This is a genomic window from Catenulispora rubra, from assembly GCF_015356825.1.
Classification (GTDB): Bacteria; Actinomycetota; Actinomycetes; order Streptomycetales; family Catenulisporaceae; genus Catenulispora; species Catenulispora rubra.
The window spans coordinates 1-49,996 of sequence record NZ_JAACYW010000057.1 but is presented as its reverse complement, the minus strand read 5'-3'; the positions used below and the strand labels follow the sequence as shown (position 1 = coordinate 49,996).

The 49,996-nt window shown below is 68.4% G+C and carries 56 protein-coding genes; 36 read left to right on the top strand and 20 right to left on the bottom strand.

Features of this window, described 5'->3' with window-relative positions; translation table 11 throughout:
• The first annotated feature begins 107 nt into the window (after positions 1-107).
• From GWK61_RS18395 to GWK61_RS18275, 25 genes are all read left to right on the top strand, one after another.
• Positions 108-1,148, top strand: coding sequence for an AAA family ATPase (locus GWK61_RS18395; RefSeq protein WP_194909626.1), 1,041 nt, complete (start codon positions 108-110; stop codon positions 1,146-1,148).
• Between the two features lie 78 nt (positions 1,149-1,226).
• Positions 1,227-3,050, top strand: coding sequence for a VWA domain-containing protein (locus GWK61_RS18390; protein WP_194909622.1), 1,824 nt, complete (start codon positions 1,227-1,229; stop codon positions 3,048-3,050).
• A gap of 100 nt (positions 3,051-3,150) precedes the next feature.
• Positions 3,151-4,059 carry a hypothetical protein gene (locus tag GWK61_RS18385; protein WP_194909621.1) on the top strand — a complete coding sequence of 303 codons (909 nt, stop codon included), beginning with the start codon at positions 3,151-3,153 and terminating at the stop codon, positions 4,057-4,059.
• Between the two features lie 47 nt (positions 4,060-4,106).
• The gene (locus GWK61_RS18380) at positions 4,107-4,778 is read left to right on the top strand and encodes a hypothetical protein (protein WP_194909620.1); all 672 of its coding nucleotides are present in this window, start codon (positions 4,107-4,109) and stop codon (positions 4,776-4,778) included.
• Entirely contained in the window at positions 4,759-5,172 is a 414-nt protein-coding gene (locus tag GWK61_RS18375; protein WP_194909619.1) for a restriction system modified-DNA reader domain-containing protein, read from the top strand. Before GWK61_RS18380 ends, GWK61_RS18375 begins: the two co-directional genes overlap by 20 nt.
• A gap of 29 nt (positions 5,173-5,201) precedes the next feature.
• On the top strand, positions 5,202-5,789 hold the full coding sequence (locus GWK61_RS18370; protein ID WP_194909618.1) for a DUF317 domain-containing protein: 588 nt from the start codon (positions 5,202-5,204) through the stop codon (positions 5,787-5,789).
• Between the two features lie 11 nt (positions 5,790-5,800).
• Positions 5,801-5,974, top strand: a complete 174-nt coding sequence (locus tag GWK61_RS18365; RefSeq protein ID WP_194909617.1) for a hypothetical protein — start codon at positions 5,801-5,803, stop codon at positions 5,972-5,974.
• An 8-nt stretch (positions 5,975-5,982) separates the two neighbouring features.
• A complete protein-coding gene (locus GWK61_RS18360; protein WP_194909616.1) occupies positions 5,983-6,333 on the top strand; it encodes a hypothetical protein in 351 nt (116 codons plus the stop codon).
• A complete protein-coding gene (locus GWK61_RS18355; protein WP_194909615.1) occupies positions 6,330-6,497 on the top strand; it encodes a hypothetical protein in 168 nt (55 codons plus the stop codon). The genes GWK61_RS18360 and GWK61_RS18355 overlap by 4 nt, the downstream gene beginning before the upstream one ends.
• Positions 6,498-6,570: 73 nt before the next feature.
• Positions 6,571-6,894 (top strand): hypothetical protein, encoded by a 324-nt coding sequence (locus tag GWK61_RS18350; protein ID WP_194909614.1) that lies wholly within the window; start codon positions 6,571-6,573, stop codon positions 6,892-6,894.
• 26 nt (positions 6,895-6,920) lie between these two features.
• Entirely contained in the window at positions 6,921-7,103 is a 183-nt protein-coding gene (locus GWK61_RS18345) for a hypothetical protein (RefSeq protein WP_194909613.1), read from the top strand.
• On the top strand, positions 7,100-7,780 hold the full coding sequence (locus GWK61_RS18340; protein ID WP_194909612.1) for a hypothetical protein: 681 nt from the start codon (positions 7,100-7,102) through the stop codon (positions 7,778-7,780). The genes GWK61_RS18345 and GWK61_RS18340 overlap by 4 nt, the downstream gene beginning before the upstream one ends.
• Positions 7,781-7,862: 82 nt before the next feature.
• The gene (locus GWK61_RS18335) at positions 7,863-8,219 is read left to right on the top strand and encodes a hypothetical protein (RefSeq protein ID WP_194909611.1); all 357 of its coding nucleotides are present in this window, start codon (positions 7,863-7,865) and stop codon (positions 8,217-8,219) included.
• Between the two features lie 30 nt (positions 8,220-8,249).
• Positions 8,250-8,804: a hypothetical protein gene (locus tag GWK61_RS18330; protein WP_194909610.1), complete on the top strand. Its 555-nt coding sequence runs from the start codon at positions 8,250-8,252 to the stop codon at positions 8,802-8,804.
• Positions 8,801-9,205 (top strand): hypothetical protein, encoded by a 405-nt coding sequence (locus GWK61_RS18325; RefSeq protein ID WP_194909609.1) that lies wholly within the window; start codon positions 8,801-8,803, stop codon positions 9,203-9,205. Before GWK61_RS18330 ends, GWK61_RS18325 begins: the two co-directional genes overlap by 4 nt.
• A 32-nt stretch (positions 9,206-9,237) precedes the next feature.
• Complete coding sequence (locus GWK61_RS18320; protein WP_194909608.1) at positions 9,238-9,735, top strand: hypothetical protein; 498 nt, start codon at positions 9,238-9,240, stop codon at positions 9,733-9,735.
• Complete coding sequence (locus tag GWK61_RS18315) at positions 9,732-10,178, top strand: hypothetical protein (RefSeq protein ID WP_194909607.1); 447 nt, start codon at positions 9,732-9,734, stop codon at positions 10,176-10,178. Before GWK61_RS18320 ends, GWK61_RS18315 begins: the two co-directional genes overlap by 4 nt.
• The gene (locus GWK61_RS18310; protein ID WP_194909606.1) at positions 10,175-10,579 is read left to right on the top strand and encodes a hypothetical protein; all 405 of its coding nucleotides are present in this window, start codon (positions 10,175-10,177) and stop codon (positions 10,577-10,579) included. The genes GWK61_RS18315 and GWK61_RS18310 overlap by 4 nt, the downstream gene beginning before the upstream one ends.
• A 114-nt stretch (positions 10,580-10,693) precedes the next feature.
• Positions 10,694-11,458, top strand: coding sequence for a hypothetical protein (locus tag GWK61_RS18305; RefSeq protein WP_194909605.1), 765 nt, complete (start codon positions 10,694-10,696; stop codon positions 11,456-11,458).
• Positions 11,458-11,949, top strand: coding sequence for a hypothetical protein (locus tag GWK61_RS18300; RefSeq protein ID WP_194909604.1), 492 nt, complete (start codon positions 11,458-11,460; stop codon positions 11,947-11,949). Before GWK61_RS18305 ends, GWK61_RS18300 begins: the two co-directional genes overlap by 1 nt.
• Positions 11,942-12,634, top strand: coding sequence for a hypothetical protein (locus GWK61_RS18295; RefSeq protein WP_194909603.1), 693 nt, complete (start codon positions 11,942-11,944; stop codon positions 12,632-12,634). Before GWK61_RS18300 ends, GWK61_RS18295 begins: the two co-directional genes overlap by 8 nt.
• Positions 12,631-13,068: a hypothetical protein gene (locus GWK61_RS18290; RefSeq protein ID WP_194909602.1), complete on the top strand. Its 438-nt coding sequence runs from the start codon at positions 12,631-12,633 to the stop codon at positions 13,066-13,068. The genes GWK61_RS18295 and GWK61_RS18290 overlap by 4 nt, the downstream gene beginning before the upstream one ends.
• Positions 13,069-13,070: 2 nt before the next feature.
• Positions 13,071-13,292, top strand: coding sequence for a hypothetical protein (locus GWK61_RS18285; RefSeq protein ID WP_194909601.1), 222 nt, complete (start codon positions 13,071-13,073; stop codon positions 13,290-13,292).
• A 64-nt stretch (positions 13,293-13,356) separates the two neighbouring features.
• The gene (locus tag GWK61_RS18280; protein WP_194909600.1) at positions 13,357-13,875 is read left to right on the top strand and encodes a hypothetical protein; all 519 of its coding nucleotides are present in this window, start codon (positions 13,357-13,359) and stop codon (positions 13,873-13,875) included.
• A gap of 181 nt (positions 13,876-14,056) precedes the next feature.
• On the top strand, positions 14,057-14,359 hold the full coding sequence (locus GWK61_RS18275; protein WP_194909599.1) for a hypothetical protein: 303 nt from the start codon (positions 14,057-14,059) through the stop codon (positions 14,357-14,359).
• A gap of 102 nt (positions 14,360-14,461) precedes the next feature.
• Here the strand turns inward: GWK61_RS18275 and GWK61_RS60795 are convergent, their stop codons facing one another.
• Entirely contained in the window at positions 14,462-14,839 is a 378-nt protein-coding gene (locus GWK61_RS60795; protein WP_194909625.1) for a hypothetical protein, read from the bottom strand.
• A gap of 500 nt (positions 14,840-15,339) precedes the next feature.
• Positions 15,340-15,591, bottom strand: coding sequence for a hypothetical protein (locus GWK61_RS18265; protein WP_194909598.1), 252 nt, complete (start codon positions 15,589-15,591; stop codon positions 15,340-15,342).
• A gap of 48 nt (positions 15,592-15,639) precedes the next feature.
• Here GWK61_RS18265 and GWK61_RS18260 point away from each other — a divergent pair, with 48 nt between their 5' ends.
• The 5 genes from GWK61_RS18260 to GWK61_RS18240 all read left to right on the top strand — a co-directional run bounded on the left by GWK61_RS18260 (position 15,640) and on the right by GWK61_RS18240 (position 19,296).
• The gene (locus tag GWK61_RS18260) at positions 15,640-16,170 is read left to right on the top strand and encodes a hypothetical protein (protein ID WP_194909597.1); all 531 of its coding nucleotides are present in this window, start codon (positions 15,640-15,642) and stop codon (positions 16,168-16,170) included.
• A 124-nt stretch (positions 16,171-16,294) separates the two neighbouring features.
• Entirely contained in the window at positions 16,295-16,684 is a 390-nt protein-coding gene (locus tag GWK61_RS18255; RefSeq protein ID WP_194909596.1) for a hypothetical protein, read from the top strand.
• Positions 16,685-16,798: 114 nt separating this feature from the next.
• A complete protein-coding gene (locus GWK61_RS18250) occupies positions 16,799-17,041 on the top strand; it encodes a hypothetical protein (RefSeq protein ID WP_194909595.1) in 243 nt (80 codons plus the stop codon).
• 202 nt (positions 17,042-17,243) lie between these two features.
• Entirely contained in the window at positions 17,244-17,597 is a 354-nt protein-coding gene (locus GWK61_RS18245; protein ID WP_194909624.1) for a GH25 family lysozyme, read from the top strand.
• A gap of 331 nt (positions 17,598-17,928) precedes the next feature.
• Positions 17,929-19,296 (top strand): hypothetical protein, encoded by a 1,368-nt coding sequence (locus GWK61_RS18240; protein WP_194909594.1) that lies wholly within the window; start codon positions 17,929-17,931, stop codon positions 19,294-19,296.
• 383 nt (positions 19,297-19,679) lie between these two features.
• Here the strand turns inward: GWK61_RS18240 and GWK61_RS18235 are convergent, their stop codons facing one another.
• The 4 genes from GWK61_RS18235 to GWK61_RS18220 form a co-directional block, all read right to left on the bottom strand.
• Positions 19,680-22,844 carry a tetratricopeptide repeat protein gene (locus tag GWK61_RS18235; RefSeq protein ID WP_194909593.1) on the bottom strand — a complete coding sequence of 1,055 codons (3,165 nt, stop codon included), beginning with the start codon at positions 22,842-22,844 and terminating at the stop codon, positions 19,680-19,682.
• Between the two features lie 3 nt (positions 22,845-22,847).
• Positions 22,848-23,162 (bottom strand): trypco2 family protein, encoded by a 315-nt coding sequence (locus GWK61_RS18230; protein WP_228562516.1) that lies wholly within the window; start codon positions 23,160-23,162, stop codon positions 22,848-22,850.
• Positions 23,163-23,535: 373 nt separating this feature from the next.
• Positions 23,536-23,778 (bottom strand): NUDIX hydrolase, encoded by a 243-nt coding sequence (locus tag GWK61_RS18225; RefSeq protein ID WP_194909592.1) that lies wholly within the window; start codon positions 23,776-23,778, stop codon positions 23,536-23,538.
• 34 nt (positions 23,779-23,812) lie between these two features.
• Positions 23,813-24,829, bottom strand: a complete 1,017-nt coding sequence (locus GWK61_RS18220) for a MarR family transcriptional regulator (protein WP_194909591.1) — start codon at positions 24,827-24,829, stop codon at positions 23,813-23,815.
• A 1,471-nt stretch (positions 24,830-26,300) separates the two neighbouring features.
• Between GWK61_RS18220 and GWK61_RS18215 the strand changes: the two genes are divergently transcribed.
• From GWK61_RS18215 to GWK61_RS18205, 3 genes are all read left to right on the top strand, one after another.
• Complete coding sequence (locus tag GWK61_RS18215) at positions 26,301-28,961, top strand: NACHT domain-containing protein (RefSeq protein ID WP_194909590.1); 2,661 nt, start codon at positions 26,301-26,303, stop codon at positions 28,959-28,961.
• Between the two features lie 1,097 nt (positions 28,962-30,058).
• The gene (locus GWK61_RS18210; protein ID WP_194909589.1) at positions 30,059-30,787 is read left to right on the top strand and encodes a hypothetical protein; all 729 of its coding nucleotides are present in this window, start codon (positions 30,059-30,061) and stop codon (positions 30,785-30,787) included.
• Between the two features lie 20 nt (positions 30,788-30,807).
• Positions 30,808-33,744: a hypothetical protein gene (locus GWK61_RS18205; RefSeq protein ID WP_194909588.1), complete on the top strand. Its 2,937-nt coding sequence runs from the start codon at positions 30,808-30,810 to the stop codon at positions 33,742-33,744.
• A gap of 791 nt (positions 33,745-34,535) precedes the next feature.
• On the opposite strand, the gene GWK61_RS18200 is transcribed toward GWK61_RS18205, so the two are convergent.
• From GWK61_RS18200 to GWK61_RS18140, 13 genes are all read right to left on the bottom strand, one after another.
• Entirely contained in the window at positions 34,536-37,814 is a 3,279-nt protein-coding gene (locus GWK61_RS18200; protein WP_194909587.1) for a BTAD domain-containing putative transcriptional regulator, read from the bottom strand.
• 59 nt (positions 37,815-37,873) lie between these two features.
• Positions 37,874-38,326, bottom strand: coding sequence for a pilus assembly protein TadG-related protein (locus tag GWK61_RS18195; RefSeq protein ID WP_194909586.1), 453 nt, complete (start codon positions 38,324-38,326; stop codon positions 37,874-37,876).
• Positions 38,323-38,820, bottom strand: coding sequence for a TadE family protein (locus GWK61_RS18190; protein ID WP_194909585.1), 498 nt, complete (start codon positions 38,818-38,820; stop codon positions 38,323-38,325). Before GWK61_RS18190 ends, GWK61_RS18195 begins: the two co-directional genes overlap by 4 nt.
• Positions 38,821-38,849: 29 nt before the next feature.
• Positions 38,850-39,293, bottom strand: coding sequence for a TadE/TadG family type IV pilus assembly protein (locus tag GWK61_RS18185; protein WP_194909584.1), 444 nt, complete (start codon positions 39,291-39,293; stop codon positions 38,850-38,852).
• 59 nt (positions 39,294-39,352) lie between these two features.
• Positions 39,353-39,550 (bottom strand): hypothetical protein, encoded by a 198-nt coding sequence (locus GWK61_RS18180; RefSeq protein ID WP_194909583.1) that lies wholly within the window; start codon positions 39,548-39,550, stop codon positions 39,353-39,355.
• Between the two features lie 99 nt (positions 39,551-39,649).
• Positions 39,650-39,808 (bottom strand): hypothetical protein, encoded by a 159-nt coding sequence (locus tag GWK61_RS18175; RefSeq protein WP_194909582.1) that lies wholly within the window; start codon positions 39,806-39,808, stop codon positions 39,650-39,652.
• Between the two features lie 116 nt (positions 39,809-39,924).
• Positions 39,925-40,821, bottom strand: a complete 897-nt coding sequence (locus GWK61_RS18170) for a type II secretion system F family protein (protein WP_194909581.1) — start codon at positions 40,819-40,821, stop codon at positions 39,925-39,927.
• Positions 40,818-41,711, bottom strand: coding sequence for a type II secretion system F family protein (locus GWK61_RS18165; RefSeq protein ID WP_194909580.1), 894 nt, complete (start codon positions 41,709-41,711; stop codon positions 40,818-40,820). Before GWK61_RS18165 ends, GWK61_RS18170 begins: the two co-directional genes overlap by 4 nt.
• Positions 41,708-43,030 carry a TadA family conjugal transfer-associated ATPase gene (locus GWK61_RS18160; protein WP_194909579.1) on the bottom strand — a complete coding sequence of 441 codons (1,323 nt, stop codon included), beginning with the start codon at positions 43,028-43,030 and terminating at the stop codon, positions 41,708-41,710. Before GWK61_RS18160 ends, GWK61_RS18165 begins: the two co-directional genes overlap by 4 nt.
• Positions 43,030-43,809: a CpaE/TadZ family protein gene (locus tag GWK61_RS18155; RefSeq protein ID WP_194909578.1), complete on the bottom strand. Its 780-nt coding sequence runs from the start codon at positions 43,807-43,809 to the stop codon at positions 43,030-43,032. The genes GWK61_RS18160 and GWK61_RS18155 overlap by 1 nt, the downstream gene beginning before the upstream one ends.
• Positions 43,810-43,811: 2 nt before the next feature.
• Positions 43,812-44,531, bottom strand: coding sequence for an SAF domain-containing protein (locus tag GWK61_RS18150; RefSeq protein WP_194909577.1), 720 nt, complete (start codon positions 44,529-44,531; stop codon positions 43,812-43,814).
• 64 nt (positions 44,532-44,595) lie between these two features.
• Positions 44,596-45,537, bottom strand: a complete 942-nt coding sequence (locus GWK61_RS18145) for a hypothetical protein (RefSeq protein ID WP_194909576.1) — start codon at positions 45,535-45,537, stop codon at positions 44,596-44,598.
• Positions 45,531-46,181, bottom strand: a complete 651-nt coding sequence (locus tag GWK61_RS18140) for a hypothetical protein (protein WP_194909575.1) — start codon at positions 46,179-46,181, stop codon at positions 45,531-45,533. Before GWK61_RS18140 ends, GWK61_RS18145 begins: the two co-directional genes overlap by 7 nt.
• A gap of 399 nt (positions 46,182-46,580) precedes the next feature.
• Between GWK61_RS18140 and GWK61_RS18135 the strand changes: the two genes are divergently transcribed.
• The 3 genes from GWK61_RS18135 to GWK61_RS18125 all read left to right on the top strand — a co-directional run bounded on the left by GWK61_RS18135 (position 46,581) and on the right by GWK61_RS18125 (position 49,555).
• Positions 46,581-47,033 (top strand): prepilin peptidase, encoded by a 453-nt coding sequence (locus GWK61_RS18135; RefSeq protein WP_194909574.1) that lies wholly within the window; start codon positions 46,581-46,583, stop codon positions 47,031-47,033.
• 147 nt (positions 47,034-47,180) lie between these two features.
• The gene (locus GWK61_RS18130; RefSeq protein WP_194909573.1) at positions 47,181-47,420 is read left to right on the top strand and encodes a hypothetical protein; all 240 of its coding nucleotides are present in this window, start codon (positions 47,181-47,183) and stop codon (positions 47,418-47,420) included.
• Between the two features lie 86 nt (positions 47,421-47,506).
• On the top strand, positions 47,507-49,555 hold the full coding sequence (locus GWK61_RS18125; protein WP_194909572.1) for an NACHT domain-containing protein: 2,049 nt from the start codon (positions 47,507-47,509) through the stop codon (positions 49,553-49,555).
• Between the two features lie 25 nt (positions 49,556-49,580).
• On the opposite strand, the gene GWK61_RS18120 is transcribed toward GWK61_RS18125, so the two are convergent.
• The gene (locus GWK61_RS18120) at positions 49,581-49,829 is read right to left on the bottom strand and encodes a hypothetical protein (RefSeq protein ID WP_194909571.1); all 249 of its coding nucleotides are present in this window, start codon (positions 49,827-49,829) and stop codon (positions 49,581-49,583) included.
• Positions 49,830-49,996 lie beyond the last annotated feature (167 nt).

Genomic DNA, 49,996 nt, shown 5'->3' with positions numbered 1-49,996 from the left:
CGCCCCCCGCTGCCGACTCGCCGGCCTCCACTGCCACCACCACTCCGACTCCAACCGCGCCTCCGAAAGCAGGGCCTGGCGAACTACGAGCCCGCGTCGCAGCGGTACTGTCCGCCAACAGCGTCCGGGTCTACACGGTTGGCGAGCTGCGCAAGATCCTGGGCAATTCCGGTGGCGCGATCGGCAACGCCTGCCAGACCCTGGCCAAACGGGGCGAGGCCGACCTGGTCGACGACAACCCCAAGCGCTACACCGCGAACGCCAACACCGCCTCCGCCGCCACCCACGCTGTGATCAGCCCGCCCGGGCAGGGCCGACCGGCCCCGACACCCAGGACGCCTAAAGCCCTGGCGGTGGCACCGATCGCCAGACCCAACGGGCAGCTCTACCACCCGCGCAAACTCGCCAGCCTGCCCGATGTCGAGGTCCTGCAACGCCTGCGCGCCGCGAACGTGCCGGTCCTGCTCTACGGACCCCCGGGCACCGGAAAGACCTCCCTCATCGAGGCCGCGTTCGGCGACCTGATCACTGTTGCCGGGGACGGGGACACCACGACCGGCGACCTGATCGGCGAATACACCCAGAAGGCCGACGGAGGGTACGAGTTCATCTACGGGCCCCTGGTCAACGCGATGCTCGAGGGCAAGGTCCTCCTGCTGGATGACGCAACCCTGATATCCCCCAAAGTGCTCGCGGCCCTGTACCCGGCGATGGACGGCCGCCGCCAGATCATCGTCAAGGCGCACAAAGGCGAGACCATCACCGCCGCCGAAGGGTTCTACGTGATCGCAGGCCACAACCCAGGCGTGCACGGGGCGATCCTGACCGAGGCTCTGTCGAGCCGATTCAGTGTCCAGATACAGGTCGGCTCGGACTACCAACTCGCCCGGGCCCTGAACATCCCCCGCAAGGCCGTCGCGGTCGCCGAGAAGATCGCCGAACAGGTCGAGTCCGGCGCGCTCGGCTGGGCGCCCCAGTTGCGCGAGTTGCTCGCCTTTGCCAAGGTCGCCGACTTACTCGGGATCGACGCCGCCTTCGCAAACCTGGTCGGGGTCGCTCCGATCGAGGACCGCGACGTGATCGCCGAGATCGTCGCCGAGCACCACAACAAGCCGGTCGAAGCCTTCCGCCTCGGCAAGCAACTTTGACCGGCCGCGCGCGACGCGCGCACCCTCCGGCCGACGGCCGACCCCACACGAACCTTCTCACGGAAGCGACGATCCGTCATGCCCGCGCACCGCCACGTCCATCACGGCACCCCGCCGATCACCGAGACCGAGTACGCCGCCCAGCGCTGGGCGGACGACGGCGGTGCCCAGCCCGAGCCCAGCGCCTCGGTCCAGGCTGCGGCCGAGGAATGGCGGCGGATCTCCCAGGAACTCACGGAGCGGTTCCCGGAGATCATCGGGCGGCGCGGGGTGACGGTGACCTGCCAGCCCGGAACCCGCTCTGGCGCGAAAGCCGCGTACTTCCCGGACACGGTCGAGGTTGAGCTGGACGCCGCGACGTTCAAGGGCCTGGACCCGGTCTACATCACCCCCCGTTACGTCGGTGACGAGCGGTACTACCGCCCGGCTTGGGGAGCCCTGGTCCACGAGGGCGCACACGCCAACCACTCGAAGTGGCGCACCCCGCAGGAGATGGTCGGCAGCGCCGCCGAGGCCGCCGCCGTGATCCTGGAGGAGACCCGCGCCGAGGCCCGACACCTGCGTCGCAAGCGTGGCCGCGAGCACCGCCGCTACCTGCGGGCCTGCGCAACCGACCTGGTCATGGCCGACGGCTTCGACGCCCAGTGCCCCGACGACGCCTGGATCGCTGCCCGCGCCGCCGGGCTGATCATCGCCCGGCGCGACGCCAAGATCTTGGAAACCCCCGAGATCCAGCCGCTTCGGAAAGCCGTCACCAAGATCCTCGGACGGGACCGGCTCAAGGCCCTGACCCAGATCTGGCGGAAGGCCCGGCGGGTCGCCGACCTCGACGCGAAGGCGATACTCGAGTTGGGAGTCGAGTGGTGCCAGGTTCTGGGTGTCGACCCACAGGGCGCGGAACCCGAACCCGGAGAGCTGGAACCGGTAGGCACCGTCGGGGCGCTGAGCGGCGCGATCGAAAAGGTCGGCGGTCTGATCGCTGCCGCCGAGGCGGCCGAGGACCGGCGTGAGGCCGACCAGGCGTTCGCCGACTACTTCGACCGGTTCACCAGCACGGTTCGCGAGGCGATGAGTACCGAGCCCGGCCCCGACCGGGTCAAGGCCCGCGCGAGCGCGGACAAGGTGTTCGCCAAGCGCGGCAAGGCCGAGACGTCGCACGTGACCGGGAGCCGGTTGCCGACGGCCGAGGAGAGGTCCGCCGCCGCGCGCCTGGCGCGTCAGCTGCGCCAAGCCGCCTACCGTGAGCGCCAGGAGACCAAGATGACTTCCGCCTCCCCGCCCGGACGCCTCAACATGCGCGGAGCCCTGGTACGGGACGCGCAGCGCGCCGCCGGAGCGGTTCCGACCGCCGAGCCGTGGAGCATTACGCGCCGCCGTCACGCGCCGATGCCGCCGCTGCGAGTCGGGGTCGCGGTCGACGTCTCCGCCTCCATGAGCGACGCCACCGCCCCGATCGCCTCGGCCGCCTGGATCCTGGCCAAAGCCGCCGCCATGACCGACCCGGACTCCAAGTCCGCGACCGTCTCCTACAACAACGCGCTGACCGCGATCACCTACCCGGGACGCGCCCCGGTCCACGTCACCGAGTTCCAGGCCACAAGGGCCGGACACCGCCTGGACGACACCATCGACGCCCTGAACCGCGGCCTAGACCTGGACCGCCCCGGAGCCGGACGCCTGCTGGTGATCGCCTCCGACGGACAGTACGGCCTGCGCGAGGCCGCCCCGGCGGCCGCACGCATCAAAGCCCTGCTCGAGGCCGGCTGCGCGGTGCTCTGGCTGACCTTCGACAACCGCTCCACACCCCTGCCCGGAGCCACCGTGCTCAACCTTACCGACCCCGCGGAGGCGGTCGCCGCGATCAGCAAGGCCGCCACCGCCGCGATCGCCACCACCCGCTAGCCCGAGTGCCGGGCGGCACGCCCCGCCCTAAAGCTCGACCACGCCCGTTACCACCCGCTGCGCCACACCGAGCCACCGAAGAAAGCGAGAAGCCAACGCCGTGAACGACTTCACCTTCGCCGCCGCCGCAACCGCCTGCCGCGACATTCTCGAGGCCCTGACCGACGCCGGGGTTGAGCCGAGCATCGAGTACCTGGCCGGAGGCTGCGCCGCCATCGCCATCGAATTGAGCAACGGCTCCGCCATCTTGATCAGCGACAACGACGCGCGCCTGCCGCTCACCGATGGCCCGCGAGCGCCATGGCTGGCCTTGTGCTATCCCGCCTGGGACGGCTACCCGGGCGAGGACGAACCGGCCACCGTCTACCCGCTCGGCGACAGGCCGACCGATGGCGATGACACCGCCGCCATGCTCGCTGAGGTCATCGCCTATATCAGCACGCTGGCTCATTTCACCGCTCAGTGGGGACGTTTACGCCGCCACCGGCTGATCTCGCCGCCCGGACGTTCACGCCAGCGCCGAATATCAGCCCAGCAAGAAAGCAGAACGCCGATCATGAACTCCTTCGACTCGCTCACCGTGCGGGCCCTGGCCTCCGCCGAGCAGCGCCGCGACGACACCGCCGAACCGGCTACCTGGCGCGACCCGCACTGGGCCGAGCGTGCCGAGGCCAGCGCTACCGCCTTGGCCCAGGTCCTCGGCGTCGCCCGCGACCACGTCGCCGTCACCGCTGACCGCACCCGCGCCTACGGCGCCTGGCCCTGGCCCGCCCTCACCGTCAACGGCTCCACCCACGAGTTCACCGCCGCCTTCAACGACCCCAAGCAGCTGATGATCCTGGCCCCCTGCCCGGACTGCAGGCAGCAAGTCCCACAGATCCGGCTGCGGCACCTGGCCGACCTCGGCGACGTGATCGGCGGCTTCCGGCCTGACGAACCGGTCCACGAGTTCCGCGCCGACCCAGGCCACCGCCCCGACTGCCCGCACGCCACCACCGAGTCCGACTGACCCGACCCACCCACCGCCTCCATCTGACAGCGCAAGGACCGAAAATCGTGAGCACCGACACCGCACCTGACACCACCACTGAGGCGACAGCGCTGATCCAGGCGCTGCTGGAGAACGGTTGGAGCTACACCGGCCCGATCCGCTCCGAGCCGCAGTGGCGCAGCCGTATCCACGAGCTGGCCAGCCCCGACGGACGCTTGAGCCTGGACGCCGCCGTGTTCCCCGACGGCCACCTGACCGCCCACCTGTCCGCCGAGGCCATACGCACCGAACTGGCTCCCGTACCCGGCTGGATGGTGGACCTGCACTACGTCCCGCTGACCGTGGCGGTGGCCGCTGTGAAGGCTGCCGCCGCCCCGACCCGGGCGGCTCACACAGGCGCCGCGGTGAACACCGCCCTGGTCTTGCACCGTTGGGCTCGGCGCCCCGATGTCACCGAGCGGGGCCGCCTGCTGGAGCGTGAATGGCAGTCACCAGACCGCCGACGCTTCGTGCGCTGGTTCCCGGCCGACCGGCACGACGAAGGCGGATGGGACGTGGGCCGTGAAGGATCTGAAGCAACCCAGATCAGCCAGCACACGCCCCCCGCCGTCATCATCGCCCTCGCTCTCACCGACGTGCCCGACGTGCCCGACGAGCACGCCGAGCACGGCGCCCCGACCGCCTCCTCGGCCGTGAGCGGGGGGGGTGAGCCCGGTCATGCGCAAGATCTTCATTGACGAAGCGGTGTTCGACGCCCTCGGTAGGTACGCACGCGACTCCTGGCACGAAACCCTGAACGACGTGCTGCGCCGGGTGCTGGGCCTACCGGAGTCCGACGTGCGTATCGGCGAGGCCAACGACGTGCCCGGCCAGCTTGGACCTCTGATCCGGGGCGGCCTCCTTCACGCGGGGCAAGCGGTGACCTGGCACCGGCCCAGGCTCCGCCGGACCCACGTCGCCACCGTGACCGCGCTGGGCTTCCTGGTCCTGGAGGACGGCACCGCACACATCGGCCCGGACATCGCCGCGACCCACCTGGCCGGACACCCCGACAAAGGCTGGAAGAACTTCAGAACCGACGACGGAACCAGCCTCGCCGACCTGGCCGCCGCGCTGCCGCCCGCTCCCTGACCCCCGCACTCGATTATCAGGACACCGACATGCACGAGTACGCCTTCGATATCCAGCTGAACACCACCGCCCGCACCTGCGCCGACACCGAGGCCCAGGCCCGCGAACACCTCAAAGCCCTGGACTGGGAGTTCGGGATCGATTACCGCGTCGGCGAGGCCGGCGAAGAGGTCTGGCTCACCGAGGCATCAATGGCTGATTACGCCGCCAAGGCACCGCTGGTAGAACCCCGTCCCGAGCCGGAACCGGCGAGCCCGCTGTACCGGGCCGGATGCAACGGGTACGACGCGGTCCTGGACCTGACCCAGGCCCCGGGCTGGACCCGCTACACCGACGCCTCCGGTGACAACCACACCGACGTCAGTCCCGACCGGCAGCTGTCGGTCGAGTTCGGGCCCGAAGCCGACGCACCCTACATCGCGCCACTGTGGCGGATCACCTACCGGGACCCCGATCCGTACCATCCGCAGAACTCCTTCGCAGCCCACTTCGACGGCCGCGTCCCGGCCGAGGCGATCGCCGCCTTCCTGGCGGCGCTCACCAGTGCCAGCCCCCGCCCTGACGACGACGCCGAGGCGAGGACCGTTCCGGCCGCTACGCCGGGAGCCGACTCCTGACCGCCTACAACGTGCGCGTCAGCGTGATCGGCCTGTTTCCCGCCGACAGTGCCGACGCCGCCACCGAGCACCTGGCCGAGCACGTGACCTGCACCCTGCGGTTCTACAAGGACCACCACGCCGTCGACATCGACCCGGCCGTCTTCCGCCACGACGAAGACGCCTTCGCCTCCGAGGACCAGTGACCCATACCATGCCCACTTACACGATCGCCACCATCGACAACCGCCGGGAAGAAGGCGTCAAGCCCTGGTTCTGGGTCCTGGACGCCGAGTCCTTGGACGACGCCAAGCAGCAGGCCCTGGCCTACTTCATCGTGCGCAACCAGCCCGGCTGGTGGGACCGCGGCGAGCACCTCCCGACCGCCGCCGACCTGAACGTGACCATCCCCGAGGCGTACGAGGGCCTACCGGGTTGGGGCGCTGACGGCTGCGGCTGGAACGACATGCGCACCGGGCCCGACCTGGCCGACTGGCAGGCGGCGCTGGCCGAATGGACCGCCGCCCACACCGCTGCGGCCCCGGCACCGGAGGCGACGTCGTGACCGCCGAGGCCAATCGCCGCATCACCGTCTACTGGGCCGAGTTCTACGCCAGCGACGTGGTCGAGGTGCCCGACGAGGCCACCGACATCGACACCCGGGCGCGCGCGAACTGGCAGCAGCTTCACGGCCCCAAGACGGCATTCGACTGCGAATACACCGGATAGACCGCCCCCGGTCCTCACGGGCAGCCCAACCCGACGCTGCACCGCCCCGAGCACACGGAAGGAACCACAACCCATGAACGTCATCACCGAACTCGAGACCACGATCGGCCGCACCACTAACAAGGGCCCGCGTATCACCCGCGTCTGGCACTGCGGCGACCACACGATCCGAGCGCGCGTCGCCCACGACTCCTACCGGCAACAGTCCTACGCCGTCGCCGAAGTCCTCACCCCGAACATGACCTGGACCGAGATCTGCGAGACGCCACCGGAGGACTTCCACGCCGAGCCCTTCGCACACGACCGCAAGCCCACGCCCACTGAGGACGAGCTGGTGAAGCTGGCCGACGAGCTCATGCGCCGCGCTTGCCGAAACCGGCGCATACCCACCGCCTGACCCGCCGCGACCGAAAGAACGAACCGATGCTCCACCTGATCTTCCTTGGTGCCTGCGGCGCCGAGTTGGTCTCCGTCTCCTGCATCTGGGGCCAGCTAACAACGGTGCGGGCCATGGCCCGGTACTACGGCACGCCCGAACCGACCGTATGTGACGCGATCGGCCTGCTGCGGGCCGCCCGCCGGGGTGACCAGGACGCCAAGCCATGACCGCCCGCCACACCACCACCGGCAATCCGTCCACCAGCCCCCAAAACCCGACCCGCGCCGCCCGAGAGCCAGATGCGCCCCGTCCCGAACAGAAAGCCCTCACGATGACCCCGACCCCCGCCGAAGCCGCGCAAGCGCTGCGCGCCGAACTCCTCGCGGCCGGATGGACCGCGGTATTCGAAGGCGCCTCGCCGATGCAACCCGAACTCAAGCTCACCGTCCTCAACGATCCCGCCGGCCTGCTCGGCCTGGAGATCAGGTCGCACCCCGAACTCGGCATGGCCAGCACCCTGTTCTGGATCAACCCCGGAGCCAGCGTCAACCGCAGCCCACACGCCGGACGCTGGAGAGTCACCCTGGCCGACCTGCCTGCCCCGATCATCCTGGCCGCGGCCAAAGCTGCCGAGTCTGTGGCCATCCCCTCGGCGCCGGAGACAGCCGGGTGGGCGGTCAGCCGTGAGGCACGCTCCGAGGACGGCGAGCACCTGATCGAACGCACCTGGGCCAGCGCAGACGCGATGCGCGAGCTGCAGTACCTGCCGCCGTGCCGCCACGAGGAAGCCCTCTGGGTCATCTCCCGACCCCACCCGGACTCCGCCAGCACCCGCTGGATCGAAGACGTCCACGCCTCCGAACACACCCCGCCCGCGATCATCGCCGCCATCGCCACCGCCTGATCCTCGCACCGCCCCGGCCCTCATTAGGGCACCGCACCGCCGACCTCGACCCGAACCCTATCCACGAACCCTGGAGGACCTCATGACCACGCCGGACCACCCACTGCTGGGTACGTTCACCGTCACCGTCTACGAACCTGCACGCCTCACGCCGGTGGCGCCCTGGACCTACGTGCTGCACGCGAAAGACCTCGAGGCCGCGCGCGGCATCGCCCTTCACCACCACGTGCGCCTGTACGACCTGGACACCCACTGGGACACCGGAGCGCCGATCGCCAACCCCGACGCCGCCGTCGTCGAAGGCCCCAGCAACACCTTCAACGGCGCCCCGGACTGGCCCGCCCACACCCCCGGACGCGCCTGGACCGACCTGCGTGCCGACCCGACCGCCCTGGCCATGGCCGGGGACGTGTCCGCCATCACCGCCGCCACCCGATAACCCCGTCACCCCGACAGCCTGGAGTCCGCCATGAGCACCCTTAACAGCCAATCCGCTACTAGCCCGCCTTCCGGCACCAGCGCTGGCGACCTGCTCGCCTTCTGGGACTGGGCCCTGGACACCGGACAAGTCGCCGCCCGCACCGGCAGCGCCTACAAGACCGCGTGCCTGCGCGTCATGGGCGACCGGCCCGACTGGCGGCACCTGGAGGTGGCCGGCCTGGACCCCGAGGCGGCGATCGACGCCTTCACCAGCGCCCGCGAGCACGACCTGGCGAAGAACACGATCGGTATCTACGCCTCCACCTTCCGCCGCGCGCTCGGCCTGTTCCTGGACTGGCACGCCGACCCGCATCAGTGGAACCCCGACCTGCCCCGGCACCCGCGCCTGCCGCCGCGGGCCGCCACCATCACCTCGGATGCCGCCGCGCACCTGAGGATCCATCTGCCCCACGGCAGGACCGCCGAGCTGGTGGTGCCCTCCGACCTGACCGCCGCCGATGCGCAGCAAGCCATGAAGACGCTGCGCCGGGTACTCCCGGCGATCGCCAAGCCCGACACCGCGAGCCCGGAGCCCAGGACATGACGATTGTCGTCTTCGGCAACCACACGCCGACCCCGCCGCCGGGCTGGTCGTTCCGGATCGCCGAGATACACCTCGACCCGGCATCAGCACCCTGGTTCACCGGCACCTGGCACCGCACCGGCACCCAACCCAACGACCCGTCCTGCGCACTGTGGCTCACGGTCGCTGCCGAGGAGCCCCAGGCCGTCACCGTCACACTGCGCGCAGACGACCCCGCGCGATACGGGCAGTTCCGCACCCCGGCCCGCTTCAGCGGCATACGCGCCGACGCATGGACGCAGATCATCGCCCCGGCGGTCGCAGCCCATCCCTGGAGTTGCCGCGTCCAGTACCCCCGCTCCTCCAAGACCCCGGACCGGCTGGCCCGCGCCCTCCTCGCCCACCTGATCGTCAACCGCTAACCGGCGAACACCACGAACGAGGACCACACACTGTGACCGACACCATCACGCCCGACATCCCCGACGAGGAGTTCTTCGCCGCGCTGCGCGAAATCCAGGTCGAGACCCGCTGCCTGGCCAACGCCTGCAAGCAGTGGGACGTCACCGTTCCGGTGCACCTGACCGGCGAGGACCTGAACCAGTACCTCGCACGGCATCTACCGAACGCCGAATCCGACTCGGACTGGTCGTACACCGGCGAGCACAGCGACGACCGGTCCCCACAGCGGATGCTTTCCCTGCTCGACGGCCAAGCCCTCGTCTTCGAAGACGCCGACGCTGCTCGCGCTACCGGACTACCTGCGCGAACACAGCACCCCCAACGACGAGCTGTACTACGCCGTCCGGGTCCACGCCGCCAGCCCCGAGGCCGCTGCGACTCGGGCCGCCGGATACCTGCTGTGGCACTTCGACATCGATTACCTCGACCGCGCCGCCGCCGTGACCGCCGTCTGACACGTCCCACCGTATATAAGGAGTCTGTTCCATGACCGCGCAAGACCCGTTCACCGACCGCATCGCCGGGCTGGCCGTCACCGCCGCCGCTCTGCGTCAGGTCGCCGAAGGCAACCAGCTCGTGGCCAAGCTGCTGGTCGAAGGCATCGACGCCCTGCGCGCCGATGCCACCGGCAGCGGGTCCATCCCGCTGACCGACGACGGCCGCGAACCCGGCTTCTTCCGCGTCCCTACCGGTACCGGCGCGCACCTGGAACCCGCCGAGCGCGGCGCGCTGCACGTCGCCATGGCCGCTTCACTGTCTGGTATGCCAGCCCCCGACACCGCAGAGATAGCCCGGTCCGGCGAGCAGCGCATCGCCGAGATCATCGCCGACCTGTGGGCGATGGCTGCGCGATATGACCTGAACGTCGGCTGCATCATCGAGGCCAGTCTCGCCGCGGTCCGCGCTCGCGTGATCGACGGGGATGCCCGGTGAGCGCTCCGAATGCCGCCGCGCTGCTGACCGATCAGGTCCGCGACCTCATCCCCGAGGCTCTCGCTGGCCTGGTGGAGGAGTTCGCGCTCGGCGCCACCGACGTCCACCTGCTGCGGTTATCCAAGGACTTCGACACGGCCTGCTACGAGTGGGACGAACCGGAACCGTTCCGGGAGTGCTTCACGATGGCCGCGGACTTCGCAGCCTTCTGTACCAGCCGCGGCACAGACGCCTGGCGGAACCTCCGGGCCAACGTCCACCCCGACGGGCCGCGCCGCACCGACCCGAACGACATGGGCCCCGGCGCCGACGGCATCGGCTGCCCGCTGATCTGGCGCGCCGCCCACCGCTTCGGCCACCCGCAGTTCGCCGACCCCGAGTTCCCCTGCACCATCGGCTGACCACAGCACGCACCACCGGCCACCGGACCATCCCGCCGGTCGGCGCTCCGGGCGCGAACACCGCCCCGGCACCAATCCAAGCCACCATTCCCAGCGTTCTGAACGGAGTTTGCGATGTCCCCTGCCCTCGAGCCCGTCGAGCCGCCGTATCGCCTGAGCGTGATCTGGCACCGAGCCGGTCAAGCTGCGCCGCGCAGCACCGGCGCGGCGATTATCCCCGGCTACACCAGCCTCGCCGAACTGCCCGACATCCTGGCCATCCGCTACCTGGCCGGCAAACGCGAGGCCGACCAGGTCGTCATCGACCACGCCTGCCGGACCCGGCGCTGGACTATCACCGCCCGCGACACCAGCGGCACCGACCTCGGCCAGGTCGCCACCGACGACGAGCCGCTGATGGCCGCCCTCGCCCAGGTGCTGCTCGGCGCAGCCACCGCCGCCGGAACGATCGCGCAGATCGAAGTCCACGACACCCACACCAAGACGACGAACACTTTCCCGGCCCAACCCCAGCCCCAGAACGACACCACGACGCCGATCCCGACCGGGCCGACGGTGTACCTCGTTTCGATCGCGGACTTCGACTGTTACCCCGACGAGTACGAGGCCGGCGGCGCGGTAGCCAGCGCCGATATTGATCTCAACACCGCCTTCGAAGGCCGCAAGGAACCCCGCTCGGAAGACGAGGCGCTCGCCCTCGCCAGCAACACCGTCTGGCAGCTTCACGACTTCCCGCCCGAGCTGCGCGTCAAGGCGCACGCCGTCGCCGCCCGCCCGCTGAAGAACCACCCCGCGGCGTTGCAGGCGCTGGCCGCGTTGCTCGTCACCGAGTCCGACACCCCGGCGGACCCGGCGGCGAGCCCGAAGGCAGGGCAGTGATGAGTGCGCCGACACCTCCCGCGCGCAACACCCTCGGCGGCCCCGGGCCCGTCGATCGGCAGGCGGTGCTGACGGTGCTGGGCGAGATGAACACCGCCGCCCGCATCTGGCGCCTCGAACAGCACCTGCACGCTGATCCCGACGGCACCGTCCCGGACCGGATGCGCCAAGCCCTTGACGCCACCGCCGTCGAGAACCGGGCCGAGATCCTGGAGGCGCTGCCGGACTGGATCGCCAGCCTCACCCAGGCTGTCACCGAACAGACTTGGACGATCATCTACCACAGCCCGGACGGGCCCCGGGCCCGCCTGACCGCGGTTGTCGGCCCGACCCTCGACGACGCCCTGGCCGCCCGAGCCCGGGCGCTGCACCCCGGCTGGGATGGCCTGCCCGACCACCAAGTGCGCGACCGGTACCTGGCCGAGCTGCCCGGCGCGGTCGCCATCCGCGGGGAACATGACGTGTTTGTCTTCGGCGGCACCGATGACTGAGAACGTTACGGCCGATCACGGCTGGGCCGAGCGGCTCAACCAGGCGGCGCTCGCCTACGACGATCATGTCGGAGCGACCATCGAATACCCCGGCCTAAAAGTCTCGACCGCGGTGTGCCTGCGCCCGCAGCCCACCTTGACGATCAGCCTGTGGACCCGCGCCGCCAACCACGGCCCGCGCAATGCGGTCGGAGAGGAACTGCCCGCGCACATCCCGGTGGAGCTGTTCCGCGACGACCACCGCTTCCACCGCAATGCCCCCGCTCCCGGCGGCCTGGATACGGCCGCCGATCCGCATCCGTTGTCAGGAGCCAGACAGCGGGCGGCACGGCGCAGTGTCATGCGGGCTCGCGCTGCCCGGCTGGGCAGGCTGCTTCGTGTCAGAATACTGCCGCGCGATGTGCACTGGGAAGAGCAGCTCGACTGGGCCCACCGGGTCAACCATGCCGTGCTGGTCTACAACGCGGAGGATGCCGGGCCGACGATCGAGTACCCGGGGCTGCGGGTGTTCGTGTACCTGGAACCGGACGGCACCTTGGCACTCAACGTATGGACCCGAGACGTACTGGACGACTCGTCGCTGGCCACGCTCGACGATCTGCCCGCGCGCATTCCGGTGGAGTTGTTCCGCAACGGCGACTTCGTCCACCGCGACGCCCCGATTCCGCTGGGCGGTGCGGCGTGAACACCCAGAACTCCGCTGGTTCCAACCCGTGGACCGACAGCCTCCTCGACGCTGACGACCTGGAGCCCGAAGGCGACGGGTACCAGCCGCCGTCGGCGTACAACGAAACCACCGGCAAGCTCTACCTGGCCAGCGACCAGTGCCACGACTGCGTCTTCGCCAAGGCCGGCCGGTGCCTGGACCTGGGGCCGGGACGGCTCAAGGAACTGGCCGGCGACCTGCGCCGGCGCGACGACTTCCTGCTGTGTCACAACACCTACGCCCCGCTCGGGCCGCCCGGGGCACAACCGGCGATCTGCCGAGGGTACTTCGACGCCTACGGCGTGGAGATCACCGCGATCCGCATGGCGAAAATCCTCGGCCTGCTCGTCGAAATCGACCCGCCCGCGGCCCCACAACAACCCCCGCGATCAACGAAGGACAAGGACCAATGACGATGCGGCAGATATCAGTGACCGAACTCACCGTGGACGGCCGGGAGCACATCCTGCGGCTGCTCACCGACGACGCCGGGCGCTGGCGCGTGGAATCCGAGCCCGGCGATGCGGCCAACGCCGACTTCACCTCGCTGCCGGTGGCAACCGGCCACATCGCCTCCTGGCTGGTGGCGATCACCGTCATCCACGGCGGCCACGACACCACCAAGGCCGGCGCATGAGGCGCACGCCAACGGTCCCCGACCGCGAGAATCCCGCTCTGAAGCCTGGGAAGGACCGGCCGTCATGTCCTTGACCGTGATCCGATTCAACGCGGCCGTCCAACGGCTGCACAGCGCCGCCGAAGACGCGCACCGGACCATCGGGATCGCCCAGCCGGTCCTGACGCTGCTACCCGATCGCGGCGAGCCGACCTACGTCGTGCTGCCCACCGGCACCCCCAAAACCCCCGGTGGGCGCGCCGAGCTGCGGCGGCGGGCGCGCGAGGCCGGTTCGGTCGCTGCGGCGATCACGGCGGAGGCGTGGCTGCACGTGCCCAGCATCCGCCCCGAGCAGTTGCCGAACACGCCGATCGCAGACCTGCCCCGGCCCGCCGAGGCGGACGCGGCACAGCGGGCCGAGGCAATCTCGACGAGCGCATGGTGGCCGACGGCCCCGGACGGTCCCCTGGGCCTGCAACGCACCAGCATCATCACCCGCACCGCCTTCGGTTCCATGTTCACCCCCGACCCACGCGACCAGCTGGTGTACAGCCCCGGCGGAGGCGGACTGGCCGCGTTCCTGACCGACCTGCTCACACCCTGACCGCACGCACCGTGCCGGGCCGGAAACGGCCCGGATCCGGTCCCCGGTGACCGGTGTACGCCCACCGTCGCCGGACGGGCCACTTTCCACTTCAAAAAAGGGACGCAGATCATGAATGATGCGGCAGATACAGCGGCCCAGACCCAAGTACTTCAAACCCCGCGGATCGTCCACAGTCGGGATGGTCTACGAAGTCGAGGTGTCCCGCCCCGACGGCGGGCGCATCACACGCCACGGCGACCCCTGCTACACCGGCGACAAGGCCGAGGCCGCGGTCCGCGATGCCCTGTCGGCCCGGCACCGCGCCGCCGAGGCGACGCTGGACCTGGCGGCCCACGAGCGGCGCGCCAAGGCCGACGACCCCCTGGAAACCGCGATCGAGCGCTTGCGGGAGCTGTTGCAGGCGGTCAAGCCCAACCAGCGCACCGCATTCTGGGCCTACGTGATCGTTCGCCTGAACCGCCCAGCCAGCTCTCCTCGATAGCGCGCAGGACCACACACCCGGCGAGCTGGCCCGACCGGCGCCCGGGCCGCGGGCGCGCTCCACATGACCTGCACCCCTGCACCCGGCACGGCGGGGTGCAGGTCAACGGTGCTCGCCGACGACCTCGATCGTCCCGACCAGGTGTGCGTTCAACGTGTCGACGTGCTCGGCCGGGATCCACAGCTCCAGATGCTCCACGGCCCCGGCCTGCTGGGTGGGGTAGCGGCGCGCGAAGGAGGTCTGGACGGCGAAGCGTGTCACGAACCCGGCACCGGAGGCGGCAACGTTCCACTGCGCCGCGATGGTCGTCGCGTACTGCTCGTTGAGCACCGGGTAGAAGATCGGCTGGTCGGGAAGGCGCGGCGGCCACGCGGTGAAACCCGACTCCTGGAGCAGCGCCAGCTCGGCCGGCCCCACCGGCCGCCACAGCGTCGTCGTCCCGTCCGGGTTCTCTACCCGGCCGCGGTGAACCTGCGCCAGCGCCGCGGCCACGAAACGGTCCTCGGGTGCGAGGATGTCGATCGCCTCCAGGAACACGACGACCGCGGATCCGGCGTCCCCGATTTCCTCGCGCAGGTACCGCCAGGCACGCAGGTTCGGATGCTCCAGCTCGGCGCAGGCTTCGGCCGGGGCGAGCATCTCGATCGCCGCGTCCAGATCGGCGGCCGACAGCGGCACCGAGCCGGTCAGCCCCGGCCACCCGGCCACCGTGGCCAGGACTGCGGCGGGCAGGTATCCCTCGGCGACGTTGACCCGGTTCACCAATATCTGCCCGTCGGCCTCGTGCGCGACTGCCCAGGCTGCCGGCCGGCGCCAGGAGTTGCCCAGCGCCTGCTCGAACTCGGCGCGCTTGGCGTCAATCTGCTCCACCGTCGTCCACGAATCACCCATCCGGCGATCATGAGGTCCAGGCTGTGCGCGGTGCAAACCGGTATCCGGTGCCCGGCGGTGTCCTCGGCGGAGGTCTGGGGCGGCCGGCGTCACGGCCGGGGCTTGTTCCGCGACTGTTCGTTGATCGGGCAGTCCCAGTCGGCCTGGCCCACGCGCCGCCGCCGGTAGTGGGTACCGCACAGGCCGCCCTTGGCCACGGCGCGCCCGCAGCCGGCCAGGTCACAGACCTTCCCGGCGCGGGGCAGATGGTCGCGCAGCGGCGCGTCCCGGCCGGGCTCGCCGGAGGCGCGTCGGCGCCCGTGCGAGGCGCACAGCCCCACGGCGAGATCGGCCGGTCGCATCCGGCGACCTCGCACACGATCTCGTGCCCGCCTGGCTCCCAGTTCACCTTGACCGGCCGGTCCCAGTCAGCGTCGCCGGCGTGCCGACGCAGCCAGTGCCCGGCTGCGGGCGCCCGGCTCGAAGGCCGTGACCGGCATGGCAGTGCTCGCCACCGCCACCGCTTCCGTCGTGTCTGGGTACCGTCCGACACGGCCTCACCAGCGGCGCTGGGCGCCGTCTCGGACTCCTCGACCGGCGTCCTCACGATCTACGACGCGGACACCACCGCGTCCGGGCCCAGCTTCGGCATCAACCTCGCCTCCGGGGCCGTGGCCTGGTCGCAGCTTTCCGGCCAGGGCAGCCTTGAGCCGGTCAGTGCCTATGGCGGGGCGGTGTATGCCATACAACTCGGCACAAGCAGTGCCCCGGCGTCGATGGTCATCATCCGGGAGTCCGACGGCGCGGTCACCGCTCGCGGCTACCAGATCGCACCGGTCTCCTTCACCGACCACGGCATAGCCGTCTTGGCGCAAAGCACATCACCGACCACGCTTCCCCCCAGGATCGGAGTTAGCGCAGCACTGGTCGCCACCAACTGAGCGCCCTCCCCGGACACGGGATGCCGACGGATGCCGGTCGTGACGGCGGAACCGCCGCCGGTGGCTCCCACGATTGCACCGGCCAGGTGGCGGACCGGGCAGACCACCGCTAAGTCTTTTGACCATGGTGGCAGCAAGTGCGTCGAACACGGCGCGGAAGAAGGCGGCGCGCGATCACGCCGCCGCGCTATACGACGCCCACGACGAAGAACGGCGGCTCGCCGAGACCGCGCGCCGAAAGCGCGTTCTCGACCACGCCGGGGAGATCGCCGGCAAACAGGCCGAGATCGACGAGCTGACCGCGAAGATCGAAGAGCTGCGTGCCGACTGTGCCCGGCGCCTGGCCGCCATCGTCGCCGACGGTGTGACCGAGGCTCAGGCGGCCGAGATGACCGGCCGCGAGCTGCGCGAGGTGAGGGCCGCGGTCAAGGCGGCGGCAGGGGAGAAGGTGCGGGAGCCGAAGAAGCCCGCCGCGGCCAAGCCCGCTGCCCCGGCCGTTCCGGCTGCGGTCTGAGTGCCCCACAGCACGGAGCGGCGATCGTCGCGTCTACGTCAGGCGGGCCCGGCGCCGGAAGGAAACTCCCAGCTCCGGGCCCACACGGGGTGAATCCGCTGGTCACATCAGAAGATGTCCGGCACGGTGCAGCAGGTCTTCCCGGCCGAGCACCGGCACCAGGCGGGGCTTGAGCCCGTCGGACCGGGCCGCCAGCGCCTGCCATTCACAGCAGTTTGGGCAGTCGGGCAGGTAGCCCGGGATGCGGTGCAGGTGTGTCTCGACCAGGCGTGCGCGCAGGTTCTCTGTCTCGCCGATCGGATGCTGATCGGGCGAGGCGTTCAGTGGGCGGTGCCGTCCTGGTCGGCGGTCATGTAGTGGTAGGCGGTCCACCTGGAACAGGCGAGCCGACGGGCCGCGCCGTGAAATCAGACCCCGAAGGAGGACGGAACAATGGACCCGGTGACGATGACCGACTGGATGAACGACTGCCCGCAGTGCGTCGCGCTGGTCGCAGCACGGCCAACAACTTCCTGAACACGATCCACGCCCAGCACTTCACCGGCACCCACCCCTAGAACTGCCGTCCGAGCTCGACCTGGAGGAGTGCACCAGCGCAGGACACCATCTGCACGTCAACCAGGTCCTGGACTTCATCCACCGGGTCCAGCAAGTCACCGGCGTCACGCCGACGATCTACACACAGCGTTCCTTCATCCAGGACTGCCTGGGCGGAACCAAGGCCCTCGGCGGCTACCGGGTCCGTCTGGCCCGCTATGGCAACAACCCGCCTCCGCCTGTGCCCGGTGGCACCGGCTGGTCGTTCTGGCAGTACACCGATCACGCGAAGATCCCCGGTGTGGGCAGGGCCGTCGACGCCAACGTCTTCCGGTTCGACTACGCCACGCTCAAGCGGCTCGCCTACATCCGCTGAGCCGGGGAAACAAGACGTCCTTGGCCACGAGCCTTGAGGGACGAGATCTTCAGTAAACGGTGACTGGAGGTTGTTGACGGAGTTTTTGAGGATCCTGACCTCGGTGGGGTGAAGATCGGTGCGTCCCTCAACAAACGATGGTTTCTTGAGGGACGATCACATGCCATCTACCGTCGAACGAGGGTCCGGTGGTGCTGGCCCGGCTCGCTGCCGCCAGCCGACGAATCGAAGCCGCCGGCCAGGTCCCGATCTGGCGTTGGTCGGCGACGAACATTCTTTCTGGCACTCAGTTTCGCTGCCGCGCCGGGCGGTGCGAGGCCAGAATGCTTATATGCCATCCGTGCGCAACACCCGGTTGCCCGACCCCGATGCCGCACGCAGGGTGATCAGCGAAGCCGTGCCGGAGTTCGGACCACGCATCGCCGCCCAGGCGGGCGAGCATGCCACAGCCCTGCGCCCTTTCCTGGAGCGGCGACGGGCCGGAAGTAGGGATGCGGCAGCCCTCATGTGCGACATCTACAGGTGGAGCCTGGAGATGGATTACCTGCTCTCGCCCTTCATGTTTGATGGCGCTCCCCGTTCCGCTCTCCAAGACGAAATCCTGGATATCGTCCTGCCCATCGATAACGCGATGAGAACTCCGAACCGGCGGTACGTGACTCCGGACCGGCAGTACGTGATGACGTGGCCTCCGCGCCCCGGGGATCCCTCACAGGAGTACCGGGCGGCCCTGATGTACCGGTGGCTGAGCGCGGCGTCTGTCCGCGAGTGGTCACCGCTCCTCGCCAAGCTTCACGAGGGTCTCGTCAGGGTGGCCAACAGCCGGTCGGTCCCGCGTCTCGTTCTCCCAGCGCAGCATCCGCCCAAATTCGCCCGGCTCCACGAGGCTGTTGTTGCAGAGACAGTCGCCGATCAGCTCGCCAAGCTCATCGACGAGATCGTCAAGCAGTACGAAGCGGTCGGGGACCGCAAATGGCCCGGTCAAACACGGGGATTTCCGCCCTCCTACCGCATCGAGAGCCCACTTCTTCACTGGTTCCTCACCGCCGAAGTCGTCTGGCGATATCGATGGGCGACCTGGGGGCTCGCGGGCGCGGAGTGCCTAGCGCAAGAGGTTCCGGACGGCGGTATCCCGCTTCTCCATTCCCCGGACAGCGGGAGAACCGGTGGAGCAATGCTGCGACGGGCGTATCAGAAGCTCACCGCTGGGCTCGCCCCGCGAATCCACTCGGCTTATATCGCTGTCGCGGTCAACTACCTTGCGGAGGTGCTGGATCTTATGCCGGAGTACGCAGAGGCATCCGGGCAGGGCAAGCGACGTGATCCGGTGACCGTTTACGGCAACGTCGGCGCGATCAACAGTGAGGTGCACAACAGCCACCTCGCGGTGGCCGACACGCTCACCACCATCGGCGCGACCATCCAGAGCGTTGCCGATCGCGGAGAGCCCGGCATCGCGGAGGCCATTCGCGCGCTGAGCGAGGCGGTCCAGCAGGCCCCAGAGATCGCCGAGGATCAGCGCGCCGAACTTCTCCACCACGTCGCCGACGTCGCCGACGCGGCCGCCGCTCCGGACGAGCCCCGCAGGCTCACCCGCGCCAAAGCCGCCATCGCCATGATCACCACCGCAGCCGGGGCATCAACCAAACTCGCTCAGGCTGTCGACACTTGGCAGCAGGCCGCCGGCCACCTTTTCTGAACCTTTCGCACACGCAAGCTCGAAGGCTCACTCCTTTTCCGAGGCCGTGCCACGCGCATTGCCCGAGTCAGATGGCCAGACTCAACGATCGCCACGTCCGGAACGATTCGTCCATGCTGCGAACAGCGCCGCCGGCCCGGCCGCAGGCGCAGCAACCGACTCCGGGGACATATGGGCCGCACAGATCAAGATGTCTGCGGAGGTGAGGATGGCAAGAAACACTACGGCGTCGGCCTGATCCGGCCGCCGCGGGGGCTGTGCTGGGGCATGCTGGACTATCCGGCGGTATTTGGCGCAAACACCGGGAGTCTAGTTTAGAGAATCAGTATTCTCTAAACCTGTAACGGACTCTCCCGTCGTGCGACCGAGCCGCTGCGGCTGCTTCATCGTAGCTTCCGTTGAGCAATCCCTATGTTGCGTGCCGTAAGCTTCAGCAGATCGGCATCACCGATCTCCTGTGCTTCTTCGAATGCTTGATAAAGGTATGGGAGAGCCTGTTCCGGATATCCCGAATCCACCAGGTTCCCACCCAGCAGTGCCCAGGCCCGTCCGGCGACGCTAGCGTCGCCCTTCTTGCGTGCCCGCTCGTATGCTCGGTTTGCCTCGTCCCAGTTCCGAAGGTTGCTGAGCCCTATGCCAAGACGCAGTAGTGCCCAGGCTTCACCTTGTTGCTCGCCCGCTCTTGCCAGCAGGGGCAATGCCTGCTCGTGCCACTTCACAGACTCTTCGAACAGTCCTTCATGCATGCACGCGAACCCGAGCTCGAGCAGCGCTTTGCTCTCGCCCTCTGGATAGTTGGCCTCCTGGCACATGGCCAGCGTTCGCTCGCCCTCCGGTATCGCTTCCTGATAGCGACCAGCCTCGCACAAGGCTGTCGACAGACTCATCTGGGCGGACATCCTGCCGTAGAGTTCGTTGGCAGAACTGCACAACGCGATCGCTTCGCGACAGGTTTCTATTGCATCGTCGTATCGCCCCAGCTCCAGTAGTGCGCCGCCTAGGGTGCTCAAGGCCCTGCCGCCGCCGAAGGCGTCTTCAAGGCGATGGAACAACTTCACGCTGCTACGCAGGGACTCGATTCCTTCGCTGTGCCTTCCCGCCTCGAGGAGCAGTCTGCCAATCCGTTCCAATGCCTGGGCCTGGATCTCATCTACTCTGGCCGACCCCGCCAGCCGTTCCGCAGTCTGGTAGGCCGTGAGGGCCTCATCGGAACGGTGTGCCTTTTCATAGGCTCCGCCCAAGACGCAATATGCCCGTGCCCTGCCTGCGGTATCACGTAGCTCATCGAAGACGTCCACGGCTTGGCGCGCAAGATTGGTTGCCTTGGGAACGTCCATGTAGTGCTTGAGGAGAGCCTTCGCTTGCCTCAACAAGGCGTCTGCTTCTCCACGACGGTCTGTGGACTGCTGGGCCTGGCGGACAGCTTTTCTGGCAGCGTTCAGCTCTTCGAGTTGCAGGTCGATCTCAGCAAGTTGTCTGACGGCTGTGAAGTTGCCGGGGTACGGATCCGTGATGTATTCCGGATAACCGTCCAACCGTTTCGCTTTGCCAGAAGACATATGCCTCCAGACATGCCACGCATCGCTTTCCCGGCCTGCAGCGGCGAGCGTTTTTGCGAGCTCGTTCAATGGGAAACATCGTTGGGGTTCGTCGGCCATCAAGTTTACGAGTTCGATGCCAAGCCAATCGGCCGCATCTTCGGCGGTTGCGAACTGTGCGGATGCAGCTATCTCATCCTTCGGTGTGTCTGGCACCCCCGTACCCGCCGAAGGCCTAAGTATTGCTGTTGCCAGTGCGAGGCCCTGGTTGTAGTGCTCCGCTAGGCGGCGGCGCGCCGCTTCGCGACTGTGCTCTGGATCCTCGCCGACTTTTACCGCAGCGTATTCCCACAGCAGGTCATGCATGGTCCAGCGCGGGCGGTCCGAGATCCGCTCGATTAGATTTGCCTCTACAAGCCGGTCGAGAAGTCTGCGGGCAGCGTGCTTGGGCGTTCCAGCTACGGCGGCGGCCGCGGCCAGTGAGATGTGGGGACTGCCGTTGAGGCTGAGCTGGCGAAACAGCATCGCCTCGTCGGCGGCCAGGTGCCGGTAGGACAGATCGAAAGCCGGGCGCACCGCCTTCTCGCCGTCGCTGAGGCCTTCCATCCCCGTGCCCTGCTCGCGGAGTTCGGCAGCGAGGTCGTCCAACGAGCTGGTCGCCAGCCGTGCGGTGACGACTCTCAAGGCCAGCGGCAAGTGACCGCACAACTGGGCCACCTCTGCTGCAGCCTGCGGGTGATCGAGGATCGTGGTGTCGTCTCCGGACCGGGTCCGCAAGACGCTGTCCATCAACGTGACGGACTCGGCGGCCGAGAGTACCGGCAAGCGCAGCAGACGGGCTTCCAACTGGGGCAGGTGGTGCCGGGAGGTCACCAGCACCCGATGCGGTCCTGAACTGGGCAGCAGCGGTTCCACCTGGCTGGCGCGGGAAGCGTTGTCCAAGACGATCAGCAGTGGCTCTTCGTGCTGAGCCAGCGTCGAACGGAGCTGTCGTCCACGTGCGTCTTCGTCCTCCGGGATTTCGCGTGCCGGGATGCCCAGGTCCCGTAGCAGATGTCCGAGTGCGACGTAAGCACTCAGCGGCTCCGCATCGTATCCTCGCAGGTCCAGGAACAACTGACCGCCGGCGAACCACCCGCGCTCCATCGAAGCATGGCCTGCCTGCGTAGCAAGCTCAGTCTTGCCCACGCCCGGCAGCCCGACAATGATCCCAATGCGAGGGCTCGGTGTTTGGGCTCGGGTCTCGTCTGGTGCCAGCAAGTCCAGTAGGTGGTCGAGTTCCGTGACGCGTCCCACGAACTGCCGGCGTACCGGCAGTTGCTGTGGCCTGATGTGGGTCGGCGGGATCGGCGGCACGACCGGGGTTAGCGGGCGGGCCAGGGTCGGGCCCAAGATCTCGCTCAGCTGGGCCAGGCGTGGCTGGTCGTCAAGCCTTCGCCAGTGATCGATAGGGCTGGCTGCCAGATGGTTGAGTCCCTCGTCGGAGTGATGCTCACTGACGATGCCGACGACAAGGCCGCCGACGAAGATCGCCGCGCCGGACATGCCTGCCCAAGGAGATTCGAAAAGATTGGGTGCCGGCTCATCGACAGTCACTTCATATGTTCCGGAGCGTTGGTTGGCATCCGGCGTGATCATGCCCACCATGTGGTGGGCTTCGCGGTAGAAGATTTCTGGGGCTGGCTTACGTTCTTTGAACAGTGGGAAGCCGATGGCTTCGCATTTCATACGTGCCGGAAGGCGGCCGTAGCGGACGGGAACCACGCTCTGGACCTCAGTAATGCGTACTACCACCAGATCCAGCCCCTCGCCATCCTCATCCGCCCAGGCCAGATGACCGAGAACGTCACGGGGCCTGCCTCGGTCGTCGATGAACCGGGCAGTGATTTCTTTGGCGTTGAGCACCACGTGCCGGGCGGTGAGTATCAGGTCGCCACTGACCAGGTAGCCTGAGCCGACCTCGTTCTCGGTGAGGACCTGGCACGCACGGCGCGGCTCGAGGGAAGCCATGACTTACTCGCCGACCTTGCGGCCGCCGGAGACGTACGGCGAGCCTCCGCCAGGTTCCATGCGTGGGGTCAGCGTCAGCTTGATCCGCTGCGTGTCGGTAGTGTCGATCTTGCCGTCGGCTCCACCTTGGACCACGAAGAACCGCACCTTGGCCCCGGCGCTGCCCTCGCGTTGAAGGGCGACCGACACCTCCAACTCGATGGGCCCGAGCTCGAACCGAAGGGCCTCGCCATCGCCGGAGGCCACCGCTTCCTTCAATTCCGCCCGCAGATCCCTGATCACACTGGCCAGCTCGATCACCGCTTTGCCCCTCCCCATGTCACGGTCTCCTGATACGGAGAGCCCTGACCTGTTAACGGACGGATCATGTAGGTCGTTTCTCAAGCGGCGGCGTAGCTGTCGCCGTTTCTTGGTCGGTCCCCAGGATGAGCCGCCGGGTTTCCGTCCGGTGCCCGTCAATGATGGGCTGCAGCCCGACTGGCACGTCGGCGAGCCGGAACACTGGATGTGTCTCCCCGTTGGCAGCGGCCTTCCGGACTCGTCAGTGCCGACGACGACGAAGCTCGACGGCAGCCAGCGCACGGCCGCAGCCCGGCCCCTCCACGAAGAACAGGGTCTTCAGTTCGATCAGCTCTGTTCGGGCGGCGCCGTCGCCAGACCTGCCGCCACTCCAGATCGCCGACACGGGACATCAGGCGTGAACCTCCCGCCCGTCGTGCAGATATACCGCTGCGCCGCTGGCCATAGCGCCGAGGCAGGCCGTGAGCCGATGAGCAAGCAGCGGGATGAGCAGCGTCTCGCGGTCGGCGGCGTCAGCAAGGCGCCACTCGGTCACTTCGTCGGTGTCCACTCGCACGTGCTCCCGGGCCCATTCCTCGGTGATGACGCCGCCGTCGAACACATAGTTCGCCAGCGGCGGCCGGTCACCGGACATTGCTCGGACAGTGCTCATGATCGGCGGACTTTGCTCACGGATTTGCGGATCCTACACGCGTGGTCTTGCCTGCCGGGGCTGCGATGATCTGGAACCTGTGTGGGGCGTCGTCGAAAGTCCGAGCTATACCGTCGTCCACCAGCTTCTCGCCGGCGTTCTTCACCGCTCCGGCCGACCGCCCTCCCAGCGCCTTGCCGATCTTGCTAGGGGTCCACGCCTGATCCGGGTGGTCCCGTAGGTACTTCTCGACCATCGCTCGAAGCTCGCCCTTGCTCAGGCGTGCGTCGGACGTTGCTGTCGGGGGCGCCTCGACGGCCGGGGTCACGGTGCCGGTGACGCCTGCGGTGTCCAGCGATGCCCCGGTGGCGTCGGTGCCGTCTGCGGCCGGACCCGGCGCGGCGTCGGAATCATCGGCGGGGTCTGCGACGCTGGCGGAGGACTGGTCGGCGTTGGTCGCAGCGGTCTGGTTGGCGGCGTCGGGAACGACGCCGGATTCCTCGGCATGGTCGTCGGTCTCGTCGGGTTCGCCGGTCGTGGAATCCTGCGGCGTGTCCGGCCTTTGATCCGTGGAGGAGGTGAGCGCCGCGGCGGCAGCCAAGTCCGCTGGTTCGGCCGCGCCGCTGCGGGAATCCGGCTCGACGGGCTCGGCCGCGTCATCGACGGCGGCGTCGGTACCCGACGCATCCGCGTCAGCCGCAGCCTGGGGTGCTTCGCGAGTCGATTCCGGATCTGCGCTGGTGGCGGCGGTCGTGGGGAACCACCGGTCGGGGGATTTCAGCGCGCCGTTGCGGACGCCTGCTTCGCGGCGTGCAAGACCGGCGGCTTCCAGCACGGTCAGGGCTTTCTGCGCGGTGGAGTGGCCGATGCCCTCGGCGGCGGCCACCTCGGCGGTGGTCACTCCGGCCCGTTCGGACAGATGCTGCAGGACCGCGGCCTGGTTGGGCGTCAGGCCGGCCGGGGCATCCGGATCGGCCGCGCGCGTGCTCTTGGCCGGCGTCTTGTTTGTGCTCTTGGTCTTCTTCGGTGCGGCGGTAGACGGGTTTTTGGGCATGGCGCATCCTCGCGGCGGTTCAAGGGATTTCGGATGGGGACTGCCCTGGCCAGGGCGGTCTCCGGCGGAGACCGGGAGCGGCGGCGACGAATCCGCGTGTACGGCGCGGGTTGCGGTGGGCTGCGGCGTCCATGAACCCGTGGATCCGGCCATGAAGTCAAGCGCCCCGTTCAAGATCTTCTCGACGGGCCCGGTGACCGTTGCAATTGAAGGTGGTCTTGTGCCAACCAATCTGGCCCGCGACGAGACTCGTGCCGTTGAAGTTGGCCGCGCCGCTCGGCATGTTCCAACCGAGTCCCAGTTATCAGGGGTGCCTTTAGGCCTTTAGGCAAGTGTGGTAAGTGACCTTGTCGCGGACTTGGCTGAACGGTTCTCTTGGGTGTTAAGCCACGCTCTCGCCGCCGCAACGGGCCGCGTCGTCAAGCCGCGGGCCGTCCGCCGGGCAACGGGTTAAACCCGGACGACAGTGAAGCTCAATGGACGGATCGTCCTGGCCCTTGTGGCGTGCGGGTGACATGCACGCGCAGTCACCAGACAGGAATGCCTCGGAGCCGCTGTCGCGCCGGATCCGCCTACCGTCCCGCAGGGCGAATGCAGCCGCAGCGAAGGCAGTAAGGAGGGCGGGCCGTTCCTCGGGGCGGCTGGCTCTGAGGACCATACGCAGGCCGAGAAGCCATCCCAGAGTCCGCACAGCGACCGGGGTGAGCGTCATCAGCGTCGCCGCGCCGATGGCTGTCGCAGGGTTCGTCCACATGGTGATCGTCCTTCTCTCGTGGCCCGCGCCGTTGCGGGAGGCGCTCGCAAAGGACTGTCTCGTGGTGCTCGATTGTTCGGGAACGAGCGTGAACAATGGGCGGAAGAAGTCGAACCGGGGGGTGTAATGGCAGGACGTCCGCCGCAGCCGATGGGAGCGCACGGAGACGAAGCCTCTCGCGTGTTGATCGCTTGGTACGCCCAAGCCTTCGCGGAATCAGGGCTTGTGAGCCGTCAGGCCCTGGCCGCTCGTGCCGGTGTGCCGTCCGCGCGCGTGTCCGAGTTCTTCAGCGGAGCCAGGTTCCCTTCGTGGCCCCTGGCCCGGAGTCTGAGTGCGGCTCTAGGGCTGGACGAGAGCGAGGCGCTTCGGAGGTGGTCGCAGGCCGACCGGTTGCGCAGGCAGCGTCAACGGATACAGGCCGACGGGACAGGCCGTGCCGGTCCGGGGACCGGCAGTACGCCGGTGCTGCCGGCTCAAGTAGCTCAGCTCCTCGCGGCGCAGCAGGACATGTGTTCCGATCTGCCGTACGAACTCTTCGGAGCGGACGCGCCTCCCCTAGGCAACGTCTACGTTCGTGAGCGGGTCCGCGCCGTCGAATCGGGCTCGCGCGCTGAACCCCGCAGCGTTGAGACATCGGTGGTGCTGCCCGCGAGTGACCTCGTCATGCGACGGTCGCACGCAGTTGTCCTCGGCGCCCCCGGCTCGGGGAAGACAGTCATGGTGCAACGGCTCGTGCAGCAGTGGTCTGCGGCATGGCTCGCCCCCGACGGTCGTCTTCTTCGCCCAACGGGCACGCCGTGGCTGGTGCCCTTGTGGATCGCGGCGGTTGACCTCACCGGGGAGGGGACCTTCCCGGCTCTGCTCACGGCGGCGGTCGCCCGCCAGCTGGGCGGCCGGATCGGCTCCGTTCTCGATCCCACGACCTTCTCCGACCGCCCCGCGCCGGGTGCCGAGTGGCTGGTGTGCGTGGACGGCCTCGACGAGATCCTGGACGTCGCGCTTCGGCGTCGGGTGGTCCAAGCCCTGCGATGGCGGCTGGCGAACGGCGGGATCCATCGCTTCCTGATCACCTCCCGGCCGCTCTTCCTGTCCGAAGTTCGCCCGCTGTACGAAAGCGGCGCCGCCGACTGCGACCTGCTGCCGTTCGACAACGGCCAACTGGCCGCGTTCGCCGAACGGTGGTTCGTCGCCCGGCGCCGACCCGAACTGACACCGACCTTCCTGGCAGAGATTGAGCGTTCCCCGTTCCGCGACGACCTGACCCGAGTGCCACTGGTCGCCACCATCGCTGCCATGGTCCACGAGAACAGCGCCGAAGCGCGGCTGCCCATGACGCGCACCGGCCTGTTCGCAGAGTTCGTACGGTACCTGCTACATGCTCGTCCTGCGGCCGTCCAGTCCCGGCAACGGCTCGTCGCCGCTTTGGCCCCCTACGGCAGGGAGGCGGAACTCCTCGCGGACTGGCTCTACAGCAACCGGCACCCACTCTTGGCGTATGTCGCCGCAGAACACCTTTCCCACGACGACGTCGACCTGGCCGCGACCGCCGACGCGTGGATGCGTCTGCACGCACCTGCCGTCCCCGACGGCGTGCCATTGCGAGCGCAGATCCTGCCCACGCTCTTGGCCTCGACCGGCCTGATCACAACCACCACCACGGGCCGGCCACGATTCGCCCACCGGTCGCTAGCCGAGTTCCTCGCAGCCCCTGCTATGGCAGCCAGCCTGGGGCCCGGCCTCACGGGTCTGAACGAGGCTCCACGGTTTCTCCGCAGCGATCACGCCGACTACGAACGCCTCGTCCTCACCCTGGCCGCATGGGCTTCCGCGCCCGAACATCAGCCCGAACTGCTGTGGCAGCGCTTGAGAGACGACAACGCTTGGCAGACCCTGCTTGCCGGGCGTGTGGCAGTGGAGACCGGGCAGTACGTCCAGCGTGTAGCAAGCCGTCTCATAAGACAACTCGGTCTCAGCTCGATGACGCAACATGACTACGGGTTCGACTGGGACGACACTGCAAGCATTCTCGGCCAACAGATGCACCACCCGGAAGTAGCACGCGAAGTAAGAGCTCTGGCCGAAGCACCCATCGTGGCGCCTGCCCGCCGCACCGCCGCACTCGCCCTTCTAGCGCGGCACTGTGAGGACACCACGGCGGCGGGCCGGATCGAAGATCTCGGTCGACGAGGCAGCGCGTTCGCAGCCCTGTGCGCCGTCGACGCCCTCATTTACGCCGGGGCCCCGGATCGTGGACTCCATTTACTTACCACCGTGCTGCGACACGCCGATCTTCCGGCAGGCTGGATCCAGCAAGCAGGATTGCGCCTGATCAACGCTGGCCACGCAGAGGACGCGGTAAAACTCTGGAAGGCGTGGCTCAACGGCCGGACGCCAGCAGACCTTGCGACGCACAATCTGATCGCCGAACTTGCCGAAGCTGGTGAGGTCCGCTTCGCGCGACGAGCGGCCCAGCTCCTCGTGAGAAACACCGCCGCACGCCTGGATGCCCGTGTCTTCGCGTCGAAGTTCCTCGTACGGTCCGAAGGCTCGGAGCATGCCGTGTCCGATGCGCCGGCTGAGGAGGGTCGCAAATTCCTGCGTCAGGTCATAGACGATCCGAACCAGGACCCGGGCCAGATCGTATGGGTCGCCGAGGGGATGGTCCGGTGGGGGCGTGACAAGAATGCAGCCGTCTCCCGTCTGAGGCTTATCCGTGACGCATCCAAGAACATGGCGGACGTCCGGTTGAGGGCCGCACGAGCCGTCGCCGCTGTGTCCGCCGACGATCGTGTTGTCGCCCGAGCACTCCTTGCCGCGCCTCCCGCCGATACGGACCAGACCGACAACGCGTGGGCGCAGGCCGCTCTTTTGGCCGCCGACTTGGGGATGGACGCCGAAGCGACCCTTTGTTGGAGACGAGCAGCCAAACGAGTCAACGATTCCTCGGCCATAGCGGCCATTCTGGAACAGCTGGGCGACCGCGATCCCCTTACTGCTCGCACGGAGGCCTTGGAGATTGCGGCCCGCACCGAAAATGACGGCGTCCACTACGAGACCGTGCGACTACTGCTCTACGCCGGATGGATCGACGAGGCTTGCGGCCACGTGGTCCGCCACGCCAGCGAGCCCGGGATCGCGCCCTTCTGGAGAAACGCCATCGTCGGCATGACGATCACTGCCCAGCCTGCCGACGTGGCACTGCGACTGGCAGCCTCGCTCAGCGAAGTGAGCGACCCCGACGATCCCATGGACGAGTTCTGGTCGCGAACGTGGCTCGAATTGGCGCTGGATCTTCAGCCGTTCGAGGACGTCATGGCCCGGGCCGAACGCTGGCCGCCGACGGAGAAAGGTCACCGTAGAGAGCTCGCCCCACGGTGACTTTGCCCCGACCAACGCATAGCCTCGCCCCAGAACCGTAGTGGGGACGGAGCTCGTCTGCGGCGGTCCAGAGTCGTGAAGTCGCTGGGTTCGAGGCCAGCATCGCGGGTCCGCAAAAGCCGGTACGCATACGACGCGTACCAGCATGACCCAGCCCCGGGAGTAGTGACACCTGCGGCGTTCATCTCGTCATTGAGCCCTCGCTAACATGAATGGTCTGGTCAGGTCGCTAGTGCGGCAGAGCTCATAGACGCTCGTGCTGGTCCAGCGCGTTGGTCTGGGGCCTTGATCGTCTGTCACCGGTCGACTTCGAGGTTGGTCAGGACGAGTAGGGCTCGTAGCAGGTCAGTAGGGTGGGCGAGGTCGGTGCGTAGCTTGGTGAGGATGCGTCAAGTCTTCAGGTGAGCGAAGCCGTGCTCGACGAGGGCGCGGGCGGCGGCGGAGATCCAGATCAGCTGTCCGTTTTCGTCGGTGAGGGCGAGGTGCAGGCCGTGTCGTTTGTGTTTGCCGGAGTAGTTGGGCCGGTCGGCCTTGCCCGTGCGGCCGTGGGCGGGGATGAGGGTGCCGTCGGCTCAGCTCGGTCTATGGCGATCCGCAGGTGTTCAGTTGGTAACGCGCTGGCGGTTGCGGAATCGAAAGAGCGCAATGGTCACGGCGTAGGTGTGGGACAGCGAAGCACGGAACCTACACGTGCCAGTAAGTCAGATTCGATGGCACCGCCATGCTGTGCGGTGGGAGGTTCACCCTTTCACTGGCGATAGTGCTTGCCATCGAATTTGTCCGGAGCCAGGTCACAGCTTCGCAGACGGACAACTTGAACGACACGGGTCACCCGGGAATCGGTGTGTGATTCGTCATTTCTGTTGGCGGTTGTCACGTCAGGTGGCGGGCCAATTTCGGGAGCGTCTTGGGATGGCTTCGCGATGGCTGCCGGATTGAGCATGCCGCGTGCGGTCTCGGCGGTGAAAGTGGTGCGCTGCAGTGCGAAGGGAAACCCGGCCGCATCGGTCGTGTCGGGCCGTCTAGCGCCGCGGCGAGATGGATACTAGGACGGTGATCGGAGCCATACTCTGGATGAGCGCGGGGAAGGGACGAGCGTGAGCGTGCAAGCGCAAATCCCGACCGGCGGCGTCGAGCGGGAACAGTTCGCGGCTCGGCTTGCGCAGATCAAGAGTGACCTCGCAGATCTCTACCGATGCGCTACGAATCTTGTCGACGCCCCCCGTCGGGATAGGGCCGTGGTTGTGATGATCTCCCATGCAGTCAGGGAGATTGCGAACAATCTGGCTCATTACCTCGGCCTGGCCGAAGGAATTGATCTGCCGGCATCGGTAGGCGTCAACGAGCCCGCTCAGGACTTGGCCGCTGCGTGGCGTCTGGAGATGGCGACGCCGCGTGAGGCGCACGGGTTCACGGAAGGGCCGGATGGAACGATCCGTGGAGCGGACCTGCTCGTCTCTCCGCGTGTTGTTGCCACGATCGAAGCGGTGGTGCGCGCAGCCGTCACCGTCGAAGCCAGCACGGCACGGCGGCGTGCGTATGTGGCTGTAGGCAACGAATCGGCCGTCAACAACCCGACAGCGAAACTGCTAGGCGAGACGTGGGAGTACTTCGTTGCTCGCGCTCATCTGGACCGTGCGACAAAGGCGGGGCGGGTGGTTGAAGAGGAACTCCGAACCCACTTCGCACGGTTCGAGACCATCGTCTCGGCCAGGATCGGTAGCTTCTTCGCAGTTAACCAGGAACTGTCGGACATCCTCGAAATCACGAACACGCGCCGGCTGCTCGCGCCACCCGATCCCGAGCCGACCTTGGATACCGAATGACCCCCGACGGCACACTCCACGTGGACAAGTACGAAGCGCCCAGCACGGCCCTGGTCGAGCGGGCGCTCGAGCGACTCGGCAGTCCCCAGCACCGCCAATTCTTCTACTCCCGACTGGAGAACCCCAAGTGGGTCGTGCCTCTAGCGGCTCGCGGGGCGTTCGCGGATATCCCGGCCAGCACCGTCGACGAGACCGGTGGCGCGCGGTTCGAGGCGTGGCCGCAAGGCGAATACCTCGCACGAATGGCAGGTCTCGTCCCGAACGATGTGGCCGCCGTCCTGGCTCACGACCAGTTCAAGGACACGGACAACCCGATCGTGCAGCGTGCAGTTGTTGCTGCCGCTAGCGGAATGCCCGCAGACCAGGCGCAGCGCCTCGTCAACGCAATTTGCCTTTACCTCTCAGGTACCTACCGCGTCTATCTCGACCCGGAACCACTGGTCGCGATCATCGTGTTGCTTGCCCATGCGGGCCAGCGCAAGCCGGCAAAGAAGCTCGCGCAAGCGATCTATCGGCCAGGTGGAAGGGACGGGATCGCTGAGGGTGCCGGGTTGGATCCGTATCGGTACGCGCATACGCTGCCGCAGGTAGTCTCGGCACTCAAATCCGATCCCAAGACTCTTAACATGGTCGCGGTCTGGCTGGACCTGTGGACTGAGTCCGGCGTGCTCGTCCCAAGCATCCGATCGATGTGGCGCAGTGCTGTCGAGGCGGGGCAGCCGGATGCCTACGACCGCATGACCTATCAGGTCGGTCATGCCCTCGTCGATGCGGTGCGCGATCTTGCGCATGGCAACATCGACGTGGGCATGCCGCTAGCCGAGATCCTCGCCGTCTTTGAGCACGGACAAGATTCAATCTTCGAGCGCCTTGCGCTCGACGCACTTTGCCATGCGGCAGCGCGAGAGTTTGCGACCGTGCGCGACACTAGCGAACCTACAATCGGCGGCCCAGCCGGCACCGTTGAACTCGCCCTTGAGAAGCTGACCGATCCGGATCTGCTCGCCGGAGAGTTTCGACCCGAGTACGTCCGACTCGCCCGAACCGTACTGTCCCAATTGACCGAGGCCCAGCTCGAGCTGTGGGAACAGCTGATCGCGCATCCGCCGCATCTCACCCCCGAACGGGTCGCGCGCAGGCTCGGGGCGAGCGAGAGTGAGATCACGGCCGAACAAGTCGCCACCCACATCGGCCGCTGGGAACGCGACTTGCTCGCCGAGATCGGCCGCGATGCCTTACCGCAACGTCTCGCGGATCGGCTCGACGAACTGACCGGTTCCCACGGGCTACCGCCCGAGGCCGCGCAGGCGTCTGCCCGCGATTTCCCGTTCGTCATGGACATCAGCCCCCGCAGCGATGCCGAGCTGGCGGCGCTTAGCCCCGAGGAGCTAGTGGCCTTCGTCAGTTCGTGGGACCCGGCCCCCGCCACCTCGTTCAGCGCCCCCTCAACCGAGGGTCTGACACGCGCCATCGGCAGGGTCATTGCGGCCAATCCGGCCCCCTACGCACAGCAGGCCGATGTATTCGCCAGCTTCGGGCCTGGATACGTCGGCGCGGTTCTGGACGGGTTACGGGAGGCGATCGGCCAGCAGCGCATCTTCCCTTGGGCGCAGGTGCTCGGACTCATCGCCGCCTGCGCAACCCGGCACGATCAGCAACAGGACGAAGACGCCGACGAAACCTGGCGCTTCACGCTCCAGCGGGCCGCCGATCTCGTGCGCCTCGGACTGAACTCGCAACCGGGTGCGATTGGGCCCGAACTGTTCGGTGCGGCCTGGGCTGCCCTGGAACCGATCACAAAGTCTCGCTACCCGACGTGCGAGGAGGAGCAGACTTACGGCCCACCATCTACCGACGCCTTGACCTTCTCCCTCAACTCCACCCGCCCCGTAGCGCTACGCGCGGCCATCAGGCTGTTGCTGTCCATCTATGAGCAGCGTACCGAGCACTCCGAGCCTGACAGCACTCAGCAGACGGTGGCAACGGCTGTGCTCGCCGCCCTCGATGAACATGCCGGGCCGGACAAAGACGAGAGTCTTACTGCTGCAGCTGTGTTCGGCGAAGGGCTCGGCACCCTGCTTACCGCGGCATCGGACTGGACTCACGCGCGACTCGAGCGTCTCCTGGGACCGACCGACGCCCGCAGCCTGACCGAGGCCGAGCAAGCATGGTTCGAGACAGCTTGGAATGTGACACTCGCGGGCTACCGGCCCTCGCGTGGCCTGTTCGAGCCCCTCGAGCCCTGGTTCATGATCCACTTAACGGCGCTCGCTGATGAGCATTCAGAAGCGGCCACAGCAGTCTTCAGCATGAGATCACCCAAGCAGACGCTAGCCGACCACGTGCTCGTCCTGTCAGTCACCGGACAACTCGTTGACGGATTCAGCAACCGAGCACTGAGCGCGCTATTCGAGTTCGGCGACACGGCACTGATGCGTAATGCGCTCGGCCACCTCGGATGGCAGCTGCGCCACAGCCAAGGCGATGTCCCGGACACCGTCCTCGCGCGTTTCCGGGACTTGTGGAACTGGCGGCATCAACAGGTAAAGGCCGGCGCCGCAGAGCGTCGCGAGCTGTTGGACTTCTACTGGTGGGTGACTTCGGGCCGCTTCGACGCCGAATGGTGGCTCCCCCGCCTGCTGTTCGTCGCCCAGGACCCGGAGTTCGATACACACCAGATGCTCGGCGAATCCCTCGCGCAAGCCGCACCTGACTATCCCGCCGAGACCCTTGACGTGTTCGTTGCGCTACACAAAAACGGTCAGACGTTAGCCTCCTACGATCTGCTCGAACATGCCCCGGCGATCCTTGCGCCCGCTATGGCTTCCTCGGACGCAGAGCTGTCCCGGCGCGCAGCGGCGCTGGCAGACCAGATGGGCAGAGAGGGCTTCGTGGATCTAATGGATCGGATCACGGCGCTATTAGGTCAGGTGCGGGAGGGCGTGCAACCTACCTAAACCGCTAGCCGTGACAGTGGGATGGCAGCAAGAGTCACGTCCACGCGACAACTCTGGGTCGCGCGTTGCAAATTGTGCACACTCACACGTCACAGCTGTGTTGGCGACACCCGCCCGATGAAGTGGTGAGCCACGCGGTGTCCGAACCGCGGATTCACGCCGTTATCCATGTCGATCGCGGGCGGGGATCCGGCGTCGGCGCCGCACCGAACACCCGGCGCGCGATGGCCACACACGCCGCGCACGATGCCATTGCGGGGCGGTAGGGGATGGGGCTTGACAATGCCGGGCGGGCGATCCACGGATGGATGGTTGTCCACGCGGCGGTCGCCGCGTCCGGCGCGATGACGCAATCCCGCGCCGCGCCGGGTTCCCACCGTTTGTGAAAGGGCTGATTTTCCGCATGTCCGAAACTGAAACCGTGACAACCGCCGAACCGGGCACGTCGTCGAACGACATCGACGTGTTCACCGTCGGCACTGACCTCCCCGGGGCCGGGTGAGCCAAGTCCTGACCAGCAGAAACTGCCGCGACCCACGGGGGGAGGTCGCGGCGGCAACTCCTACGGTAGCCCGCCCGCGGCGAGCCTGTCACCGGCATCCGGGGACGCCCGGCATGTCGTGCGGCGACTGCCTCTTTCGCCCAGGTGGGTGGCGGCGATGCCAGAGAACCTGGCGTGGCGTCGCGACCACATCTCTCGCCCCGCTCAACGGCTGACGCTCGCGAATCAGATGCCGGGCGCAGACTCGGCGGTGTGGGCCGCGCGTAGTCGAAGAACCTGATGTGCTGGCTCAGGCGCCCGGAGTACGCGGCAGCACCGGGGTGCGTCCCGACAACAGTTCCCCGAGCAAGGCCCTGGTGACCGGTGAGAGCCCTTCCCCGACCTCGTCCAGCTTGGCCTCCAGCAGTGCTTTGGTCGCGCTGATGTCGGCGCGCCGGCCCAGGCGGGCCTGGGTTTTCATGATCTGCCGGTAGACCTCTTCGTTGTCATCGATGCCCCGGGCCCGCTCCCACCAGGACAGCGCCTGCTCGTGGTCCTCGGCCTCGGCGGCCAGCTGCGCCAGCAGCGTGGCGGTGGCCAGGGCGTCGCGGCGCACCGCAACCCGGGGGGCGATCACCCACTCCTCGTCCATCCCGGTCAACAGATCACCCTCGTACAACCCGAGCGCGGCCTGTGCGGCGGCGATACGCACCGGCGTCGAGCCCGCGCGCGCGGCGATCGCGCGCAGGTGCTCGAAGCAGGCCAGGTCCACGGCGACGAACTGCGGGCTCAGATGGAACCGGCCGGCGCGGCGGGGGATGAACTCGGCCTTGGCTCCGGTGCCGGTGCCGGCCAGCACGTCGCGCTTCAGCGCTGCCCGCAGCGACTTGAAATCGTTCTTGCGGGCGTCAGACAGCTTCTGCCCGTCCAGATCCGGCCACAGCTCGGCCAGCTCCTCCAAGGACTGGCCGCGGGCGTGGTGCATCGCCAGCCGGGCGGCGATCTTCCAGCCTCCGCCGCGTATCCCGGAAGCGACCTGCCCGGAGGCGGTGTGGACGCCCAAAGGGCCCAGGACGCGGATCTGCGCAGCTCGGCCGTTGAAGTCGGCCAGGATCTGCTCGACGACCGCGATACCGTCGTGCTCGTCCGACACCGCGGAAACGGGCGCCGGGACCAGCATCAGACGCGGCGCCGTCGGCGACACCGGGCCGGCAGCAGTCTGGCTCGCCGGGCCGGCGGTGGCCGGCAGCCCGCCAGGTTCCTGTTCGTACGCGGTGTCGTCTACAGCCGCGCCGCTGGCCTGTTCGCGCACCTCGTGGTCGTCGGTGCGCGTGGACGACGCCACGACGAGCGCGACCGGGCTTCCCGGTTGCGGGTCTCGACTCGCCGGTGCGATCGTGTCGGCCGCGTGCGACGATCCTTCGCCGGGCTCGTCAGCAGCAACAGGCGCCAAAGCGAACGGGATCGCGCAGTCCTCGGGCTGGTCGTCGTCTGATCTGGTCGGCAGGTTCTCGCGCCCGGCCAGCATCCCGTGCGGGTCCGGCGGCACGATCGGCGGCCGTTCACCATCGTGAGTGAGCACGTCCAGCGCGGCGCGCAGTCCGGCGGCCGACAGGTCGAAGGCGTACACGCCGTCCTCGGCCGCACCGGAGGTGACCTCGCCGTCGGCGTCGATGGACCAGGTGGTCCCGTGCGGGTGGGCGCCCAGAAGCACCGAGTGCAGCCGCAGGTGCTCCGGCTGCTTCAGCATCGCCTTCGCGGGATCGTCCAGGACGCCGCGGGCCACGGCCAGCAGCACGATCGGCTCGGGGTCGTCCAGCAGATCGTCGATCTGGGCGAGGGCGTCGAAGTCCGGCACGTCGTACTCGGCCAGCGCGGCAGTGCGGGCCGCGGCGAACCCGCTGAAGAACTCGATGGCCTCTGACAGGTCGTCGACGAGCATCAGCTGCCAGCGATTCAACCGGTCAAGGTCGGCCTCGGGCACCTCCAGCAACAGCGCGGCATCCGCGCGCGGAATCAGCGCCTTGGAGCCGAACTCCTCGGGACTGCGGGTGGCAAGCACGGCGGCGGCCATCGCCCGGGCCGCCCCCAGGGCTCCGGGGCCGGTCAGCCCCAGGCCCGGGAACAGGCTGCCCAGATCGACGCTGTGACCATCGCTGGTGACAGCGACCGGGACCCACGGCGAGTCGGTGTCCTCGGCATGCCCGACGGAGTCGGCATCGGTCGGCTCGTTGAGAAACACCGGCTGGGCGCCCGGCAGGTTGGGCTCGGCGTCGAGTACCACCGGCGGCGTGTCCGCCGCCGCGATCTGAGCATCCTGGTCGCTCTGCGGAGCCGCGGATTCGGCCGGGGCGCCGAAGGTGTCCAGCTCGCCGATCCCGTCCAGATCCTCGATGCCTTGCGGTTCGGCGGGAGTCAAGGCGATGGTGCGCGCCGGCCGCAGCGCCGGCGGCATCTGCGGAGTGTCCAGCGGTTTGACCTCGCCGGGCCGTGGCCAGTAAGGGTTGGCCCACAGCGAGCGCAGCCTGTGTCGACGCGAGGCGGCGGCGCGCAGCGCCAGCAGGGTGGAGGCGGCGATCACGCCGCCGCCGGCCAGCTCGATCCACAGCCCGGACCCCGCGCCGCCGCGACCGTCGGTGTGGCGAGCCGACGCCGTGTCGGGCTTCTTGCTTCGAGCCGGGGCGGCCGGTGCCGGCCGGGAGGTGGGCGGCGTGCTGCCCTCTGGTGCTGCTGGCGCCTGGTGGGCGGGCGAGGGCGCGACGTTGGATGGGCCCGTCGCCGACGGTGCGGCGGGGGTCGGGGCGACCGGAGCCGCCGTCGACGGTGCCGGTGTGGTGGTCGCCGGGGCCGGAGCGGCGGTCTGGGGTTTCTTGGTGGTGCCGGGGATGGTGATGTCCCAGCCAGGAAGGATCAGGTTCGGGTCGGCCAGGCGCTGTCCGTCGTGCTGCACGACGCCGGCGTTCGCCTTGAACAGCGCCGGCCAGTCCTGGCCGTCGCCGAGGTCCTGCTCGGCGATCTTGTACAGGCTGTCGCCGGGCACCACGTGGTGCACACTCTCGCGGACCGGAAGCGCCGAGGCGCCGCGCAGCCCGGAAGGGGTACTGATGGTCGCCGGGGCGGTGGCGACGGTGCGGGCCTTCGACACGACCGTCGAGACGTCGGCGCGCGCTGGGGCCGCGGAGCGGCCGAGTAGTGCGGTGACGCCGATGGCGGTGATCAGGAACCCGGCCAGCAGCTGTGCCGGGCCCAGGCCCGGCACGTGTGGGGCCGGGATGCGGCGCACGGCGTAGACCAGCTCGAGCAGGAACGAGAACGCCAGGATCGACCACAGGAACCACAGCACGATCGCGATCGCGTTGAGGTAGAACTGGTCGCCCAGGATCGGCGAGGTCAGGTCGGTTTTTAGCTGCCCGGCGGAGAGCATGTGGTGAGGCAGCGGCCAGCCGGCGAAGCGTACGAGCGCCCAGGGCAGTCCGCCGAGCACCGCCGCGCCGAGCGCGACGGCGAACGCCGCACGCACGGTGAGGAACACCGCCTTGAACAGCCAGGCGATCGCGCGGATCGGGGCGGGGGTTCGGCGTGCAGTCACGGTTCTGGCTTTCCGGTCGGCGGCGGGGCGGCGGGGCGTGGAGGTCGGCGGCACGGGGCTCACCCGCCCTGCTCGGCGGTCGCCGTCGCAGAGGCGGTGGAGGTCAGCGTGGAAAGGCCGACGATCTGAAGGATCTGGGTGTGCTCCACGCGTGTGACGGTCACGGTGACCGCATCGCCGTTCACGGCCACGGTCCCGGCATCGCCGGTGGCGGCCAGGTAGGACTGGGCGGCGGCCATCGCCTTGCCCGGGCTCAGCGTGCCGTGTCCGCTGGTGCGGAATGCGTCGAGGTCCAGGGCCTGTGCCCCGGCCCGCGCCGCCTCCTGTGCTTCTTCCACCGCCCGTGACTTGCCGTCCAGCGCTCGGCCGCCGTCGAGCACCAGACCGGCCATCACCAGCAGCGCGGCGGTGATCACCACGACGAACACCGTGGCCACCCCGTCCTCCGGTCCGCCGGTGGCTGTGGCGCGCGCCCGTACCGTGGCAATCAGAGCTTTGATGCGATGGTTCATGGCGCGCTGTCTCCCGCGGGGCCGTCCAGATTGCGGAAACGATCAACCACCGAAACGGAGGTCGCGGACTGGGTCGAGGCTCCCGGGAGACGAAGCCCCGCGACGTCGGCCAGGCCGACGGTGCAATCCACGTGCACGCTCACCTGCGATCCCGGGGCCAGCGAGCCCACGGATGCCTGCACGCTGAAGGACCGGCACACCACGCCGGCGTTGACCAGGGACTGGGCGGCGGCGGATTCGGCCGCCGAGGCTGCCGCGGCGGCGTTCGGGGCCAGGGTCGCCGCCCGGGCGGCGGCGAACGCGGCGTCCTGGACTTTCCCGTGTGCGACGGTGACCCGGCCGAGGGCGACCACGAGCAGGAAGAACAAGATGAAGACCGGGGCCAGCAGCGTCAGCTCGATCGTGGTGGACCCGGACTCGGGGTGCGCGCGCAGGGCGGCCAGGCGAGCGCGCAGCACGGATCGCACGCCGGCGGGGCGTGGTGCAGTGCTCATCGCTTTCTCCTGTCTCGATCGGGTCGGGGTTAGGGGACGTAGACCTCGACGGGGGCGGCGGCGTGGGCGTGCACCGAGGGGTGCCAGCCGGGGATGATCGACTCGACCTGGCCCTGCACGTCCGCGGTTACCTGCCCGGCGCCGCGGGACACCGAGATGGACTTGCTGGTCAGCACGCCGGAGCCGAGCTGGGACAGGATCTGCTCGCCGCGGCCCTGCCCCACTGCGCCGGAAGTGTTCTGTGCGCGGGCGGCGTTGACCGCCTGGGAGGCGGCGGTTTGGGCGACCTGCTCGGCATGCCACAGGAGTCCAAATTGGATGACTGCCAGGACCAGCAGGAGCAGAAGGGGCGTTGCGATCACGAGTTCTGTGGTGACCGAGCCGCGTTCGCCGTCTTCGCGCAGACGGCGAACGCGACCGGCCAGGCCGCGATGCCGCACAGGCGGTCCCGCTTCGACGTTCTGTTCCGGCATCGCGCCACACTCCTCTCGACTACTCGCTATTTGCCAATAGATTGATATACGGGCGTGCGTCACCCGGTCTGGATGGCGTTGGCCTTGGCCGTGACCTTCGCGACGATGATCGCCACGATGGCTATCGCGGCGGCGGCCATCAGCGCCACGACGATCACGTACTCGGTGGTCATGCCGGACTCGGGGTTCTCCCGCAGCGCGGCCAGGCGGGCCTTGAGCCCGTCGAACATGGCCTTCAGGGGGATCAGCTCTGACATCGTGGTGCCTTTCGTGGTGCGGATGTGCGGTGGTGCTGCGCCGCCGGCGGCGGCGCGTCCCGCCCGGGGCGAGGGTCCCGGGGGAGTCGTGGTGGGCTTTCAGCTCTGGGTGAGGTGGATCAGGCCGTAGCCGGCGAAGACCACCCAGGGGATCGCCAGGGCGAGGACCAAGGTGGCCTCCGGGCCGCCGTCGTTTAGCCGGTCGAGCGCGGCCCCGGCGACCCGAGCGAGGCGCGCACCGCGGAGCGCTTGGGCCACGCGGCTTCGCTGTCCTTGCCGTCGGCAGTGACAGTCAGGTCCGTGGCGGCGGTCATGAGCGTCCTCCAGTAGATTCCGAACCGATCCAAATCAAGACACTGCGAACTAGGGAGGTTTCACAGCGCCCCCAGAGCATGCGCGAGCGCAGGATAGGAAATGAAAACCAAGAACCCCGCAAACATCTGGACCACCGGCAGCGCCATGCGTTCGGTGGCCTGCTGCGCGGCGGCATCGGCGTCGGACAGGGCGTGCGCGCGAAGCGCGGCGGCCTTGGCCGACAGGGAGGCGCGGATCTTCGCCCCCTCCACGCCGGCCAGCGTCAGCGAGGCGGCTATCTCCTCCAGGACCGGCACGTCCAGTTCGACGCCGAGCTGCCCGAGCGTGGTCCATGGGGCGACCCGGGACAGCCTGGCGGCATCCAGGGCCTTGCGGATCGCGGAGAACGACCAGCCCTCGCCGATTCGCGCGGCCTGATCCAGCGCGGCCTCCACGCCGGCGCCGCCGGACAGCCCGATGACTACGAGATCGATAAAGGCCGTGAAGGCGTGCCGGAACTCCATACGCCGTGCGGCGGCCTCGGACTTCACCGTCAGGTCCGGGACGAAGAACCCGGCCGCGGCGCACGCCAGGGCTCCCCAGGCCGGGACCGACCAGGGCAGCACCACGCCGGCCGCGGCCAGTGCCGCGGTAAGCACCAGCGGTAGCAGCAGCCCGGCCAGGGCGGCGACGGCTTTCTCGGCCAGGTACCGACGTGCCGAGCGCTCCAGCACCTGCAGGTCCCTGGCCGTCTTCTCACCCGGCAGGTTCCAGGACTCCAGCAGTCCGACCAGCGGGCCGCCGAACCGGGCGGCCCAGCCGCCGTCGTCGGCCGACAGGATCCGCACCGGTGCCGGGGCCCGGTTCAGATCCGCCAGCGCCTGCACCAGCGTCGGCTTGGGCGGGAACAAGCCCCGAGCCAGCAGGGTCAGCCCCAGGCCGAAACCCGCGCCGGCCAGCAACATCCACGCGGTCATCGACGCCCCCGAAGGCTCGCCGTCGCGGTGGGGTCGTCCAGCCGGGTCAGGAACCGCGCCGGAGCCTTGCCCGCGCCCATCTTGTTCAGCCACATCAGGGCACTGCCGAACAGTGCTGCGACCAGCAGCAGCACCAGCTGCCCGGTCGGCGTGTCATACGGGGACAGGAAGGAGCGGTTCAGCATGATCAGCCCGAACGCCATCGCCATCACCACGCACGTGATCATCCGCACGGAGGTGCGGGTCCGGGCCCGGTCGGCGGCCGTACGCAGCCGCAGCGCCGCCTGCGCGCGCGTGGCCTCCGCGAGGGATCCGAGGACCTCGGGCAGGTTGCGGGCCTGGGACCGGGAGGCCAGCAGCAGCGCGGCGATGATCAGGTCGGCGGTCGGGTCGGCAAGCTCGGCGGCGAACGCCTTCAGCGACTCCTCCAGCGTCGCGCCGGCGCGCAGCCGGCCGGCCAAACCCTGAACCTGTTCGCGGATCGGCGCCGGGACGGCTGTTGCGCTGGCCAGGATGGACTGCTCCAGCCCGGCCGCGGCCGACAGTGTGTCGCGCAGCAGTTCCGCCCAGGAGGCGATCGCCTCGATCCGGGCGACCTCGCTCTTGGTGGAGGTGTCCCGGCCCATCAGGGACGGCGCGAACCAGGCGACCCCGCCGGCGAGTAGCGCCGCGGCCGGCCAGCCGGTGAAGACACCTGCGAGAACCGCCGCGCCGAAGGTGATCCCCAGGCGGCGCACTGTCTTGGGCTCGGCCAGCTGCTGGCGCCAGACATCCAGCTTGCTCGGCGCCGCGGTGGACTCCTGGCCGTCCCCGGACAGGCCGCGGACGATGAGCACTAGCCCGACCCCGACCGCGAACCCGGCCACGATCAGGGCGGTTACGGCGTTCACGTCGTCCACCGCCGGGCGAAAAGCGCTTCGTCGGCGCCGGCGTCGATGAGTTCGGTGACGGTCTGGCTGCGCCAGCCGTGAGCCAACACCGCGGCGCCGGTGGGGCCGGGCTCGTAGACCTTGTGGTAGGTGGCCTGGGTGCCGTCGAAGCCTTCGACCTCCAGGACGCCGGTCAGCACCCGCCGGCCACCGACCTTCGCCAGATGGATCACCACATCAACGGCGCCGGCGATCGCCATGTTCGCCGCCTCCATGCTCAGACGCTCGGGGGCCTGGGCGGCGTAGGTGGCGAAGCGGGTGAACACTCCGGTGGTGCTGTTCGCGTGAACGGTGGTCATGCTGCCGTCGTTGCCCTGGCTCATGGCCGCCAGCATCGGCAGCACCTCGTCGCCGCGGACCTCCCCGACGATCACGCGGTCCGGAGACATCCGCAGCCCGGCGCGCACACACTGCGCCTGCGTGATCGCACCCTCGCCTTCGGTGTTCGGTTCGCGGCTTTGCAGGGCGATCACGTTGTGATGCTGATCAGGGGCCTTATGAAGGCCCAATTCGAGCGTGTCCTCAATGGTGATCAGGCGCTCGTGCGGTGCGATCTCCGCGGCCAGGGCTCGCAAGAACGTCGTCTTGCCGGCATTGGTGGACCCGGCGATCACGATGTTCTTCCTCGCCAGCACGCACGCGGCGATCTGAGCGGAGATTTCAGAGCTCAGCGTTCCGAGCTCCACCAGGCCGGCCAGCCGAACCCGGGTGAACCGGTGCCGACGGATTGTGATCGTCGGCGTGGGGGTGATCCAGGCGATGGCGTGCATCCGGGAGCCGTCGGCCAGCTGCAGGTTCACCTCCGGGCTTCCCCGGTCGAACCGCCGCTCCTCCACCCCGGTTCGGGCCGCGGCCAGCCGGATCATGTCGATCAGCTCCTCGTTGGAGCCAGCGACCGGCCCGACACGCTTTCCCTTCTCCGACACGGTGTCGACGAACACGACGTCGTGCGAGTTCACGTAGATATTCTCAATGCTCTGATCATCAAGAAGCGGCTGCAGGCCACCGAGCCCGAACAGCACGTTGATCACGGCCTCGGCGATCCGGGCCTCGGCCTCGCGCGGCAGCACCTCGCCGCCGCCGGCGATCGCGTTGCGGGTCAACTCGGCCAGCGCGTCAGCGATCATCTCCCGGGCCCGAGCCTCGCGCTCCGCGACCGGGAGGTCCTTGTCCGCGGCCCAGGACGCCAGCGACGACCCGACCCGCTGGCGCACCGCGGCCACCACCGCGCGCTCGCGCTCAGCTGCACCCGCCTCGAGCGATCCATCGGATCCGTACATCACGCGACCTCCTCCATGTCCAGAACCTGCGTCATCTCCGGGGCCTCTTCGGCCTGCGCGGCGTGGTGCTCGTCCAGCAGGGCCTGGCCCAGCCGGTGGGCTGCGCCGGCCAGTGCCGTGCGGCGCAGTTCGCCTCGCCCGGCCCCGGACAGGATCGCCGCGGCCTTCGCGTCGTGCGGAAGGTGCGCCGTGACGGGGAACGCGAGTGACTGCGACACCTGCTCGGCCGGGTAGCCCTCGCCGTGCAGCACCAGATGCAGCCGTGTACCGGCCGCCCCGGTGGCGCTGATCAGGCCGTCCAGCCGGGCGGCAAGAGCGTGCGCCTCGTTCAGGGTCGGACGGGCCACCAGCAGCGCCGCGTCGGCGGCGGCCACCAGCACGTGCGCCGGCGAGCCCGGGTCCAGCCGCCCGACATCGACAATCACCACCAGGTCCTCAGCCGACGCGGCGGCCTTCCACAGCGGGCCGGCGTCCCGGCCCAGCAGGCCCACCGCGCCACCGGCCTGCTCGGCCCCCGGGGGCGCGGCCACCACACGCAGCCCGCCGGGCAACGCCTGGGCATGCTCGGTCAACAGTCCGACCTCGTGTCGCGCGCGGGCGGCGGCGCTCAGCGAAACCAGACCCGGCTCGCGCTCCAGGCCGAAGAGCGACGCGACGTCGCCGCCGGACGGGTCGGCCTCCACCACCACGACGGTGGCGTTGCTCGGCCAGGTCGCGCCGAGGGCCAGCGCGGTCGTGGTCGCCGCGCCGGACTTGATCGAACCCACAGTGATCAGCATGCTCAGCTCCCCGTGCCGGAGCCGACGACTATCAGCTGCACCTGGCCGGCCGGGATTGAGGCGATCTGCCCCGCAGAGGAGCTGTCGGTCTGCAAGGTCACCGACATCGACCCTGAGGAGTCCGAGGCGGAGGTCGTCGAGATCACGGTGGCGGTCGGCAGCGAGGGCACCACCACCTGCACTCCCGAGGCGGTGCCGGCCGGGGTGACCGCGGCCACTGCCACCTTCTGCCCGGAGGCCAGCTCGGTCGGGAACGCACCAGCCTTGACCTGGACGGCCACCATGGCCTGCCCGCTCGGCAGCGCCGAGCTGCCCAGGTCAGCCGGGGACAGTAGCGTCCCGGCCGGCAGCGACATCGCCACCGGATGCCCGATCACCGAGCCGGAAGACGACAGGGTGATCAACGGAACGTTCGCTCCGGCAGCGACTTCCACGCTGCGGACATCTTCGACAGACAAAATCTGGCCGCTGTGAACGGGGCGGGCCAGCTGCAACACTGCGACCTTTCCGCCCAAGTGCGAGAACGCCCCGGCAACCGCGAACGCCCCGCCAACAGCCAGCACCGCGCCCAGCACCACGTAGGGGCGGGCCCGCTTACGCCCGGAGGCGGCCACGCGCGTCTGCCCGGGTCCGGCCTGCGACGTCGACGCGGCAGCGCCAGGGCTCTTGCCCGGGCGCGGCAGACGCCGAGGCAGCCGAGTGGAAGGCAAAGGGGTAGCCATGGGGGACCTCACAAGGGAATTACGTGTCAGGAGATGGACGAGAAGACAGGCTGGCTGCGGCCGGTCAGCCGTTCGTGACCAGAGCCTGGGATTGCTCGACGACAACTTGCTCGGAGGTCGTAGTTGCCATGCCGGCGAACGCTCCTGCTTGTCCGGCACCGCTCCAGGTCACATCCCAGTGGATCGTTGCGGTGATCTTGAGGGTGCCGGAGCCTGAGGAGTGGGTGTAGGTGTGACCACAATCCGGCGAGGCGGCCGACGGGTCGCCCCCGGACGGGAACGGGGTTCCCGCACCCAGGCAGGTAACGGTGGTTCCGTCCCCGAAGTCCCAGGTCACAGCCCTAGCACGGGCGACAGCCGTCACCGACTCACCCGGCACCGACGCCGTCGCCGACACCGGAGCCAGTAGCGCCGGATCCAACCACGCCCACGTCGGCATCGTGACGAGCTGCGGCAGACCCGGCCTCGGGCTTGAGGCGATCGCCGGCACCGGCAGCTTCAACAACTGCTGCGCCTGAACCGCCAACACCACCGGTGTCGGCTTCAGCAGCGCCGGCGGTGGCGGCGTCACCAACCAGACCTCCGTAGTGGTCGTGGTGGCGGTCGGAACCGTTGTACCGAGCTTGACCGCGTCCGGACAGGTCATCTGATACCAGCCACCCTTTTCGCCCGTGTGCTGGTCCAGGCCGTCGCCCGGTTGCGGGGTGAACGTGGGATCAGGGGCGTAGACACAGCTGTCATTGATCATGGTGGGCTCGGGCGAGGGCGTCGCACCGTTCGAGCCGCCGGACCCGCCGCTTGTACGGCCGCCGGTGCTCGTGGGCGTCGTCGTGGTGCCCGGGGAGCCTGGTTTGCCCACCTCAACCGTGCACGTCCCCTGCGTTTTGTCACACGTCCCGCCGCCGCCGACGGGAGCGATGCCGGCGCTCGCGATGCCCGCCGTGATGATGGTGACCGCCGTTGCCAGCACCGTCAGTGACACGGCGCGGCGACCCTTGGTCAACACGTTCCCTCCGCGGAAAATGCGAACTGGTCGATCTTCCAGGCCCCGCCGGACTGCAAGACGAGAACCTCCACCTTGTGGCGACCGTCAGCCGTCGGGTCCACCGGGGTTCCATCGCTGGCGACCATCCGCCACGGCTTCATGTCCACGCAATCGTCCAGGACGACCTGCGCCGATGCGCCAGTGCCGACGATGCGGGTGACGGTCGGGTGCTGCAGCGTCGGCTGCCCCTGTCCCACGGCGGCGTTGCGCTGATCGATGTAGATCGCCTTGACCCAGTACGACAGCGCGGCACCGGACAGGTGGTGCGTCAGCACCGGATCCTGGTAGTTCGACTTCGCGAGCACCCCGATGACATCCGACCACATACCCCGATAGGCGGCCTGAGCCTGCGGTCCCAGCGAATCGGCGCCGGACGGCGCGGAGGTGGCCGTCTGAGCGTTGGTGGACGCCGAGCCGGACGCCGATGACGAACCCGAGCCCCCAGGCGCTGAGGCCCCAGTGGTCTTGGCGCCGGAGCTACACCCCGCCGCCGAGACGATTGCTGCGGCGGCGACGACAGCCGCGAGAGCCCGTGCCGGCCCGGCGGCCGGGATGCGCCGTCGCCGACTGCGGGCGCTGTCCGGCTGCCCCTCGACAGAATCCATGATCCTCCCCGTACGGTGAGCGTGCGGCGCCCGATTTTTGCGAAAATGAACGCTTAGGTCATGATGCGCCACAAAGATTTGCTAGATCCAGATCTTATGCAGATCGGCATGGGTCCGGTCTAGTCCACCCGTGTTACGACTTGGCAAAGCGGCCTGACACTATTCTATAAATACATTTAGTAGGTACTTGATGAAGGAAATTCGACCTTGACTCAGCTACACGCGACGCCGGTCGCCTTATCAGCGGGCGCTCTTGTCGGTACTGTCGCCGGAGTCTTTGCTGTCGGCGCCGCCAGTCGCGCCATCGGCCAGCGGGATATTCGGTGGCAGTGGGCTAGCTCTGCACTTACGGGCGGTGCGATTGCGGGGGTGGGGGTAGGTGCACGGTTCGGTACAAAAGTGGAGCTGGCGGCATACTTGCTGTTGGTGGCGGTGGCCCTTCCGCTGTCAGCAATCGACCTAGTAGCACGTAAGGTGCCCGACCGCATTCTGATCCCCGCCGTGCCTGCCGCAGTCGCGCTACTGGCGCTCGCTGCGTGCAGCGCAGGGGCCTACGGAGCCCTGGGTAGGTCGGTGCTCGCTGGCATCGCGACTCTCCTGGCCTACCTCGCACTTGCCCTTGTGACTGGACAGCTTGGGCTTGGGGACTGCAAGACCGCTGGATTCTGCGGGATCTTCCTCGGCTACCTGGGATGGAACGCTACGGCTCGCGGTGCGCTCGTAGCTTTTTTGCTCGCGGCTGTCGTTTCCGCGGCGAGGCGTATGCGGAGCACCAGGGCTCGAGACAGGACGCTTGCTTTCGCGCCGTACATCTTCGCGGGCGCGTTGGTTGCCGTTGCGATCAGCGGCTGATAGGCCGTCTCAGTCGGGTTTACCTGTGGGTTCCGCAGATGGTCGACACCCATGAGTCCCGATTCGAGACGTGAGCTGCGGGACTCGGATCAGGCCGTCAAGGGTCGAGTGCCATGCCTTTCATGGCTTTCTCGATCTTGTCCGGGTGTGTATCAGCTGAGTTCGAACACTGCTCTGCCGCTCGGCACCATCGCCGCGTGGATCAGCTGGACCACCCTCTGTACGCCGCTGCTCTCAACTTCGTCCTCGCTCCGGCTACCGTCCTGGCTCGACATTCATTGCCCCTGCCGCCCCATGCAGCGCATCGCCTTCGGACCGTACATGCTGCTTGCAGCACTTCTTGCGATCATGATGCCATCGCGCCTGGATAGCGAGACGACATCATGATTCATCCCGTCGGATCCGGTCTGGCCCGACAATGCGCGTCGCCGCCAGGGCTCGACGCTGACGGCGCCTGCCTATTAGATGACTTCATGAGTAGCAGTGCTCTGAGGAGCTTCGGCCATGTCGTGCTGTGGCTCGCGGTCTCCGCCTTCGTGGTGTTCGCGTTCGTCCGCTGGGGTCCGGACAGCCTGAGCGCCTACAGCTCGTTGCTCACCGTCCTGCTCGGGCTCACGCCGTATCAGGATCGGATCAAGAAGTTCTTTGCGGGCCGGAGCATCAGGAGCACTCAAGAGCAGCTCGACGCGGCCGCCCTGCAGCTTCGTGACCAGGTCACGCGGCAGTACCGGAAAGAGGCCGGCGAGCGTCATCTCGTGCACGCCGCGGACGTCATGGCCGTGCCGTGGGAACCGGTCGGCCGGAACGGGCCCGACGCCGCCCCGACCGTCGCGGCGCTGATCGAGGACTTCGCCGCCGCACCGCGCCGCCTCGTGGTCGTCGGCGGCCCGGGTTCGGGCAAGTCGGCCTTCTGCCTCATGGCTGCCAACCGGCTGCTGGAGGACCCGATGAACGGCGGCGGCCGGATCCCCATCGTCTTCGAGCTGTCGGCCTGGCGTGCCGACGCCGGGAAGATCCCCGAGTTCGGGCGGTGGCTCGAGCGTCGGCTGTCCGAGGAACACCGGTTCCTGGCCGACCCCGAATACGGCACGCATACCGCGGACTCCCTGCTGTCCGAGAGCCGACTGGTCGTGATTCTCGATGGACTGGACGAGCTCCCCACCGATCTGGCCAAGCGCGTTCTCAAGCATCTGAGGGAGGATCCGGCCTTCCACCACGACTACATCCTCGCCTGCCGCGACCCGGAGATCTGGGCGGTTCTGGACGGGGCGAGCCTGCCGGGTGCCGCCATGGTGCGGCTGAAGCCGCTGGCGGGCGACAGCGCAGCAGCCCATATCGAAGCGTGCTTCGCGGACAACGCCGACAGCCTGGCCCGCTGGGTGCACATCGGCGCCGCGATCACCGAGGCAGCCAATCCGGCACTGGCCGAGACACTCACCAATCCGTTCATGCTCTCGCTGGCGATCGACGCCTACACCTCCTCCAGCCGGAACCCCGCGGAGCTGCTGGACATCGCGCGGTTTCCCGACAGCGCGGCGATCCAGCGCCATCTGCTGGACCACGCGATGCGCGGCGCCTACGGCCCTCGGTCCGACCACGGCGGCCGCGACCGTCCCAAGGTCGACTGGGACCGCGAGGCGGCGCTGGGCTGGCATCGCAATATCGCGCGACACCTGTCCAGCCTGGGATCGACCGAGCTCAGCTGGTGGGAGCTGAACCGACACGTTCCCAGGAGAGTCCTGCTCCTCACCCCGATCATCGCCGGGGCGTTGGCGTGTCTCCCGCTCGGTGCCTTGATCTTCTGGCAGTTCGGCAAGCCCGGGTTCGGTGTCCTGTTCGGCTTGGCCGCCGGGCTGTGCGGCGGGGCGACCGTGGGTTCGCTGCCCGTCGAGGCACCCCGCCGGTTCTCCTTCAAGGCGATCCGGCCCCGGGAACTGCGCAGGCCCGGGGCAATGGTGCGGACCTCGCGGTACGCCCTGGTCGGCGTCTTCGTCGGCGGTCTACTCGCCGGATTGCTGTACTCGGCGGCGGCGGGACTGTTCGCCGCGCTGGTCTTCGGAGCCGTTTTCGGCGCGGCACGATTGGCCACGTCGCCGACCGTGCCCAAGGAAGCGGTCACCCCGTCGACATCGATGGCGGCCGACCGTCGTGCCGTGCTGTTGGGAGCCGCGATGGGCGCCGTCGCGGGGGTCGTGGTCGGAGGCGGGATCGCCCTGACGGACTCCCCGCGCACGCACTTAATACTGCACCTGTCGACGGCCGGACAGGGCCTTCTCGGCGCGGCCAACGGTGCACTGCTCGGCGGCGCGGGACTAGGGCTGATGCTGTACGCAACGAGTGCCTGGGGCAACCTGACCACGGTGCGATGGTGGCTCGCACTCCACCACTGGACACCATTGCGGCTCATGACGTTCCTGGACGACGCACGCCGCGTAGACATCTTCCGCATCGCCGGACCGCGCTACCAGTACCGTCATCTGCTGCTGCAGGAACACTTGGCCGAGGAGCGCGAGGAGGTCTGAATCCGATGATTCCGTCCACCGGACGCTATTCGCCGGGCTCGACGCTCGACACCACCGGCGTCCCAAGTGTCCAGAACGTCTCGCGCGCGGGCCAGCTGCGGCCGCTACGGCCGACCGCGGGCCGGGCGTGATAGCTGGCTTGAGAAAAGCTGATCCCGCCATGCAGCAGCCGGGTCGCGGTCGAACGCAGATCGAGGGTGACGAGGTCGACGTGGACCGTCTCGACAGTGGTCTGCCCGCGCGGCCCCGGGCCGGGACAGAACTCGATCACCACACGGGACGTACGTCCGGCTGCAAGTTCGGCGGCCTGTCTGAGAGGCTGTTGCTCAACCGAACAGGGCGTGTGGCGTGTTCTCGTTCGTGTGACTTGATGTCAATGCACGCATGAAGGCAGGGCCTTCTGTGTAGCTCGTGGGTGTTGAGTCCGGAGCACGCAGGAGG

What these genes read in the sequence shown, in the direction of transcription:
- GWK61_RS18390 (WP_194909622.1), top strand. Translation starts at nt 1,227, where the DNA reads ATGCCCGCGCACCGCCACGTCCATCACGGCACCCCGCCGATCACCGAG.
- GWK61_RS18375 (WP_194909619.1), top strand. Translation starts at nt 4,759, where the DNA reads ATGCGCAAGATCTTCATTGACGAAGCGGTGTTCGACGCCCTCGGTAGG.
- GWK61_RS18370 (WP_194909618.1), top strand. Translation starts at nt 5,202, where the DNA reads ATGCACGAGTACGCCTTCGATATCCAGCTGAACACCACCGCCCGCACC.
- GWK61_RS18360 (WP_194909616.1), top strand. Translation starts at nt 5,983, where the DNA reads ATGCCCACTTACACGATCGCCACCATCGACAACCGCCGGGAAGAAGGC.
- GWK61_RS18350 (WP_194909614.1), top strand. Translation starts at nt 6,571, where the DNA reads ATGAACGTCATCACCGAACTCGAGACCACGATCGGCCGCACCACTAAC.
- GWK61_RS18345 (WP_194909613.1), top strand. Translation starts at nt 6,921, where the DNA reads ATGCTCCACCTGATCTTCCTTGGTGCCTGCGGCGCCGAGTTGGTCTCC.
- GWK61_RS18340 (WP_194909612.1), top strand. Translation starts at nt 7,100, where the DNA reads ATGACCGCCCGCCACACCACCACCGGCAATCCGTCCACCAGCCCCCAA.
- GWK61_RS18335 (WP_194909611.1), top strand. Translation starts at nt 7,863, where the DNA reads ATGACCACGCCGGACCACCCACTGCTGGGTACGTTCACCGTCACCGTC.
- GWK61_RS18330 (WP_194909610.1), top strand. Translation starts at nt 8,250, where the DNA reads ATGAGCACCCTTAACAGCCAATCCGCTACTAGCCCGCCTTCCGGCACC.
- GWK61_RS18325 (WP_194909609.1), top strand. Translation starts at nt 8,801, where the DNA reads ATGACGATTGTCGTCTTCGGCAACCACACGCCGACCCCGCCGCCGGGC.
- GWK61_RS18315 (WP_194909607.1), top strand. Translation starts at nt 9,732, where the DNA reads ATGACCGCGCAAGACCCGTTCACCGACCGCATCGCCGGGCTGGCCGTC.
- GWK61_RS18305 (WP_194909605.1), top strand. Translation starts at nt 10,694, where the DNA reads ATGTCCCCTGCCCTCGAGCCCGTCGAGCCGCCGTATCGCCTGAGCGTG.
- GWK61_RS18300 (WP_194909604.1), top strand. Translation starts at nt 11,458, where the DNA reads ATGAGTGCGCCGACACCTCCCGCGCGCAACACCCTCGGCGGCCCCGGG.
- GWK61_RS18295 (WP_194909603.1), top strand. Translation starts at nt 11,942, where the DNA reads ATGACTGAGAACGTTACGGCCGATCACGGCTGGGCCGAGCGGCTCAAC.
- GWK61_RS18285 (WP_194909601.1), top strand. Translation starts at nt 13,071, where the DNA reads ATGCGGCAGATATCAGTGACCGAACTCACCGTGGACGGCCGGGAGCAC.
- GWK61_RS18280 (WP_194909600.1), top strand. Translation starts at nt 13,357, where the DNA reads ATGTCCTTGACCGTGATCCGATTCAACGCGGCCGTCCAACGGCTGCAC.
- GWK61_RS18275 (WP_194909599.1), top strand. Translation starts at nt 14,057, where the DNA reads ATGGTCTACGAAGTCGAGGTGTCCCGCCCCGACGGCGGGCGCATCACA.
- GWK61_RS18265 (WP_194909598.1), bottom strand. Translation starts at nt 15,591, where the DNA reads ATGCGACCGGCCGATCTCGCCGTGGGGCTGTGCGCCTCGCACGGGCGC.
- GWK61_RS18255 (WP_194909596.1), top strand. Translation starts at nt 16,295, where the DNA reads ATGGTGGCAGCAAGTGCGTCGAACACGGCGCGGAAGAAGGCGGCGCGC.
- GWK61_RS18250 (WP_194909595.1), top strand. Translation starts at nt 16,799, where the DNA reads ATGTCCGGCACGGTGCAGCAGGTCTTCCCGGCCGAGCACCGGCACCAG.
- GWK61_RS18240 (WP_194909594.1), top strand. Translation starts at nt 17,929, where the DNA reads ATGCCATCCGTGCGCAACACCCGGTTGCCCGACCCCGATGCCGCACGC.
- GWK61_RS18235 (WP_194909593.1), bottom strand. Translation starts at nt 22,844, where the DNA reads ATGGCTTCCCTCGAGCCGCGCCGTGCGTGCCAGGTCCTCACCGAGAAC.
- GWK61_RS18230 (WP_228562516.1), bottom strand. Translation starts at nt 23,162, where the DNA reads ATGGGGAGGGGCAAAGCGGTGATCGAGCTGGCCAGTGTGATCAGGGAT.
- GWK61_RS18225 (WP_194909592.1), bottom strand. Translation starts at nt 23,778, where the DNA reads ATGTCCGGTGACCGGCCGCCGCTGGCGAACTATGTGTTCGACGGCGGC.
- GWK61_RS18220 (WP_194909591.1), bottom strand. Translation starts at nt 24,829, where the DNA reads ATGCCCAAAAACCCGTCTACCGCCGCACCGAAGAAGACCAAGAGCACA.
- GWK61_RS18215 (WP_194909590.1), top strand. Translation starts at nt 26,301, where the DNA reads ATGGTGCAACGGCTCGTGCAGCAGTGGTCTGCGGCATGGCTCGCCCCC.
- GWK61_RS18195 (WP_194909586.1), bottom strand. Translation starts at nt 38,326, where the DNA reads ATGAACCATCGCATCAAAGCTCTGATTGCCACGGTACGGGCGCGCGCC.
- GWK61_RS18190 (WP_194909585.1), bottom strand. Translation starts at nt 38,820, where the DNA reads ATGAGCACTGCACCACGCCCCGCCGGCGTGCGATCCGTGCTGCGCGCT.
- GWK61_RS18185 (WP_194909584.1), bottom strand. Translation starts at nt 39,293, where the DNA reads ATGCCGGAACAGAACGTCGAAGCGGGACCGCCTGTGCGGCATCGCGGC.
- GWK61_RS18180 (WP_194909583.1), bottom strand. Translation starts at nt 39,550, where the DNA reads ATGTCAGAGCTGATCCCCCTGAAGGCCATGTTCGACGGGCTCAAGGCC.
- GWK61_RS18170 (WP_194909581.1), bottom strand. Translation starts at nt 40,821, where the DNA reads ATGACCGCGTGGATGTTGCTGGCCGGCGCGGGTTTCGGCCTGGGGCTG.
- GWK61_RS18160 (WP_194909579.1), bottom strand. Translation starts at nt 43,030, where the DNA reads ATGTACGGATCCGATGGATCGCTCGAGGCGGGTGCAGCTGAGCGCGAG.
- GWK61_RS18155 (WP_194909578.1), bottom strand. Translation starts at nt 43,809, where the DNA reads ATGCTGATCACTGTGGGTTCGATCAAGTCCGGCGCGGCGACCACGACC.
- GWK61_RS18150 (WP_194909577.1), bottom strand. Translation starts at nt 44,531, where the DNA reads ATGGCTACCCCTTTGCCTTCCACTCGGCTGCCTCGGCGTCTGCCGCGC.
- GWK61_RS18140 (WP_194909575.1), bottom strand. Translation starts at nt 46,181, where the DNA reads ATGGATTCTGTCGAGGGGCAGCCGGACAGCGCCCGCAGTCGGCGACGG.
- GWK61_RS18125 (WP_194909572.1), top strand. Translation starts at nt 47,507, where the DNA reads ATGAGTAGCAGTGCTCTGAGGAGCTTCGGCCATGTCGTGCTGTGGCTC.